We start from the raw sequence: 44078 nt of genomic DNA, 5'->3' as shown, positions 1-44078 counted from the left end.
CCCCAACCCCGACGACCCCACCGGCAACAGCACGATGCGACGCATCCCCGACGTGCTGGACGTGTGGTTCGACTCGGGGTCGATGCCGTACGCGCAGGTGCACTACCCGTTCGAGAACGAGGACTGGTTCCTGGGCGGGGCGGCGGGAGACTCCGAAGCGCATTATCCGGGCGACTTCATCGTCGAGTACATCGGCCAGACTCGCGGCTGGTTCTACACGCTGCACGTGCTTGCCACCGCGCTGTTCGACCGTCCGGCGTTCAAAACCTGCGTGGCGCACGGGATCGTGTTGGGCTCCGACGGTCAGAAGATGAGCAAGTCGTTGCGCAACTACCCCGACGTTTCCGAGGTGTTCGATCGCGACGGCTCCGACGCGATGCGGTGGTTCCTGATGGCGTCGCCGATCCTGCGCGGCGGCAACCTGATCGTCACCGAGCAGGGCATCCGGGAAGGCGTGCGGCAGGTGCTGCTGCCGTTGTGGAACGCCTACAGCTTCCTGGCGCTGTACGCGCCCAAAGTCGGTGACTGGCGCACGGATTCGGCGAACGTGCTGGACCGCTACGTCCTGGCCAAGCTGGCCGAGCTGCGCGACGACCTCACCGAGTCGATGGAGACCTGCGACATCTCCGGGGCGTGCGAGCAGCTGCGGCAGTTCACCGAGGCGTTGACCAATTGGTATGTGCGGCGGTCACGTTCGCGGTTCTGGGAGGAAGACCCCGACGCCATCGACACCCTGCACACCGTGCTGGAGGTGACCGCCCGGCTGGCGGCTCCGCTGTTGCCGTCGGTGACGGAGATCATTTGGCGTGGCCTGACCTTCGAACGTTCGGTGCACCTGACCGACTGGCCGGACGACGGCGTGGTGCCCGCCGACCCCGATCTGGTCGCCGCGATGGACCAGGTCCGGGAGGTGTGTTCGGCCGCCTCGTCGCTGCGCAAGGCCAAGAAGCTGCGCGTGCGGCTGCCGCTGCCGAAACTGACCGTGGCCGTGGAGGATCCGCAGCGACTGGAGCCGTTCGCCGACCTGATCGCCGACGAGCTCAACGTCAAGCGCGTCGAGCTCACCGACGCCATCGACACCTACGGCCGGTTCGAGCTCACCGTCAACGCGCGGGTGGCCGGGCCGCGGCTGGGCAAGGACGTGCAGGCGGCGATCAAGGCCGTCAAGGCCGGCGAGGGCGTGGTCAACCCCGACGGCACCCTGACCGCGGGCCCCGCGGTCCTGCAGCCCGAGGAGTACAGCTCACGCCTGGTGGCGGCCGACCCGGACTACACCGCGGCGCTGCCCGACGGGTCCGGGCTGGTCGTGCTGGACGGCACGGTGACGCCGGAGCTGGAGGCCGAGGGCTGGGCCAAGGACCGGATCCGCGAGCTGCAGGAGCTGCGTAAGTCGACCGGGCTGGAGGTCTCGGATCGCATCAGCGTGGTGATGGCCGTGCCCGCCGGGCGGGCGGACTGGGCGCGGAGGCACGCCGACCTCATCGCCGGGGAGATCCTGGCGACCAGCTTCGAGTTCGGCGAGCCCGCCGACGCCGTGGAGATCGGCGACGGCGTGCGCGTCGCGATCGCCAAAACGTAGCCGCGAAACTGTATTCCACGACGCGTTTCCCGAGAGGAGTCGTCGGCAGTTGCAGTTTCGCGGCATGTCAGGGCGGCGTGGCACCCTGCCCGTTGTGGATGCAGAACCTTTCGTCGGCACCGAGGCGGTCCGCGCGGGAGCGTGCACCGAGCGTCAGCTGCGGCGCTCGTGCAGGCGGATCTACCGCAATGTGTACCAACGGCGCGGCGGCGAACTGACCGCGCGGGATCGAGCGATTGCCGCGTGGCTGTGGGCGGGGAAGGAAGCGGTGGTGGCCGGTACTTCCGCGGCCGCGCTTCTCGGCGCGCAGTGGATCGATCCCCACGGGCCTGCCGAGCTGGTGTGCAATCGCACACGTCCTCCGCCGTTGCTCATCACCCGCAACGACACCCTGCTGGCCGGCGAGACCACGAACGTCGACGGCGTGCCCGTCACATCGCCCGCCCGCACCGTCTTCGACCTCGGCCGGCGACCGGGGTTGACGGCCGCTGTCATCCGGATCGATGCCCTGGCGCGGGCTACCGGTGTGACCGCCGGGGAGGTGCGGCCGCTGATCACCGCGCACCGTGGCGCCCGGGGCATGAAGCAGCTGCGGCGCGCGCTGCCTCTCTTCGACGCGGGGGCCGAATCGCCACAGGAGACCCGGACCAGGCTGGTCCTGATCCGCGGGGGCCTGCCGAGACCGCAGACGCAGATCGTGGTGTGCAACATGTGGGGCGCGGTGCTGGCCCGCATCGACATGGGATGGGAGCGGTGGCTCGTCGGCGTGGAATACGACGGTCCACAACACTGGACCGACCCGCGGATCCGAGCCAACGACATCGAACGCACGGTAGAGCTGGAGAGCCGGGGATGGCGCTTGGTCCGGGTCAGCGCGGATCTGCTGCGGTACCGGCCGGATGTGATTGTGGACCGCGCCCGGAACGCTCTGCTGGCCGCGGGTTGCCGCTTCTGACCGCGAGGCTGCAACTGGCGACGCATTTCCCGAGAAAAGACGTCGCTAGTTACAGTCTCGCGGTTAGGGCTTGACCGCGCGCCAGCGTTGCCTGCCGGTGCCGACCTTGACCTCGACGTCGCGAAAGCCCGCCGCGCGCAAGCGGTCCGGGAACGTTTCCGGCGGGACCGGGTTGCAGGTGTCGCGGAAATGCAGGATCCGGAATATCACCGAGGGCACGCTGTCGCTGCCGGCGAACACGCCGCCGGGCCGCAGCACCCGGAAGGCCTCGGCGAACAGCCGGTCCTGCAGCTCGGCCGTCGGGACGTGATGCAGCATCGTGAACGACACCACCGAGCTGAACTCGTTGTCCGGCAACCCCGTATCGGTGCCGTCGCCGTTGATGATGCGCGCGCGGTCGCCGAAGAGCCCCTGCAGCCGCTGCGCCATTGGGGCGTCGATCTCCACCGCGGTGAGGTTGGGCGTCTTGTCGACCAGCACCCGCAGGAACGCGCCGTATCCGGGTCCGATCTCCAGCGTGTTGTCGCCCAGCTCCACGTCGGCGAGGAACGCCGGCAGGACGCGGTTCTCGACCTCCCTGGCCCATCGGTTCGAGTTGCAGCACAGCCGGTGGCAGAGATTCATCGCCATACGCCCAGACGTTAGCCCAATGGCATTTGCTCCCAATAGCATTTGCTGTTGTGGAGTTCCGGTGGGTGCTGCACCTGGACATGGACGCGTTCTTCGCCTCCGTCGAACAGCTCACCCGGCCGACCCTGAAGGGGCGGCCGGTCCTGGTCGGTGGGCTCGGCGGCCGGGGCGTGGTGGCCGGCGCCAGCTACGAGTCCCGGGTGTTCGGGGCGCGGTCGGCCATGCCGATGCACCAGGCCCGCCGGCTGGTCGGCGCGACCGCGGTGGTGTTGCCGCCGCGCGGGGTGGTGTACGGGGTGGCCAGTCGGCGGGTCTTCGACACCGTGCGCGGCCTGGTGCCGGTCGTCGAGCAGCTGTCCGTCGACGAGGGCTTCGGGGAGCCGCCCCGGCTCGCCGGGGCGTCGGCCGAGGACGTGGAGGCCTTCTGCGAGGGTCTGCGACGGCGCATTCGCGACGAGACCGGGCTGATCGCCTCGATCGGAGCGGGCTCGGGCAAGCAGATCGCCAAGATCGCCTCCGGCCTGGCCAAACCCGATGGCGTGCGGGTGGTTCGGCGCAACGAAGAGCAACGGCTGCTCCACGGGTTGCCGGTGCGCCGGCTGTGGGGCATCGGCCCGGTCGCCGAGGAAAAGCTGAACCGACTCGGCATCGAGACGATCGGGCAGCTGGCCGGGCTGACCGACGCCGAGGTGGCCAACATCCTGGGCGCGACGGTCGGCCCGGCGCTGCATCGCCTGGCGCGCGGCATCGACGACCGCCCCGTCGCCGAGCGCGCCGAGGCCAAGCAGATCAGCTCGGAATCCACCTTCGCCGCCGACCTGACCAGCCTGGAGCAGCTGCGCGAGGCGATCGAGCCGATCGCCGAGCACGCGCATCAACGGCTGCTGCGCGACGGCCGCGGCGCCCGCACCGTCACGGTGAAGCTGAAGAAGTCCGACATGAGCATCCTGACCCGCTCGGCCACGCTGCCGTATGCGACCACGGAGGCGGGCGCGCTGGCCGCGGTTGCCCGCCGGCTGTTGCTCGACCCGCGGGAGATCGGGCCGATTCGCCTTCTGGGCGTTGGCTTTTCGGGGTTGAGCGACGTTCGCCAGGAGTCGTTGTTCCCCGACCTGGAGTTGTCGGTTCCCGAACCGGACACCCACCATGTCGAGGCCGCGACCGAGGCCATGTTCGCGCCGGGTCCCGAGGCTTCGCGGGCTTTGCCCTGGCGGATCGGCGACGACGTCAGGCACCGCGACCACGGGCACGGCTGGGTGCAGGGCGCGGGCCACGGCGTGGTGACCGTGCGGTTCGAGACGCGGAGTTCGGGCCCGGGCCGGGCGCGCACATTCCCCGCCGGCACCGGCGACCTCGCCGCCGCCAACCCGGTCGACTCCCTGGACTGGCCCGACTACGTCGGCGCCCTGCAGGCCGGCGCACCCCTAGCCCCAGCGGTCGACGACGTCGGCGACGGGTAGCCCCGCGGCCAGCGCCGCCATCACCAGCACGCGGGCCTGCGGCGGGCGCAGCCGCGGCACCAGCACCGCGCCGGCGGCGGCCATGGCGTGGCCGGGTCCGTAACCCGCGCTGACCCGCCCGCCCGGGACCCGGGTGGACACCGCGACGACCACCCCGTTGGCGCAGTGGCGCCGCACCCCCTCGACCACCGCGGGTCCGGCGTTGCCGGAGCCGAGCGCCTCGAGCACGAGGGCCCGGGCGCCGGCGGCGACGCAGGCGTCCAGGGCCACCGCGTCGCTGCCGAGATATGCCGCGACGACGTCGACCCGCGGCGCGCCGGCGGCGCCGAGATCGCCGAGGTACGGCCGCGTCTTCGGGCCCCCCGGCGTCATACCGCCGTTGACCGTGCCCACCAGCTCGCCGGCGAAGCCGCTCAGGTCGTCGGTGGCCACCTTGTGCAGGCCCAGCGGCTGCAGCACCCGCCCCGCGAAGCACACCAGCACCCCCAGGCCCCGGGCGGCCGGGCTGGCGGCGACCGTCAGCGCGTCGCGCAGGTTGGCCGGGCCGTCGGCGTCGGTGGCGTCGGCGCTGCGCATGGCGCCGGTGAGCACGACCGGTACGTCACCCCCGTAGGTGACGTCGAGCCACAGCGCGGTTTCTTCCATGGTGTCGGTGCCGTGGGTGACGACCACGCCGTCGGCGCCGCCCTCGATCGCGGCACGCACTGCGTCGCGGATCCGGTCCCAGTCGGCCGGCGTCAGCTCGGAGCTGTCGAGGGCGAGCAGGTCGACCACGTCGACGTTCATCGCCGCCCTGAAAGGTGCCGCGAGGTCTGCGCCGCTGTATGCGGGCCGGCGCACCCCGTCGGCGCCCGTGCCGGTCGATATCGTCCCCCCGGTGGCGATGACGGTGAGGCGGGCCGTTTCGGAAGCCATGGAGGAAGCCATGGCGAAATCATTGCGCCTCCGGGTTAAGGAATGATGGGGACGTGCCCGAGAAACCCACAGGACCGGACGAGCCGGCGATCCCGGAGCCCGGGCCCAGGCCGCCGAGGCGGCTGCGGCTGCTGCTGTCGGTCGCGGCGGTGGTGTTGGCCCTGGACATCCTGACCAAGGTGCTCGCCGTCAAGCTGCTGCCGCCGGGTCAGCCGGTGTCGATCATCGGCGACACCGTGACCTGGACGTTGGTGCGCAACTCCGGCGCGGCGTTCTCGATGGCCACCGGCTACACGTGGGTGCTGACATTGATCGCGACGGGCGTGGTGGTCGGCATCTTCTGGATGGGGCGGCGGCTGGTGTCGCCGTGGTGGGCCGTCGGGCTCGGGATGATCCTCGGCGGGGCGATGGGCAACCTCGTCGACCGCTTCTTCCGTGCGCCGGGACCGCTGCGCGGGCACGTCGTGGACTTCCTGTCGGTGGGCTGGTGGCCGGTGTTCAACGTGGCCGACCCATCCGTGGTGGGCGGGGCGATCCTGCTGGTGGTGCTGTCGGTCTTCGGCTACGACTTCGACGTTGTGGGCCGACGCAGCAAGGCCCCTGGTGCGGAGGCCGGGGGGCGGCGAAAGGCCGATCAGCACTGATGACCGAGCGGTCGATGCCCGTCCCGGAGGGGCTGGCGGGCATGCGGGTGGACGCCGGGCTGGCGCGCCTGCTCGGGCTGTCGCGCACCGCGGCGGCGGCGCTCGCCGAGGACGGTGGCGTCGAACTGGACGGGGTGCAGGCCGGAAAGTCCGACCGCCTCACGCCCGGTGCCTGGCTGCAGGTGCGCCTGCCGGAGGCGCCGGCGCCGCTGGAGAACACGCCCGTCGACATCGAGGGCATGACGATCCTGTATTCCGACGACGACATCGTCGCGGTCGACAAGCCCGCGGCGGTGGCCGCGCACGCGTCGGTGGGCTGGACCGGGCCCACGGTGCTGGGGGGCCTGGCCGCCGCGGGCTACCGGATCACCACCTCGGGCGTGCCCGAACGGCAGGGGATCGTGCATCGCCTCGACGTCGGCACGTCGGGGGTGATGGTGGTGGCGCTGTCCGAGCGCGCCTACACCCAGCTCAAGCGGGCGTTCAAGCAACGCACCGTCGACAAGCGCTATCACGCCCTGGTGCAGGGGCATCCGGATCCCTCCAGCGGGACGATCGACGCACCGATCGGGCGGCACCGGGGCGGCGAGTGGAAGTTCGCCGTCACCAAGGACGGCCGCCACAGCCTCACCCACTACGACACGGTCGAGGCCTTCGTCGCGGCCAGCCTGCTCGACGTGCACCTGGAAACCGGCCGCACCCACCAGATCCGGGTGCACTTCGCGGCGCTGCACCACCCGTGCTGCGGCGACCTCGTCTACGGGGCCGACCCCAAGCTGGCGAAAAGGCTTGGGCTGCAACGGCAATGGCTGCACGCGCGGTCTCTGGCCTTCACCCACCCGGCCGACGGCAGGCGGATGGAGATCGTCAGCCCCTACCCGCCCGATCTGCAGCACGCCCTGGACGTACTGCGCGACGAGGGCTGATCAGTCCGGTTTGCGGGCGTCGACGAGCACCCGCGTGGCGTGGGCGACGAAGGGCCCGTCGGCCTCGATGCGCTCGTGCAGCTCGCGCAGCCGCTCCCGGTAGCGCTGCACCGTGAAGTCCGGCACCGTCCAGACCACCTTGCGCAGGAAATAGACGACGGCGCCGATGTCGAAGAACTCGGCGCGCAGCCGCTCCATGCGCAGATCCACGACCTGAAAGCCCGCGTCCTGCGCCTGCGCCCGCACGGTGTCGGGGTGAAACTCGGCCCACTTCTCCGGCTGCGGCCCGATGAAGTACTCGACCAGCTCGCCCATGGTGGCGGGCCCGATGTGCTGGGCGAAGTAGCTGCCGCCCGGCCGCAGCACCCGCAGGATCTCCGTCCACCACACGGAGATCGGATGGCGGGTGGTCACCAGGTCGAACGCTTCGTCGGCGAACGGCAGCGGCGGCTCGTCGCGCGTCGCGATGACCACCACGCCCAGGGGATGCAGCCGTCCGGTCGCCAGCGCCGCGTTGGGGGGCCAGGTCTCGATGGCCGCCATGGTCGGCGGGAACGGTCCCGCCCCGGACAGCACCTCCCCGCCCCCGGTGTGGATGTCCAGCGCGGCCGACGCCGTCGCCAACCGGCCGCGCAGCAACCGCTGGTAGCCCCAGGACGGCCTCTCCTCCGTCGCGCGCCCGTCGAGCCACGAGAAGTCCCAGCCGTCGACGGACACCGAAGCCGCCTCGTCCACCAGATCGTCGAATGAGCGCCCCATGCATGGCATTGTTCACGATGGCGCCCCGCTTGGTCCCGGCTCAGACCCTGGCGCCCTCGGAAGATGCGATCTCGGGAGCCAGCGGCGCGACGGCGCCGAGTATTTCGGTGACGGTCTCGGCGTCCACCCCTGCGGCGGTGAGCGCCTCGGCGAGGTGATCGGCCACCAGGCCGAAGTGGTGCATGGTGATGCCGCGACCCTGGTGCACCTGCTTCATCGGGGCGCCCGTGTAGGGCTCCGGGCCGCCGAGCGCGGCCGCGAAGAACTCGACCTGCCTGCCCTTGAGGCGGTTCATGTTGGTCCCGGTGAAAAAGCCCGACAGCCGCTCGTCGCCGAGCACGCGGACGTAGAAGCCCTCGACCACCGCCTCGATGGCCTCGTACCCGCCGATGCGGTCATAGATCGTTGTCATGACGCCGATTCGAGCAGCGCGCCGTTGCCCGCCAGTTAGTGTGCGATCACACCCGGATTGCGTTACGTAACAATGAGATTGCCCCGGTATAGCCGCGATGTGGGCGGCCGCGTGAGGCGCGACATCACAGTTCACCTGGCGGCAATCCGCCCCTGACGGCCGACCGATGCCCTAGGTTATGTGCTATGACCCACGTCACAGTGCTCCTCGGGGGCTCGTCAGGAGCTGAAAGCGGATGAATCTCTTTGGTGAGTTGACCAACCTGGTGGAAAAGCCCCTCGCCGCCGTCTCCAACATCATCAACACCCCCAACTCCGCCGGGCGATATCGACCGTTCTACCTGCGCAATGTGCTCGACGCGGTGCAGGGCCGCACGCTCGAGGACGCCGTGGCGGGCAGGACCGTCCTGATCACCGGGGGATCGTCGGGCATCGGCGAGGCCGCCGCCAAGAAGATCGCGGAGGCCGGTGGCGTGGTGGCGCTGGTGGCCCGAACCCGGGAGAACCTGGAGAAGGTCGCCGCCGAGATCCAGGGCAACGGGGGAACCGCCCACGTCTACCCGTGCGACCTGTCCGACATGGACGCGATCGCGGCGATGGCCGACCGGGCCCTCGAGGACCTCGGCGGCGTGGACATCCTCGTCAACAACGCGGGACGCTCGATCCGCCGCTCGCTGAGGCTGTCCTACGACCGCATCCACGACTACCAGCGGACCATGCAACTGAATTACCTGGGCGCGGTCCAGCTCATCCTCAAGTTCATCCCGGGGATGCGGGAGCGCGGTTACGGGCAGATCATCAACGTCTCCTCGGTGGGGGTGCAGACCCGCGCGCCGCGCTTCGGCGCCTACATCGCCAGCAAGGCCGCGCTGGACAGCCTGTGCGACGCGCTGCAGGCCGAAGTCGTCAACGACAACGTCAAGTTCACCACCGTGCACATGGCGCTGGTGCGCACGCCGATGATCAGCCCGACCACGCTGTACGACAAGTTCCCGGCGCTGACGCCGGACCAGGCCGCCGGCGTGATCACCGACGCGATCGTGCACCGGCCCCGGCGCGCGAGCTCGCCGTTCGGCCAGTTCGCCGCCGTCGCCGACGCCGTCAACCCGGCGGTGATGGATCGCGTCCGTAACCGAGCGTTCGCCATGTTCGAGGACTCCTCGGCGGCCAAGGGCAGCGAATCACCCAGTGATGCAATGTCTTTCGACAAACGAAGCGAGACGTTCGTGCGGGCGACCCGCGGGATACATTGGTGACGCCATGAGCCTTCCGAAACCTGACACCCAGACGACCGTCGTCATCACCGGCGCCTCCTCGGGGATCGGCGCAGAACTTGCCCGCGGCCTGGCCCGCCGCGGTTTCCCGCTGTTGCTGGTCGCGCGGCGCCGCGAGCGCCTCGACGAGCTGGCCAACGAGGTGGGCCAGGAATACTCCGTGGCCGTCGAGGTCTTGCCGCTGGACCTGAGCGACGCCAAGGCCCGCGCCAAGCTGGGGGACCGCCTCGGCAACGAGCCGATCGCCGGGCTGTGCAACAGCGCCGGTTTCGGCACCAGCGGCGTGTTCCACGAGCTGCCGCTGGAACGCGAGAGCGAGGAGGTGATCCTCAACGCGCTGACGTTGATGGAGCTCACCCACGCCGCCCTGCCCGGAATGATCGACCGCGGCGCCGGCGCGGTGATGAACATCGCCTCGATCGCCGGTTTCCAGCCGCTGCCCTACATGGCGGTGTATTCGGCGACCAAGGCGTTCGTGCAGACCTTCTCCGAGGCCATTCACGAGGAGTTGCACGGGACGGGCGTGTCGGTCACGGTGCTGTGCCCGGGGCCGGTGCCGACCGAGTGGGCCGAGATCGCCAACGCCGAGCGCTTCAGCATCCCCGTCGCGCAGGTGTCCCCGCGCGACGTCGCCGAGGCGGCGATCGGCGGGATGCTCGCCGGCAAGCGCAGCGTGGTGCCGGGCATCGTGCCCAAGGTCGTCAGCACCGGCGGCCGCTTCGCGCCGCGCAGCCTGCTGTTGCCCGGCATCCGGATCGGCAACCGATTCCGCGGGGGACCGAGCCGGTAGCGCCGGCGGCGTTGTCGCATCTGTCACGTGCGTCGCATCAGTCCCTGCGCCGGACGGTCGACGTTTTGCCCACCTCATAGCGACAAGCGTTGGGGCACCGAAGTTGTCGCTATGAAGTTGTCGCTATGAGGTGGGCAAGTGGCACGTCCTTCCCGCCGGGGCGAGGGTGGCGGCTGTGACTCCATGGGGACGAGTGTGCCCCGCGGCCGCTACGTTGGCTTCATGGCCTCCGTCGAAATGACCGCTGACATGCCGATGACCCCACAGGACATGTGGGAGCACGTTTCGGACCTGTCGGAGCTGGGCGACTGGCTGGTGATGCACGAGGGCTGGCGCAGCGAGCTGCCCGACCAGATCGCCGAGGGCACCGAGGTCGTCGGCGTGGCGCGGTCGAAGGGCCTGCGCAACCGGGTGACGTGGACGGTGACGAGGTGGGACCCGCCGCGCGAGGTCGCGATGAAGGGATCCGGCAAGGGCGGGACCAAATACGGTGTCACGCTGACGGTGCGGCCCAGCGAGGACGGGTCCACGCTCGGCCTGCGCCTCGAACTCGGTGGACGGCCGCTGTTCGGTCCGGTGGGTGCTGCCGCGGCCCGCGCCGTCAAAGGGGACGTCGAGAAGTCGCTGAAGCAGTTTGTGGAGCGCTACGGCTAGGCATCACGGTCGTGTCGTCGTCCTCCCACAGCAGCAATTGGCGCACCGCCGAGCGCGGCCCGTAGGGACGCAGCATCGTGCTCGCCGGGCGCGGGCGCACCCGTTGCGGCCACCAGAACCATCGTCCGAGAAGCGTTGCGACGGAAGGCGTCATGAACGACCGCACGATCAGCGTGTCGAACAGCAGCCCGAGACCGATGGTCGTCCCGATCTGGCCCAGCACCTGAAAACCGCTGAACACGAACGCGCACATGGTGATTGCGAACACCAGGCCGGCGGAGGTCACCACCGAGCCGGAACCGGCCATCGAGCGGATGATGCCCGTCTTCAGCCCGGCATGGATTTCTTCCCTGAATCGCGAGATCAACAGCAGGTTGTAGTCGGAACCGACCGCCAGCAGCAGGATCACGGCCAGCGCCAGCACCACCCAATACAGCTGAATGCCAAACATGTACTGCCATACCAACACCGACAGCCCGAAGGACGCGCCCAGCGATAGGGCGACCGTTCCCACGATGACGAGCGCGGCGATCAGGCTGCGCGTGATGACCATCATGATCAGCAGGATGAGGCTGAGCGCGGCCAGCCCCACGATCATCAGGTCGTACTTCGCGCCATCCTGGATGTCCTTGTACGCCGAGGCGGTGCCGCCGACGTAGACGTCGGCGGCGGCCATCGGGGTGCCCTTGAGCGCCTCGTGTGCGGCCTTCGTGATCGGGTCGATATGCGAGATCCCTTGGGGCGTCGCGGGATCACCGTCGTGGACGACGATCATCCGGGCGGCCCTGCCGTCGGGCGAGAGGAACAGTTTCAGCCCGCGCTTGAAGTCGGGGTTGTCGAAGACCTCCGGGGGCAGATAGAAACTGTCGTCGTTCTTCGCGGAATCAAAGGCTCTTCCCAGTGCCGTGGCGTTGTCGATCGCGGCCTGCGTCTGCGCATTGATGCCGGACTGTGTCGCGTGGCTCGCCAGCGCCAGTTGACGATTGGTCTCCTGGCTGTCGATCTGAGGCGGTATGAGCGCCACCAGTTTCGGCTGCAGCGCGTCGAGCTTGTCCAATGTGGCCGTGAGGTTCTCAAACTTCTCGGTGAGCTGGTCGACCCCGTCGAGCGCGTCGAGGACCGATCGGATCGCCCAGCACGCGGGGATGTCGAAGCAATGCCGCTCCCAATAGAAATAGCTTCGGATCGGGCGGAAGAAGTCGTCGAAGTTCGCGATCTTGTCGCGCAGGTCCCTGATCGTGTCGACCGTGTCGTGAAAGCTTTGGGTTTCGCTGTGGGTGGCGTCGGCGAGCTGCTGTTGCAGGGCGTACTGCTGCTTCAGGATGTTGATCGTCTTCGATATCTCGCCGGCCTGCTTGAGCAGGTCGTCGGCGCGCTCCCTCTGGTAGGTCAGGTTCTGCTGCTGGGCCGCGGCCTGATTGCTGACCACGAACGCGAGCGAGCTGTGGTCGATCGGCGTCCCCAGGGGCCGGGTGATGGTCTGCACCTGGGCGACGCCCGGGACGTGGAACACCGCCTTGGCCACGCGGTCCAGGATGAGCATGTCGGCCGGGTTGCGCATGTCGTGATCCGTTTCGACCATGAGCAATTCGGGCTCCAGCCGGGCGCGCGAGAAGTGCCGCTCGGCCGCGGTGTAGCCGACATTGGCCGGCGCGTCGGCGGGCATGTAGGGCCGGGTGTCGTAGCTGGTCTTGTAACCGGGCAGCGCGAGCAGGCCCACCAGCGCCAGGGCGCACGCCGCGACGAGGATGGGGCCGGGCCAGCGGACGATGGCCGTGCCGATCCGCCGCCATCCGCGCGTGCGCATCGCGCGCTTCGGGTCGAAGACGCCCAGGGCGGCGCCCAGGGTGAGCACCGCCGGGCCCAGCGTCAGCGAGGCGGCCAGCGCGACGAGGATGCCGATTGCGGCGGGTATTCCCAGGCTCTGGAAGTAGGGGAGCCGGGTGACGCTCAGGCAGAACACCGCCCCGGCAACGGTCAGGCCCGAACCCAGGACGATGTGGGCCGTGCCGCGGAACATGGTGTAGAAGGCGGTTTCCTTGTCCTCTCCGGCGCTGCGCGCCTCCTGGTAGCGGCCGACGACGAAGATCGCATAGTCCGTTCCGGCGGCGATCACCAGCAGCGTGAGCAGGTTCGTCGCGTAGGTCGACAGCCCGATCACCCCGGCGTGGCCGAGAAACGCCACGATGCCGCGGGCGGCGGACATCTCGATGAGGACCGTGACCAGCACCAGGAGCATCGTGAAGACCGACCGGTAGACGAACAGCAGCATCACCGCGATGACCCCGACGGTGATCGCGGTGACTTTCGCGGTTCCCTTGCTGCCGACGTCGAACTGGTCGGAGATCAGCGGGGCCGCGCCGGTGACGTAGGCCTTGACGCCCGGCGGCGCCGGCGTGCGGTCGACGATGTCGCGCACGGCGCCGACGGACTCGTTGGCCAGCGCCGAGCCCTGGTTGCCCGCCAGGAACACCTGGACGTAGGCGGCCTTGCCGTCCGAGCTCTGCGAACCCGCCGCCGTCAGGGTGTCGCCCCAGAAGTCCTGGACGTGCTCGACGTGCCTCTTGTCCCGCTCGAGCTTGCGGATCATCGCGTCGTAGAACCGGTGGGCGTCCGCGCCCAGCGGCTTGTCGCCCTCCAGGACGACCATGGCCGAGCTGTCGGTGTCGAACTCCTTGAACACCGCGCCGATGCGCTTGACCGCCTTGAGCGACGGGGCGTCCGGCGAGCTCATCGCGACATTCTGCGTCTTGCCGACCTCTTCGAGTTGCGGCACCGCGATGTTGGTGATGGCGGCCAGCGCCACCCAGAACAGCAGGATCGGCAGCGAAAGCCGGCGGATGGTGCGCGGCGTGCGGGACCGCGACGGCTGACCGGTGCTCATCCCGACTTGTCCAGGCAGTAGGTGTAGGCGTCGACCTTGTTGACGGTGCGTTCGTCCTTGACCTCACCGTTGACGGTGATGCGGCAACCGAGAACGTCCCCGTTGCCCTGCGCCACCACGTTGCCGATGACCGCGGGCTCGGTCGTGGTGATCGTGTACTTCCAGGGCAGGGCGGCGTTCTTGACCTCCTGCGGTTGGGCGTGGACGTCGAGGTAATTGATCGTCGCCACGGCGCCCGGCGCACCGAACACCTCGAGGACCACCTGCTTCGGGTTGAACGGGACGATCTCGTTCGCGAGGCCGCTGTTGGCCGAGGTGCTGTAGTGCGAGCCGAAGATGCCGTGCAGGCGGTAGATGGCGAAGCAGGTCAGCGCGGCGACGAGCACCGCGACGAGAAGAATCCACCCCCGCCTGAAGAGAGCCGTAATCGAAAATCCCCTCACCCGTTGGCCTTTCGATGCTCGGGCGAACCTACGGTACTGACCAGTACTGCTCAATAGACGTGAGCGTACACTGCGTAACCACCTCTTATCAAGGGGCCTGATACCCGTGCGACCGCGTGAGGCCGGGCACGATGAAGTCGTCGACGAGGGCTTGCACGGTCTCGCGGGTGGGCGGCCGGCCGGGAATGATGGAGCGGAAGATCAGGTAGCCGGGCAGCAGGTCCCAGAGTTCGTCGGCGATCGCGGCCTCGGGGATCTCGCCCCGGTCGGCGGCCTGCCGCAGGATGTGGCGGACCAGAGCCTTGCGCTGGTCGAGGAATTGGTGTTGCAGGGCGTCGTTGAGCGCGGGGCGGCGCGACACCTCCACGAGCACCGCGCGGATGGTGCTGGCGTGTTGCTGGCCCTGCTGGCAAATCGTCTCGCCCATCTGCAGCAGATCGCCGCGCAGCGTGCCGGTCTCCGGCGGGACCGCGACCTGGCGGATGCCCTCGGTGAACGCGGCCAGCACCAGTTCGGCTTTCGACGGCCACCGCCGGTACACGGTGGCCTTGCTGGCCCGCGCCTCGCTGACCACGGCGTCCACCGTGAGCCCGTCGTAGCCGTGCTCCTGCAACAGCCGCAGCGTCACCGCGAGCAGTTCGGCCTCTCGCGGTGACCACGGTGACGACCCCGCACACCCGGCGGCAGTCTGGGTCATAGCGCCCACCTTAAATCCGCTTGATTGCGCCGCGCGGGCGGGAAGAGTTTGGAGACACACTTCGCGACACGCCGGGGTTGCGTCGGTCCTCGGTCATAGACTGGCGTCCCTATGAGCGGTTCATCTTCGCGGTCCTTCGTGCACCTGCATAACCACACCGAGTACTCGATGCTGGACGGTGCCGCGAAGATCACCCCGCTGCTCGACGAGGTCGAGCGGCTGGACATGCCCGCGATCGGGATGACCGACCACGGCAACATGTTTGGGGCCAGCGAGTTCTACAACGCGGCGACCAAGGCCGGGATCAAGCCGATCATCGGCGTCGAGGCCTACATCGCGCCCGCCTCGCGGTTCGACACCCGGCGCATCACGTGGGGGGACCCCAGCCAGAAGGCCGACGACGTCTCCGGCAGCGGCTCCTACACGCACCTGACGATGCTGGCCGAGAACGCCGTCGGGCTGCGCAACCTGTTCAAGCTGACCTCGCTGGCCTCGTTCGAGGGGCAGCTGAGCAAGTGGGCGCGGATGGACGCCGAGCTCATCGCCGAACACGCCGAGGGCATCATCATCACCACCGGCTGCCCGTCCGGGGAGGTGCAGACGCGGCTGCGCCTCGGCCACGACCGCGAGGCGCTGGAGGCGGCCGCCCGGTGGCGCGAGATCGTCGGGCCGGACAACTACTTCCTCGAGCTGATGGACCACGGGCTGTCCATCGAGCGGCGGGTGCGCGACGGGCTGCTGGAGATCGGCCGCACGCTGGGCATCCGCCCGCTGGCCACCAACGACTGTCACTACGTCACCCGCGACGCCGCCCACAACCACGAGGCGCTGTTGTGCGTGCAGACGGGCAAGACGCTGTCGGATCCCAACCGGTTCAAGTTCGACGGCGACGGCTATTACCTGAAGTCCGCGGCCGAGATGCGCCAGATCTGGGACGACGAGGTGCCCGGCGCCTGCGATTCGACGTTGCTGATCGCGGAGCGGGTGCAGTCCTACGACGAGGTGTGGGCGCCGCGCGACCGGATGCCGGTCTTCCCGGTGCCCGAGGGGCACGACCAGGCGTCGTGGCTGCGGCACGAGGTGAACGCCGGGCTGAACCGCCGGTTTCCCGGCGGCCCGCCGGAGGCGTACGCCGCGCGGGCCGACTACGAGATCGACGTCATCTGCGGCAAGGGCTTCCCGTCGTACTTCTTGATCGTCGCCGACCTGATCAACTACGCCCGGTCCGTGGGCATCCGGGTCGGCCCCGGGCGGGGATCGGCGGCGGGATCGCTGGTCGCCTACGCGCTGGGCATCACCGACATCGACCCGATCCCGCACGGCCTGCTGTTCGAGCGGTTCCTCAACCCCGAGCGCACCTCGATGCCCGACATCGACATCGACTTCGACGACCGCCGCCGCGGCGAGATGGTGCGCTACGCCGCCGACAAGTGGGGGTCGGACCGGGTCGCCCAGGTCATCACCTTCGGCACCATCAAAACCAAAGCGGCGCTGAAGGACTCGGCTCGCATCCACTACGGCCAGCCCGGGTTCGCCATCGCCGACCGGATCACCAAGGCGCTGCCGCCGGCGATCATGGCCAAGGACATTCCGCTTTCCGGCATCACCGACCCCAACCACGAGCGCTACAAGGAGGCCGCCGAGGTCCGCGGCCTGATCGAGACCGACCCCGACGTGCGCACCATCTACCAGACCGCGCGCGGCCTGGAGGGTCTGATCCGCAACGCCGGGGTGCACGCCTGCGCGGTGATCATGATCAGCGAGCCGCTGACGGAGGCGATCCCGCTGTGGAAGCGGCCGCAGGACGGGGCCATCATCACCGGCTGGGACTACCCGTCGTGTGAGGCCATCGGCCTGCTGAAGATGGACTTTCTGGGCCTGCGGAACCTGACGATCATCGGCGACGCGATCGACAACATCAAGGCCAACAAGGGAATCGACCTCGACCTCGAGTCGGTGCCGCTGGACGACAAGGCCACCTACGAGTTGCTCGGCCGCGGCGACACGCTGGGCGTGTTCCAGCTCGACGGCGGGCCGATGCGCGACCTGCTGCGCCGCATGCAGCCGACGGGGTTCGAGGACGTCGTCGCCGTGATCGCGCTGTACCGGCCCGGGCCGATGGGCATGAACGCCCACAACGACTACGCCGACCGCAAGAACGGCAGGCAGGCGATCAAGCCCATCCACCCCGAGCTCGAGGAACCGCTGCGCGAGATCCTCGCCGAGACCTACGGCCTGATCGTGTATCAGGAGCAGATCATGCGCATCGCGCAGAAGGTGGCCAGCTATTCGCTGGCCCGAGCCGACATTCTGCGCAAGGCCATGGGCAAGAAGAAGCGTGAGGTGCTGGAGAAGGAGTTCGAGGGATTCTCCGACGGCATGAAGGCGAACGGGTTCTCCGCGGCCGCGATCAAAGCGTTGTGGGACACCATCCTTCCGTTCGCCGACTACGCGTTCAACAAGTCGCACGCCGCGGGTTACGGCATGGTGTCCTACTGGACCGCCTACCTCAAGGCCAACTATCCCGCCGAGTACATGGCCGGGCTGCTGACCTCGGTCGGTGACGACAAGGACAAGGCGGCCGTCTACCTCGCCGACTGCCGCAAGCTGGGCATCACGGTGTTGCCCCCGGACGTCAACGAGTCCGGCCTGAACTTCGCCTCGGTGGGCGCCGACATCCGCTACGGGCTGGGCGCGGTCCGCAACGTCGGCGCCAACGTCGTGAGCTCGCTGATCCAAACCCGCGGCGCCAAAGGCAAATTCACCGATTTCTCGGACTACCTGAACAAGATCGACATCTCGGCGTGCAACAAGAAGGTCACCGAGTCGCTGATCAAGGCGGGCGCGTTCGACTCGCTGGGGCACGCCCGCAAGGGCCTGTTCCTGGTGCACACCGACGCCGTCGACTCGGTGCTGGGCACCAAGAAGGCCGAGGCGATGGGGCAGTTCGACCTGTTCGGCGGCTCCGACGGGGAAGGCGCCACTGACGCGGTGTTCACCATCAAGGTGCCCGACGACGAGTGGGAGGACAAGCACAAGCTTGCCCTGGAGCGAGAGATGCTGGGGCTGTACGTGTCCGGGCATCCGCTCAACCGGGTGGCACACCTGCTGAGCGCCCAGGTCGACACCGCGATCCCGGCGATCCTGGACGGCGACATTCCCAACGACACCCAGGTGCGGGTGGGCGGCATCCTGGCGTCGGTGAACCGGCGGGTCAACAAGAACGGGATGCCTTGGGCCTCCGCGCAACTCGAGGACCTCACCGGCGGCATCGAGGTGATGTTCTTCCCACACGCGTACTCCACGTTCGGCGCCGACATCGTCGACGACGCGGTGGTGTTGATCAACGCCAAAGTGGCCATCCGCGACGACCGGATCGCCCTGATCGCCAACGACCTTGTGGTGCCCGACTTTTCCCACGCCCAGCCCGACCGGCCGCTGGCCGTCAGCATGCCCACGCGGCAGTGCACCCTCGACAAGGTCAGCGCGCTCAAGCAGGTGCTGGCGCGCCACCCCGGCACCTCGCAGGTGCACCTGCGGCTCATCAGCGGCGACCGGATCACCACGCTCGAGCTGGACGCCTCGCTGCGGGTGACGCCCTCGCCGGCGCTGATGGGCGACCTGAAGGAGCTGCTGGGCCCGGGCTGCCTGGGCGTCTAGCGCCGCAGTGCGCCGCGTGGGCGCGCAAATGTACGCGATTTACGGCGTGTCGCCGTACAAACGCGCGCGCTCGCCGGGGTCAGGGGCCGGGGTCAGGGGAGGTCCACCCGGACGATGACGCTGTCGCTCCACACCCCGCGATCGCGTGCGCGCCGGAGCTTTTCGCGCAGGCTCAGGTCGCGATGGACGTTGGTCACCCCCGGAACCTTGAGCAGCGGCACGATGTTCCACTGCCACCCGTAACGGTCGTGCAGCATCCGGTTGGCCCGCTCGGCATCGTGGCCCGACAGGATCGTGGCGCGGCCGGCCAGCCTGGCCGCTCCCGGGCGGGCCCGGCCCCGGTAGTCGCACGCGGTGAGCTCGACGGCGCGGTTCGCCTCGAGCCGCCGCGTCTTCGGGCCCACCTTGGTGCGAAAGAGGAGCGCGTCGCCGTCCACCGCGAACCAGATCGGCGTGTCCACGGGTCGGTCGTCGCGGCGAAACGATCGGAGCAGGGCGTAGCGGGCGTGGCCGAGCTCGGTGAGTGCGGATGTGTCCATGGGGACAGTCAACGACTTAGAGTTGACTCTAAGTCAAGTTCGGGAGGAGCGATGGCCAGACGCCTGACGATCGGCGAGGTGGCGCGGGAAGCCGGGATCGCGGCAACCACGCTGCGCTACTACGAGCGGATCGCGCTGGTGCCCGCGCCGGCGCGGCTCGGCGGTCAGCGCCGCTACGACGAATCGGTGCTCGCCCGGCTCGAGGTGATCCGGCTCTGCAAGTCCGCCGGCTTCACGCTGGAGGAGATTCAGTTGCTGTTCGCCGACGACGCGCCGGGGCGGCCCGCGAGCCGGCGGCTCGCGGAGGCCAAGCTCGCCGAGATCGACGCGCAGATGGAGTCGCTGGCCCGGGCGCGGGCCGTCATCGAGTGGGGGATGCGCTGCACGTGCCCCTCAATTGACGCCTGCACCTGCGGGATTCACGCGACCGTCCCCGCCTGAACACAAGGAGCAGCAATGAGCCAACCGCATTCCCTCGCCGTGCAGAACTTCTCCCACGTCTGCATCGGCGTCTCCGACATCGAGGCGTCGCTGGATTTCTACACCACGGTGCTGGGCATGGACGTCGTGTTCGACGTCGAGCTCGAAGGCGCCGGGCTGGACTCGGTCACCGGCGGAGCGGCGCAACGGGGCCGCATGATCGGCGGGCTGATCGGCGGCGTCATGGTCGAGCTGCTGTCGTTGGGCGACGTGCCCGAATGCCCGAGCGGGCCGCACCTCGGCTACACCAACGTCTCGTTTCGCGTGGACGATCTCGACGCCGCCTACGACACCGTTCGGCGCCGGCACCCGGGGGTGCGGGCCGAACCGCCCGTCGACATCGGCGGGGTGCGGATGTTCTTCATCCACGACCCCGACGGCACGCCCATCGAGCTGTTGGAGCTGCCCGGCGGCGCGACCAGCACGCTGCAGCTCTGGCGGCCTCAGGCCTGAAAACGTGTTCCGCGCCCCTGGGCTCCGACGTACGCTACGGAAATGACGACCACCCGACGTCCGGCCACCTTTTGCGAGGCATTCCAGCGCACCTCGTCGATCGATCCGAACGCCGTCGCGCTGCGGACGCCGGGCGGCGCCCGTACGTTGTCGTGGCGCGAGCTCGCGACGCAGGTGCGCAAGGTCGCCGCCGGGCTGGCCGGCCTGGGGGTCCGGCGGGGCGACACCGTGTCGCTGATGATGGCCAACCGGATCGAGTTCTACCCCTTCGAGATCGGCGCCCAACACCTCGGCGCCACTTCGTTTTCGGTGTACAACACGCTGCCCGCCGAGCAGCTGACCTACGTGTTCGACAACGCCGGCACCAAGGTCGTGGTCTGCGAGGAGCACTACGTGGATCGCATCCGCGCCAGCGGCGCGCCGATCGAGCACATCGTCTGCATCGACGGTTCTCCGCCCGGCACCATCTCGGTGGACGAGCTGTACGCCGCCGCCCGAGGCGACTTCGACTTCGAATCCACCTGGCGCGCAGTGCAGCCCGACGACATCGTCACCCTCATCTACACCTCCGGGACCACCGGGAACCCCAAGGGGGTGGAGATGACGCACGCCAGCCTGTTGTTCGAGGCGTTCGGGCTCGACGCGGTGCTGGGCAGCCGGTTCGGCGACCGGACCACGTCGTACCTGCCGTCGGCGCACATCGCCGACCGGATGATGGGCCTGTACCCCCTGGAGGTGTTCGGCACCCAGGTCACCGTGGTGGATGACCCGCGCGCCATCGCCACGGCGCTGCCCGACGTGCGGCCCACCGTGTGGGCCGCGGTGCCGCGGGTGTGGGAGAAGCTCAAGGCGGCAATCGAATTCGTGATCGCCAACGAGCCCGACGAGGCCAAGCGCCAGGCCTTGCAGTGGGGCCTGTCGGTGGCCGCCGAGCGCGCTGCCGCGCTGGTGTCCGGCGAGCCGGAGGCGGCCGAGGCGGCGGCCGAGTGGGAAAAGGCCGACGAGCTGGTCCTGTCCAGGCTGCGCGAGCGGCTGGGCTTCTCCGAGTTGCGCTGGGCGGTGTCCGGTGCGGCGCCGATTCCCAAGGAGACGCTGGCGTTCTTCGCCGGGATCGGGATCCCGATCAGCGAGGTCTGGGGCATGTCGGAACTGAGTTGCGCTGCCAGCGTGGCACATCCCGACGACACGCGGCTGGGCACCGTCGGCAAGCTGCTGCCGGGGCTGGAGGGCAGGGTCGCCGACGACGGCGAGTATCTGATCCGCGGCCCGCTGGTGATGAAGGGCTACCGCAAGGAACCCGCCAAGACCGCCGAGGCGATCGACGAGGACGGCTGGCTGCACACCGGCGACATCATCGAGGTCGACGCGGACGGATACCTGCGGATCGTCGACCGCAAGAAGGAGCTGATCATCAACGCGGCCGGAAAGAACATGTCGCCGGCCAACATCGAGAACACCATCCTGGCGGCCTGCCCGATGGTCGGCGTGATGATGACGATCGGCGACGCACGCCCGTACAACACCGCGTTACTGGTCTTCGACGCCGAGTCGGTCGGGCCGTACGCGGCGCAGCACGGCCTGACCGACGCGTCGCCCGCGGCCCTGGCGACGCACCCGGAGGTCGTCGCCCAGGTCGCCGCCGGGGTGGCCGAGGGCAACGCGAAACTGTCACGGGTGGAACAGATCAAGCGCTTCCGCATCCTGCCGACGGTCTGGGAACCCGGCGGCGACGAGATCACGCTGACGATGAAGCTCAAGCGCAAGCCGATCATGGCGAAGTATGCGCGCGAGATCGAGGAGCTCTATTCGGCTGAATTGCAACCCGAGGTCCACGAGCCTTCCGAAGTCGCCACGGTGCAGCCGGCATGAGCGGCGGGCCGGGGTCCAGCGCGCGCGAGATGGGCCGCGCCGGCGTGCGAAAGTTGCTGCAGCGCAGCGGGATCGTCGACGAATCGACGGCTCCGTTGCCGACCGACCCGGACGAGGTCGCCCAGCTGTTGGCGGCGCCGTGGTATGACGAGCGGCTGGCCAAGCTGGCCGAGGAGCTCGGCCGCGACCACGACGACGTGCGCGCCGAGGCCGCGGGCTATCTGCGCGAGATGGCCCCGACGCTGGACGAGCGGGCGGTGCGGGCCTGGCGCAGTTTTTCCTGCTGGCTGATGCGGGCCTACGACATCCTGGTCGACGAGGACCAGATCGCGGCGTTGCGCAAGCTGGACCGCAAAGCGACACTGGCGTTTGCGTTTTCGCACCGCTCCTATTTGGATGGCCTGCTGCTGCCGGAGGCGATCCAGGCCAATCGGCTCTCGCCCGCGCTCACCTTCGGGGGCGCCAACCTGAACTTCTTCCCGATGGGCGCCTGGGCCAAGCGCACGGGGACGATATTCATCCGGCGCCAGACCAAAGACCTTCCCGTCTATCGTTTCGTGTTGCGCGCGTACGCGGCGCAGCTGGTGCAGAACCACGCGAACCTCACCTGGTCGATCGAGGGGGGCCGCACCCGCACCGGGAAGTTGCGGCCGCCGGTGTACGGGATCCTGCGCTACATCAGCGACGCCGTCGACGAAATCGACGGCCCCGAGGTGTATTTGGTGCCGACGTCCATCGTGTACGACCAGCTGCACGAGGTGGAGGCCATGACCAGTGAGGCCTACGGCGCCACCAAACGACCGGAGGACTTCCGCTTCCTGATCCGGCTGGCGCGACAGCAGGGCGAGCGGCTGGGCCGCGCCTACCTGGACTTCGGCGAACCGCTGCCGCTGCGCAGGCGCCTCGACGAGCTGCGCGCCTTGGATACCTCGGCGGCCGGGGCGGGCACCGAGATCGAACGCATCGCGCTGGACGTCGAGCACCGGATCAATCGGGCCACGCCCGTCACTCCGACCGCGGTGGTCAGCCTCGCGCTGCTGGGCGCCGACCGCTGGCTGTCGCTCAGCGAGGTGCTGGCCACCGTGCGGCCCCTGGCCAGCTACATCGCGGCGCGCAACTGGACGGTGGCGGGCGCGGCCGACCTGACGAACCGCTCGACGATCCGCTGGACGCTGCATCAGCTCGTCGCGTCGGGCGTGGTCAGCGTCTACGACGCCGGCACCGAACCGGTGTGGGGCATCGGGGCGGACCATCACCTGGTCGCGGCGTTTTACCGCAACACCGCCATCCACATCCTGGTCGATCGCGCCATCGCCGAGACGGCGCTGCTGGCGGCGATCGAGGGCGCCGAGGCCACGGTGGACGGCTTGGTGTTGCCGGCGACCGTCCGAGACGAGGCGTTGGCGCTGCGCGAATTGCTGAAATTCGAGTTCCTGTTCTCGGCGCGCGCGCAGTTCGAGAAGGAACTGGCCGACGAGGTGCGCCTGATCGGTCGCGTGGAGGACACCAGCAAGGCCGCGCCCGCGGCCGACGCGCGCGGGCTGCTGGAAAAGGCCGACCTGCTGCTGGCGCACCTGGTGCTGCGCCCGTTTTTGGACGCCTACCACATCGTCGCCGACCGGCTGGCCGACCTGGAGGACGAATCGTTCGACGAGGGGGTGTTTCTCACCGAGTGCCTCGAGGTCGGCAAGCAGTGGGAGCTGCAGCGCCGGATCGCCAGCGCCGAGTCCAGGTCGATGGAGCTGTTCAAGACCGCGCTGCGACTGGCCCGCCACCGTGAGCTGGTGGACACGGGCGCGCACCCGGACGTCGCCGCGCGCCGGCGCGACTTCGCCGACGAGATCGCCGCCGCCATCGGCCGGGTCAACACGATCGCGGAGCTGGCCCGGCGGACCGTGATGTCCAGCTGCCACCCGCCCGCCCCGCGCCGCGACGCGCCCTAGGGTGGGGACATGCCGCTGACAGGCGAATACGCCCCCAGCCCCTGGGATTGGTCCCGCGAACAGGCCGACAAGTACGCCGAATCGGGCGGCACCGAGGCCGCGGACATGAAGGGCAAGCCGATCATCCTGCTGACCACGGTCGGCGCCAAGACGGGCAAGCTGCGCAAGACCCCGCTCATGCGCGTCGAGCACGACGGCGAGTACGCGATCGTCGCCTCGCTCGGCGGGGCCCCGAAGGATCCCGTCTGGTATCACAACGTCAAGAAGAACCCGCGCGTCGAGCTGCAGGACGGCGGCGTCACCCGCGACTACGACGCGCGCGAGGTGTTCGGCGACGAGAAGGCCGTCTGGTGGGAGCGCGCCGTGGCGGCCTGGCCCGACTACGCCGACTACCAGAAGAAGACCGACCGCCAGATCCCGGTGTTCGTGCTGACCCCGGTCGCCTGATGCCACGGGGCTGAACGCGCAGCTGGTGGCATGGCACCATTGATCGGTGTCCGCTGAACCGAGCCAGAGCCCGAACGTGTCGCCGCTGTGCGCGGCCGACATCGACGCGGCGGCGCAGCGGATCGCCCCGGTGGTCACTCCCACGCCGCTGCAGCCCAGCGATCGGCTGTCGGAAATCACCGGCGCGGAGGTCTACCTCAAACGCGAGGACCTGCAGGTGGTGCGCTCCTACAAGCTGCGCGGCGCCTACAACCTGCTGGTGCAGCTGTCCGGGGAGGAGCTGGCCGCCGGCGTGGTGTGCTCGTCGGCGGGCAATCACGCGCAGGGGTTCGCGTACGCGTGCCGGGCGCTGGGGGTGCACGGCCGCGTCTACGTGCCGGCCAAGACGCCCAAGCAGAAGCGCGACCGGATCCGCTACCACGGCGGGGAGTTCATCGAGTTGATCGTCGGCGGCTCGACTTACGACCTGGCCGCCGAGGCGGCGCTGGCCGACGTCGAGCGCACCGGTGCCACGCTGGTCCCCCCATACGACGACCTGCGCACCATGGCCGGCCAGGGCACCATCGCCGTCGAACTGCTGGACCAGCTCGGTTCCGAGCCCGACCTGGTGGTGGTCCCGGTCGGCGGCGGCGGCTGCGTCGCCGGCATCACCACCTACCTGGCGGAGCGGACGACGAACACGGCGGTGCTCGGCGTCGAGCCCGCCGGCGCCGCCGCGATGATGGCCGCGCTGGCCGCCGGCGAGCCCGTCACCCTGGACCACGTCGACCAATTCGTCGACGGCGCCGCGGTGAAGCGGGCGGGCACGCTGACCTACGCCACGCTGGCGGCCGCCGGCGACATGGTGTCGATCACCGCGGTCGACGAGGGCGCGGTGTGCACCGCGATGCTGGACCTGTACCAGAACGAGGGCATCATCGCCGAGCCTGCGGGCGCGCTGTCGGTCGCGGGCCTGCTGGAGGCCACCGAGGGGCCCGTCGCGCCCGGATCCACCGTGGTGTGCCTCATCTCGGGCGGCAACAACGACGTGTCCCGCTACGGCGAGGTGCTGGAGCGCTCGCTGGTTCACCTCGGGCTCAAGCACTACTTCCTGGTGGACTTCCCTCAGGAGCCGGGCGCGCTGCGCCGCTTCCTCGACGACGTGCTCGGGCCCAACGACGACATCACCCTGTTCGAGTACGTCAAGCGCAACAACCGCGAAACCGGCGAGGCCCTGGTCGGGATCGAGCTCGGATCGGCCGCCGACCTCGACGGGCTGATGAGCCGGATGCGCGCGACGGACCTGCACGTCGAGACCCTCGACCCGGGCTCACCGGCCTACCGCTACCTGCTGTAGGCGCATGGGGGAGCCGTATGGGTCGGGGACGCCGGGTTTCGGCGTGGCCAGCGCCGCCACCGTTGTCTTCGTGGCGCTGCTGGTGTGGGCGGCGGTCTGGGTAAGTCGGCACGAGCGTCCGCTGGCCCGGCTCTGGGCGCTGGGGTCCGACGCCGCGGTCATCGGCGGCCGCGTCCTGACGTGGGCCCGCGAGCGGATCAGGGCGAGGGGATGGGCGTGGGCCCGGCTGCCCGCGGACGAGGTCGCGGCCGTCGCGCTGCTCCTCGGGCTCGCCGCGGTGGTGGCCGTGGCCGTGGGCTTCACCGAGGTGCTCGACGACGTGCTCGAGGGCGACGGCATCTCCGGAATCGACCGGCCGGTGGCCGGGTGGCTCGCCGCCCACCGCGACCTGTGGCTGACCACCGCGCTGCGGGCGGTCACCATCGGCGGCGATCCGCGGTTCCTGGCCGCGCTCGCCTTCCCGATCTCTCTCGTCGCCGGTTGGCGGTGCAGGTCGTGGCGGCCGGTGGCGCTCGCCCTGACGGCGGGCGCCGGGATCGCGCTGATGCTCTTCACGGCCAAGGCCCTGGTGGGCCGGGAACGCCCGCCCCTGCCGTACGCCGCGGTCGCCGCCGACGGCTATTCCTTTCCGTCCGGGCACGCCACCGGCACCGCCGCGATCCTGGTCGTGGCCGCGTGGATGGTGACCCGCTGGCTGGTGAGCCCGTGGGTGGGCCGGGTGATCGTGTGGTCCGTGGCGATCGGCTCGGCGCTGGTGATCGGGTACTCGCGGATCTACCTGGGCGTGCACTACGTCAGCGACGTCCTGGCCGGCTGGCTGCTGGGCCTGGCCTGGGCCGGTGTCGTCATGCTGGTGGGGTCGTGGTGGACCGACGTCCGCCGTCGCGCGCCGTCAGGCTAGGTACGGCGGCACCGGGACGGCGGGGTCGAGGTCGGCGGCCGGCACCGGCGGTCCGGGCGTCAACCTGAGCGGCACCAGGCCCGCCCAGTGCTGCAGCGCCTGGTCCTCCGGGTCGTCGACGGGCTCGCCGGTGCGGACCTTGGCCGAGACCTCGGCGAGGTCCAGGGCGAGCACCCCGGTCGCGGCGAGCTCGCGCCCGGTGGGCATGCGGCAGTCGTCGGCGCGCCCGGGCCGGATGTGATCGAGCAGGCTGCGCAGGGCCCGCAGCTTCTCCGCCGGATCGTCGACCACCCGTGCGGCCCCCCGGGCGACCACCGAGCGGAAATTCACCGAATGGTGCATGGCCGAGCGGGCCAGCACCAGCGCGTCGACGAGCGTGGCGGTGACGCAGACCTCCAGCCCCGCCGGGGCCTCTCTGGCGGCCAGCATCGGGCCGCCGCCGGTGGATCCGTGCAGGTAGAGGGTCTCGTCGAGGCGCGCATGCGTCGTCGGCAACACCACCGGGCCACCGGCGCTCAGATACCCCAGGTGACAGATCAAAGCCTCGTCGAGGATCGCGTGCACCGCGCGGCGGTCGTAGGTGGCGCGTTCCCGGTAGCGGGTGGGCGTCGTGCGGGGCGTGGGTCGGTATGCGGTGTCCAACGGATTGCCTTCGAATATTGTCCTAGTACATACTAAATCTCGTGCCAGTACAATATAGCGGGACGGGTGCCGAGTCCATAGCCGCCAGCGTGGAAGAGGCCATTTCGGGCGGCGCGCTGGCACCCGGCGCCGCCCTGCCGCCGATCCGCGAGCTGGCCGGCCGGCTCGCCGTCAACGCGAACACCGTGGCCGCGGCGTACCGCCTGCTGCGCGAGCGCGGGGCCGTCGAGACGGGCGGGCGGCGCGGCACCCGGGTGCGGCACCGCCCGGCGACCACGCCCCGCTCGCTGCTCGGGATCGACGTCCCCGCGGGCGTCCGCGATCTGTCGACGGGCAACCCGGACCCCGCACTGTTGCCGATCGCGCTCGCGGGCGCACCGCGCCCCAGGGCGCTGCTCTACGGGGAGGAACCGGTGTCGCCCGCGTTGGTCGCGCACACCCGCGCGACCCTCGGCGCGGACGGGGTCCCCGCCGGACACCTGGCGGTGACCAGCGGCGCGCTGGACGGCATCGAGCGGGCCCTCACCGCGCACCTGCGCCCGGGCGACCGCGTGGCCGTCGAGGACCCCGGTTGGGCCAACCTGCTGGATTTGCTTGCCGCGCTGGGTCTTTCGGCCGAGCCCATGCGGGTCGACGACGACGGGCCGCTCGCCGCCGACCTGGCTCGCGCGCTGGAGCGCGGCGTGCGCGCGGTGGTCGTCACGAATCGCGCGCAAAACCCGACCGGTGCGGCGCTGTCGGCGGAGCGCGCGGATGCGCTGCGCGGCCTGCTGGCCGGTCGCGAGGTGCTGCTCGTCGAGGACGACCACTGCGCGGGCATCGCCGGGGCGCCACTGCACACGCTGGCCGGATCGACCGGCCACTGGGCCTTCGTGCGCTCGGCGTCCAAGGCCTACGGCCCCGACCTGCGCGTCGCCGTGCTCGCCGGCGACCGCCGCACCATCGAGCGCGTGCACGGCCGGCTGCGGCTCGGGCCGGGCTGGGTGAGCCACCTGCTGCAGGACCTCGCGGTGAGCCTGTGGTCGGACGGGGCGGCCACGCGCCGCGTCCTCGAGGCCGAGGGGAGATACACCGACAACCGCACGCGGCTGCGCGCCGCGCTGGCCGCGCGGGGCGTCGCCGCACACGGCCGTTCCGGGCTCAACGTGTGGGTCCCGGTGCCCGACGAGACGGTCGCGATCACCCGCCTGATCGGCGCGGGCTGGGCGGCGGCGCCCGGCTCCCGGTTCCGGATCCGCACGGCGCCGGGCATCCGCGTCACCGTCGCCGATCTGCGCGCCGACGAGCTCGAGCCGCTGGCCGACGCCATCGCCGACTCGGTGCGCGGGACCGGTCGTTCTAGCGTGTAGGGATGCCCGCGGCGCGGGCGACCTCGCCGTAGGCGGCCGCGAGGCCGGGCAGCGACGCGTGGGCGTTGCGGCCGCTCGGATTGGGGACCACCCACAGCTCGGTGGCCGGGTAGGGCGATACCTGCTTGCCCGCCTTCGCCCCACGGTCGCCGAAGGCCAGGCGGTAGGCGGTGATGCCCAGGACGGCGACGACCCGGGGCGAGAACCGTCGGATCGTACGGTGCAGTTTTCGTCCCCCCTCGACGAGTTCGTCGGCGGTGAGTTCGTCCGCGTTCGCGGTCGCCCTCTCCACGAGGTTCGTGATGCCAATCCCGCGACGCAGCAGGTAGTTTCGGTCGGCCGGCGCGAGGCCGGACGAGGCGTCGATCAGGCGGTCGGTGATGCCGGCGCGGTGCAGCGCCGGCCAGAACCGGTTGCCGCGGGGGGCGAAATGAGCCTGCACCGCAGCGGTTCTCAGGCCGGGATTGATTCCCACGAACAGCAGTCGGACTTCGTCGGAGATCAGGTCGGGCAGGGTTTTACCCCGGAACCGTTGCAGTTCGTCGCGCGTGAACCGGATCTCGCTCATAGCGGGGTGTTGCCGCCGTGGTTCACGTTTGCGGCCTCGTCCCAAGGACATCGTGAAACAGCGCGTTACGCAGCGCGAGTTCCCTTGGGTCGCTGACCAGGTGAAAGCCCAGCTTGTTCATCACATAGCCGTATCCGATGCCGGTGTCCGGGTCGGCGAATCCGAACGAGCCGCCCGCTCCCGGCGTCCCAAAGGCATTCGCCGACGAACCGAACGTGCACGCGGGAATGGGCTTGTTGAAGCCCAGCGAGAACGTGGTGTCGACGTGCAGCACCTTGTCGCGCAGCCCGTTCGTCGGCGGCAGTGCGGGCAGTTTCAGGGCGTCCAGGGTGCTTGCGCCCAGGCCGAGTACCGGGTCGGCGGTGGCGGCGCTGCCATACAGTCTGGCGATCGATCGCGCGGTCCCGGTGCCGTTGACCGCGGGCATCTCGACCACGCGCAGCTCGTCGCGATTGAACGCGTCGGGATTGTTGATCCCCTTGACGAAAATCAGCGAGCGGGCGGTCAGGCCGAGCGGGTTGGACAACGCCAGCGCGAACCGGGGCGGCATCGTGTTCATGTGGAGGAGGACCTTCGGGAACGACCAGGCGTGCAAATGCGCGATGCGATCGCGGTCGATCGAGGCCGGTAGTCCGATGTAGAAGTCGAGGCCCAGGGGACGGGCTATCTCCTCGGCAAAAAATCGACCCAGTGAGCGCCCCGTGGGGTCTACCCTGCGGATCAGCTCGCCTTCGTACCAGCCGAGCGTGATGCCGTGGTAGCCGTGGCGTGTTCCGGGCGTCCAGGCCGGCACTTGCGCGGCCAGCTTCGCCGACACCTTCGACGGGTCGGCCAATTCCTGCAGCGTGAGCGGCGGGTCGATCGCGACCAGTCCGGCTTGATGCGCGAGCAGTTGCCGCACGGTGATCGCTTCTTTTCCGCACTGCGCGAACTCCGGCCAATAGGCGGCCACCTTGGCGTCATACGAGAGGTGCCCTCGGGCGGCGGCCACCGCAACGGTAAGGGAGGCAACGCCTTTGGTGGTCGAGAACACGTTGACGAGGGTGTCCTGCTCCCACGGGGTTTGGGTGATCCCGTTGCGGTAACCGCCCCACAGATCGACGACCTTGCGGCCCTCCCGGTAGACCGCGATCGCAGCGCCGACCTCCTGACCGCTGCTCAGGTTGCGACGGAACGCGTCGGCGACCTTTCCGTACCCGTCTTCGACGTCGCCGCCGATGAGATCGGGCGGGATCGGGACTTTCCGGGCCATGCGCCGGCGCTACCGTCGCACCGCGCGGTAGATCGAAATCGACCCGCTGATCGTCTCGAAAACGTGCGTCTCCTCGACCTCGTCAAAGCCGACCTCGGCCATCAGTTCCGGGAGCACGCCCAGCGCGTTGGGCTCCGTGTTGTCGAATCCGTCGCCCTTCTGCACGATGCGGAACCGCTTGCGCATCTTCGTGGTGCGCTGCAGCCCGTAGTCGGCGACGTGCAGGCTGCCACCGGGGTTGAGCCCGACGTGGATCGCGGCCAGCCCCGCGCGCTTCTCCTCGAGCGGCACCTGATGGAACACCAGTGACGACAACACCTTCGTGACGCCGCGGCCCCGCAGCAGCCCGGCGGTGTCGCGCGCGTATCCGGCCAGCAGCTCGACCGGTGGCGTCACCCCGGCAAGCTTGGCCCGGGCCCGCCCGCGGATCGCGGCGTCGGGATCGATGCCGATCAGCGTCGCCGACGGGCAGGCGCGCGCGATCAGGCGCAGCTGCGTGCCGGTGCCGCAGCCGACGTCGGCGATGACGTCACCGACCGCCGGGGCGACCTGGGCGAGCAACGCGGGCCGCCAGCGGCGCGTGCCCGTGAGCAGGTATGCGAGCGCGTCGTAGGTCCACAACTGCGGCGCCGCGGGCACGAAGTCTTTCGCGGGTTGCTCGACCATGCACCGACCCTATCGCCCGGCCCGGCAGCGCGAGAAGCCGCAAAACCGCTCAGCGCAAAATCGCGAACGAATGACCTTCCAGCACAGTGTTCCCGGCGCCGGTCTTCGGCTCGCCCCACGCGAGCACCACCTCGCCCGTGACGGGCACCGCCACGGGGTCGGCGCCCAGGTTGCACGCGATGCGCAGCCGGCCGCGATGCACGACGATCCAGCGCTCGGTTTCGTCGAACTCGACGGTGAGCCGCTCCAGCCAGGGGTCGGCCAGATCGGCGTCGTTGCGCCGCAAGGCGATCAGGTCCCGGTAGACGCCGAGCAGGCGGACGTGGTCGCCGGAGTCGGCCTCGCCCCAATTCAGCTTGGAGCGCAAGAAGGTCTCGGGGTCCTGCGGGTCGGGGATGTCCCCCTGCTTCGAGGCGTCCCAGCCGTGTTCGGCGAATTCCGCCTTGCGTCCCTCGGCGGTGGCCCGCGCCAGCTCGGGTTCGGGATGTGAGCTGAAGAACTGGAACGGGGTCGACGCGCCCCACTCCTCGCCCATGAAAAGCATTGCGGTGTAGGGCGAACCGATTACAAGCGCGGCCTTGACCGCCAGCTGCCCGGGGTTCAGGTTCTGCGAGGGACGGTCCCCGAGCGCGCGGTTGCCGACCTGGTCGTGGGTGCAGGTGTAGGTCACCAGCCGGGTGGCCGGGATGCCCGACTTCTCCGAGGTGTCCAGGGGCCTGCCGTGGCGGCGGCGCCGGAACGACGAGTAGGTGGCGGCGTGAAAGTAGCCACGCCGCAACGTCTCCGCCAGCGTGGCCAGGCTGCCGAAGTCCGCATAGTATCCCTGCCGCTCGCCGGACACCGCGGTATGGATGGCATGGTGGATGTCGTCGGCCCATTGCGCGGTCAGCCCGTAGCCGTTGCGTCCGCGCGGGGTGATCAGCCGCGGGTCGTTGAGGTCGCTCTCGGCGATCAGGGACAGCGGGCGCCCCAGTTCGCGTGCCAGCCAGTCGGTTTCGGTGGCGAGTTCCTCGAGGATGTGGATGGCGGTGGTGTCCACCAGCGCGTGCACGGCGTCCAGCCGCAGGCCGTCGGCATGGAAGTCACGCATCCAGCGCAGCGCGCAGCCGATGATGTAGCGGCGCACCTCGTCGGAGTCGGCGTCGGCGATGTTGATGCCCTCGCCCCACGGGTTACTCGCCGACGACAGGTAGGGGCCGAACCGGGGGAGGTAGTTCCCCGACGGGCCGAGGTGGTTGAACACGGCGTCGATCAGGACGCCCAGGCCGCGCGCGTGGCAGGCGTCGACGAACCGGACCAGCCCGTCGGGCCCGCCGTAGGGCTCGTGGACGCTGTACCACAGCACGCCGTCGTAGCCCCAGCCGTGCGTGCCGGAGAAGGAGTTGACCGGCATCAGCTCGACGAAGTCGATCCCGAGATCGACCAGGCGATCCAGGTTTTCGATGGCGGCGTCGAACGTGCCCGCGCCGGTGAAGGTGCCGAGGTGCAACTCGTAGATCACCGAGCCCTCGACCGGCCGGCCCGGCCAGTCGCCGTCGGTCCACGGCGCCGCGGCGGGGTCCCACAGCTGCGAGCGCTCGTGTACCCCGTCGGGCTGGCGGGGCGAACGGGGGTCGGGCAGCACGGTGGGGTCGTCGTCGAGCAGGAATCCGTACCGGGCCCCCGCCGGCGCGCCGACGTCGGCGTGCCACCAGCCGTCGGCGGAGCGCGTCATCGGGTGCACTGCACCGTCGACGTCAAGGCGCACCAGCTCGGGCTTGGGGGCCCAGACGCGGAATTCAGTCATGATGGCGCCCCAACAGCGCCACGGGCAGGTCGGCGAACAATTGCGCGGCCGATGTCGGCCCGTCCGCGACGGCCCCGGTGAGCGCGTCCTTCCAGGTGCCGTCGGGCAGGGGCAGCACCGTGTTGCCCCAGCCGGTTTCGGCCAGCCGCACGGTCCAGCGGGTCACCGCGACGACGATGTCCTCGCCCCGGCGAAACGCCACGACGTGCTCGCTGGCCTCGCCGTCGGCGAGCACGGGGGCGTAGCCGCCGCGCAGGAATGTCTCCGGGTGGGCGCGCCGCACCCGCAGCGCGGTGGTGACGACGCGAATCTTGGGGTGCTTCAACTCTTTCAGCGCCGCCCGGCGGGCGGCGTAGTCGACGGCGCGCCGGTTGTCGGGGTCGACGAGGCTGTCGTCCCACAGCTCGGTGCCCTGGTAGATGTCCGGAACTCCGGGCATCGTCAGCGCCAGCAGCTTCTGGCCCAGCGCGTCGCTCGCGGCATGCGGGTTGAGCTTGGCCACCAGCTCGGTCAGCTGGCCCGCCACCGGGCCGTCGAGCACGGTGTCCAGCCAGCCGTGCACCGCGTCCTCGAAGGTCGCGTCCGGGTCGTGCCACGAGGTGTGCCAGGCCGCCTCCCGGATGGCCTTTTCGGCGTAGGCGTGCAGCCGTTCGCGCAGCTCGTCCGTGACCTGACCGCCCGCGGGCCACACGCCGAAGATGTTCTGCCACAGGAACTGTCCGGTCGCGGGGTCGGGGGAGGGGGCCTGGACCTCCCAGCGGGCGAGGAACTCGGTCCACAGCGACGGCACCTGGGACAGCACGCCGATCCGGGCCCGCACGTCCTCGCCGCGTTTGGTGTCGTGGGTGGTCAGCGTCGTCATCGCCTGCGGCCACAACTTGGCGCGCACGGCGGCGCTGTGGTGAAACTCCGCCAGTCCCACGCCGAAGCGGTGCGGTTCGCCGCCCACCTCGTTGAGGGAGACCAGCCGGGCGTCGCGGTAGAACAGGCAGTCCTCGACGGCCTTGGCGGTCACCGCGCCGCACAGCTGCTGCAGCCGGGTGGCGGGCTCGCCACCCTGGGCCCCGCCCTGGGCCCCGTCATGGGCCAATGCCGTGGCGAGCACCTCCAGCGCGGGCCCCAGTCGTGGCGATTGCGCCTGGGTTTCGGCCAGCGCGGTCGGCAGCAGGGCGACCAGGCCGGGGTAGTCGCTGCGGTAGACGCCGACGTGGGTGAGCAGGGCGGCGATCGCCTCGGGCAGCAGCGGGTGATCGGTGCCCGCCGCGGCCGCGACGGCCCGGCGCAGCCTGGCCAGCTCGCTGGCCAGCGTGTCGGTGGCCGCGCGGATCTTGAGCTCGGCCAAAAGCTTCGGCATGGACCGGTAATCCATGCCGGCCGAGTCGACGAGCGCGGTGAGCGCAGGTTCCCCCGCCGGGTCGACAAAGACCCCGCCCGCCTGCCGCAGCGCATCGTAGCCGGTGGTGCCGGCGACCGGCAGCGTTGGCTCGAGCGCCTCGTCGACGGCCAGGATCTTCTCGATGACGATCCACGGGTCCGGGCCGACCAGCTCCCGCAGCCGGGCCAAATACCCGCAGGGATCGGACAATCCGTCGGGATGGTCGATGCGCACCCCGTCCACCAGGGCCTCGGCGAACCAGCGGGCGACCTCGGCGTGGCTGGCGTCGAACACCGCACGATCTTCCTGACGCAGCCCCGCCAGTGAGGTGATCGAAAAGAAGCGCCGGTAGCCGCACACCCCGTTTCGCCAGCCGATCATCCGGTAGTGCTGGCGGTCGTGGACCTCCGGACCGGTGCCCACGCCGGTGCCCGGCGCGATGGGCAGCGTCAAATCGCCCAGGCGCAGCTGCTCGCCGTCGACTTTCAGGTCGGCCACGTCGTCGTCAGAACCCAGTATCGGCAACACGATTCGACCGTCGTCGTCCAAGTCCCAGTCGATGTCGAAGAACGCCGCGTACCGCGAGTCCCGCCCGTGCCGCAACACGTCCCACCACCACGCGTTCTGCTGCGGGTCGTCGATGCCCACGTGGTTGGGGACGATGTCGACGATCAGGCCGATGCCGCGCTCGGCGGCCGCCGCGGACAGGCTCGCCAGCCCGTCGGGGCCGCCCAGCTCCGCCGAGACGGTCGTCGGGTCGGTGACGTCGTAGCCGTGGTTGGACCCGCGGGCCGCGGTCAGGATCGGCGACAGGTACAGATGCGACACCCCGAGGTCGTCGAGATAGTCGAGCAGGTTCTCCGCGTCGGCGAAGGTGAACGCGAACCCGCTCGCCTCGCCGCGCAGCTGCAGCCGGTAGGTGGACAGGACGGGTAAGGCCATGCGTCACAGCGTCTTACGAAGCACCAGCAGCGAGCGCGCGGGCAGCGGGACCGTCGCCTCGGCGGCCACCACCTGATCGGCCCCGTTTTTGCTGCCGGTGGCCTCGTTGGTGTCCAGCTCCACGGTCCACTCCCGCGCGTAGTCGCCGTGCGGCATGACGAATTCCACCGGTTGGTCGTCGGCGTTGAAGCACAACAGGAACGAGTCGTCGACCACCCGCTCGCCGCGGGCGTTGGGCGCGGTGATGGCCTCCCCGTTGAGGAACACCGCCACGCACTTGTGAAAGCTCTCGCCCCAGTCCTCGTGCGTCATCTCCCGCCCGCTCGGCGTCAGCCAGGCGATGTCGCGGACCTCGTCGCCGCTGCGGATCGGCTGGCCCGCGAAGAACCGGCGCCGGCGAAACGCCGGATGGTTCTTGCGCAACGCGGTCGCCCGGCGCGCGAACGCCAGCAGATCCGAGTTCTTGTCCACCAATGACCAGTCCATCCACGACAATTCGGAGTCCTGGCAGTAGACGTTGTTGTTGCCGTTCTGGGTGCGCCCGAACTCGTCGCCGTGAGCGATCATCGGCGTGCCCTGGCTGACCATCAGGGTCGCCCAGAAGTTGCGCATCTGGCGGTAGCGCAGCGCCAGGATGTCGGGATCGTCGGTGGGACCCTCCACGCCACAGTTCCACGACCGGTTGTGGCTTTCCCCGTCGCGGTTGTCCTCGCCGTTGGCCTCGTTGTGTTTTTCGTTGTAGGACACCAGGTCGGCCAGCGTGAACCCGTCGTGGGCGGTGACGAAGTTGATGCTGGCGCTGGGGCGCCGGCCGGTGGCCTCGTAGAGGTCCGACGATCCGGTCAGCCGGGAGGCGAACTCGCCCAGGGTTGCGGGCTCCCCCCGCCAGTAGTCACGCACAGTATCGCGATACTTCCCGTTCCACTCGGTCCACAAACCCGGGAAATTCCCGACCTGATAGCCGCCCTCGCCGACGTCCCACGGCTCGGCGATCAGCTTGACCTGGCTGACCACCGGATCCTGCTGCACCAGGTCGAAAAATGCGCTCAGCCGGTCGACGTCGTGCAGCTCGCGGGCCAGCGTGGCGGCCAGGTCGAAGCGGAAGCCGTCGACGTGCATCTCGGTGACCCAGTAGCGCAGCGAATCCATGATCAGCTGTAGCACGTGCGGGTGGCGGGGGTTGAGGCTGTTGCCGGTGCCGGTGTAGTCCTTGTACAGCCGCAGATCCTCGTCGACGAGCCGGTAGTACGCGGCGTTGTCGATGCCGCGGAAGTTGATCGTCGGGCCGAGGTGGTTGCCCTCGGCGGTGTGGTTGTACACCACATCGAGGACGACCTCGATGCCCGCCTCGTGAAAGCTGCGCACCATGGACTTGAACTCGGCGACGCTGGAGCGGCGGTTGGCCGCGTATTGGTTGTGGGGGGCGAAGAAGCCAAACGTGTTGTAGCCCCAGTAGTTTCGCAGCCCCAGGTCCAGCAGCCGCGCGTCGTGCATGAACTGGTGCACGGGCATGAGCTCGATGGCGGTGACGCCGAGCGACTTGAGGTGCTCGATGATCACCGGGTGCGCGAGCCCGGCGTAGGTGCCCCGCAGCTCCGCGGGGACGCCGGGGTGGGTCTGCGTCATGCCCTTGACGTGGGCCTCGTAGATGACGGTCTCGTGGTACGGGGTCAGTGGCGCGCGGTCGGACCCCCAGTCGAAGAAGGGGTTGCTCACCACGCTGGTCATGGTGTGGCCGAGCGAGTCCACCATGGGCGGGGTCCCGGGGTCCGCGCCGTCGTCGACGTCGAGGTTGACCGCGGCCAGGTCGTAGGAGTAGAGCGCCTGCCCGAAGTCGAAGTCGCCGTGGAAGGCCTTGCCGTACGGATCCAGCAGCAGCTTGCTGGGGTCACAGCGGTGGCCGGCCGCGGGATCGAACGGGCCGTGCACGCGGAATCCGTAGCGCTGGCCCGGCGTGATGTTCGGCAGGTAGGCGTGCCAGACGTACCCGTCGACCTCTTCGAGGGGCACCCGCGTCTCGCCGCCGCCGGAGCCGATCAAACACAGCTCGACCTTCTCGGCGATCTCGGAGAACAGCGAAAAGTTGGTCCCCGCACCGTCATAGGAGGCGCCGAGCGGATAGGGGTTGCCCGGCCACACGGTGGCCAGCGTGGGCTGGTCTTCGCCGGCATCTGGTTCGCGGGAGTCTGCTTCGCGGCCCGGTTTCTTCGTCGGCATCACTTGACCCTATCCGCGCGCGGGATGCTCCGGCGCGTCACCACCAGCCGGTGTTGGCCCCGATCTGACGGCCCAGCTCGCCGGTCATGGTCCGCACGTAGGTGGGGGACAGGTGGTGGGCGCCGTGGTAGACCAGGATGTTTCCCTCGACCGGGCGGCAGACGTCGGTGCGGCAGATCGCGTCCGACATGTCGAGGACCTTCAGCAGCGGGAACTGTGTGACGAAGTCGAGGGTCTGGTTGCGGTCGGACAGCACCTCGGAGCGCTTGATCGCGCACGACTGCGCGGTGCCGCCCTTCTTGGCCAGGCAGTCCGCGGGGTCGAACGGCTTGCCGTTCTTGACCAGCCACGGGGTGTCGCGCATGCCCAGGATCGGGATGTTGTTGTCGGACAACGTTTTCCAGATGCCGATGTAGGTCGCGGGCATCACGTCGCCGCTTTTGATGTTCCACGGCCGTGTCGTCGTGGTGAACACGTAGTCGGGGCGGTCGGCGACCAGCTTGTCCATCGTCCGTCGCACCCATTCGCGGCACTGCGGGTACGGGGCGTTGTTGCCCATGATCAGCGGCACTTCCTCGGTGGACAGCGGGCAGCCCATCTTGAGATACGTCACCACCTTGAAGTGGTGCTCCCGGCCGAGGATGTCCAGCGCGGGCAACCAGTGCTCCGCGTGCGACCCGCCGGCCAGCGCGATGGTCTGGGTCGCGGCCACGTCGCCATAGACGCAATTGACCACCGCCGGGTTGACGAAGTCGCTGATGCAGCCGTCGCGGGTCGACGCCGGCAGGTCGTCCTTGACCTCCAGGACGGTCGGCCGCATCGGCAGCGCGGGCACCCGCAGGTGTTCGGTCAGGGCGCGCGCGCCGGGGTAGTCCTGCGGGTTGAGCACGGACAGCTCCTTGCCGGCGGCGCGCAGCACCGTGACGTGCTGGCGCCAGCTGAACGACGTCGCGGTCAGCGTGACACCGAGCAGCACCACCATCGTTCCCAGCGCCATCGTCGGGCGGCGCAGGCGCGACCACACGGGGGCCATCGGGGCGGGCGCGGGGGCGGCGGCGCCCCCGGAAGCCCGGTAGCGCAGCGGGTCCTCGACGAGCCGCGTGGTCAGGTGGGCCAGCGCCCCGGACACCAGCAACACCGCCGTGCCCTCGGCGAAGCCGGCGTGCCGGTGGCCGCTGTAGGACAGCCAGAAGATGAGCAGCGGCCAGTGCCACAGGTACAGCGAGTAGGCCATCGCGCCCAGCGCCACCAGGGGGCGCGCCGCCAGCACGCGATTGGGCAGCGGCATCCGGTGACCGCGCAGGTTGGCCCCGGCGAGGATCATCAGCATGGTGGCCCCGACGGGCACCAGCGCCCACGGACCCGGAAATTCCTTGACGCCGTTGATCAGTGCGCCACACGACACGATCGCCGCGAGCGCCACGGCGGCGACCGCGCCGCGCAGCCACATCGGCCAGCGGACGCGCGGCACCACGGCGCCGACGAGCGCGCCCAGCAGCAACTCCCAGGCCCGGGCGAAGCTGTCGTAGTAGGCGATCGACTGGTTGTCGCGATGGGCGATGATCGCGTAGACGAACGACGCCACCGTCAGCGCGCCGAGCAGCGCCACAAAGAGGGTCCGCAGGCGCGCGGACCTCACTGTCTGAGGCCCCCGCCACAGGCCGCGCAGCGCGTACGCGCACCCCGCCGCGAGCAGCAGGAAGGCGACGTAGAACTGGCCCTGCACCGACATGGACCAGATGTGCTGCAGCGGGCTGACGGCCTCACCGGCGCGCAGGTAGTCCGAGACCGTGTTGGCCAGCTCCCAGTTCTGGTAGTAGCCGAGGCTCGCCAGGCTCTGGTCGGCGAAGGTCTCCCAGCGGGTCTCCGGCTGCACCAGGATGGTCAGCACCGCGCAGCCCGCCAGGACCACGACCAGCGCGGGGAGCAGGCGGCGCACCAGCCGGATCACCTCGGCGGCCGGCGACAGCGTCAGCTCCGGGCTGAGCGCGGCGCGCAGGACCTTCCCGCCGAAGAAGAACCCGGACAGCGCCAGGAACACGTCGACGCCGCCGGACACCCGCCCGAACCAGACGTGGAACATGGCGACGAGCGCGATCGCGATGCCCCGCAGGCCGTCGAGGTCGTACCGGTAGAAACCCCCTGCACGAGCCCGCGCGGGCACCGGTTTCGCAGGGACAACCGGTGGGCGGGGCGGTGACAGGCTCTGCATGGTCAACCGTTAACTTACCCAAACCCGCCGCCCGCCCTCGAACGCTGGCGTTCCGGCGTGGCTGCTCAGCGCCGCCGCCGGGCCGCGGTGCTACCGCGTGACGGTCGGCGCCTGGGGTGCGGGCACCTGCTGCGTCTGGGGCAACAGCAACGGCAGCTGCTGCAACTGCGCGTGCTGCACCGGCGCCTGCTGGGCCGGCGCCAGCTGGGTGGGCGCCTGCTGGGCCGGCAGCTGCTGGACCGGGACCTGTTGGGCCGGGGCGAGCTGCGTGGGTGCCTGCTGGGCCGGCAGCTGCTGGACCGGGGCCTGCTGGGCCGGGGCGAGCTGCGTGGGTGCCTGTGGGGCCGGCAGCTGCTGGACGGGGGCCTGCTGGGCCGGGGCGAGTTGGGCCGGGGCGAGCTGGTCCGGCGCCTGCGGCAGGGGAGCCTGCTGCAGCGGCGCCTGGGTCCCGAGAACCCGGACCAGGTACGGCGTCATGCCGTTGGCGCGCACCGGCGACACCTGGACGACGTCGCCCACCTCCAGCATCTGGTTGTTGCCCAGGTACATCGCGACGCTCTGCGTGCCCTCGGGGCCGTAGAAGATCAGGTCCCCGCGGCGCGCCTGCTGCGGCAGCACCTTCTGGCCGACCCGGTACAGCTCACCCGAGGAACGGGGCAGCTTGATCCCCGCGCCGGCGTAGGCGTACTGCATCAGGCCCGAGGCGTCGAAACCGACGGTCATGGCGCCGCTGCCCTTGCCGCGGGTGGGGCCGTTGATGCCGCCCCCGGCCCAGGAAAACGGCACGCCGCGTTGCGACAGACCACGCATGACCACGACGTCGGTGGCCTGTTGGTAGTCCATCGACCGGGCGCCCGGGTCGGCGGCGGCGATGCCGGCGGTGGCCAGCGGGGCCACCAGCATCGCGAGACCGATCGCGAGTGCATAGATGCGTTTCATCGGGATCCCCACCTTCTTGGGTCCTGGGCCTTGTCGCGGTGACTTCGCGCGTCGGCCGCTGTTGCAGGCGGCGAGCGCCGCCCCGTCGGGGCCGAACGCCGCTGCATGACGCTTGGAGCGAGCCCGGCCGGCTCGGCCGGCTGAATTCCCACCAGTCACTAGAGACACTTTTACCCCAGAAGTGAGGGCCCGAAAATAGCTGGTGAGCCCCACGAAGGATTCTTTGTCGTACCGTGACCGCACGGTGACTGGCGCGCGGAATTCGGCCCGCGCGGTTGTGATTCGGGTCTCAGCTACGGTGTCAGGGCCCGCCTCAGAGCCAGTAGCGTTCGCTGAAGGCCGTCAGCACCGAGCCGACCACGGAGCTGACCATCAACAAGGCCAGGGCCAGCACCGGCCAGAAGGACATGTACCAGCCCTTCAACAGGGACACAAACGGGCCGACCCCCGCGGCGGCGATCGCCGCGCCGATGCCGCCCCACGCCAGCGGGCGGATGTAGTAGTCGATCCCGAACGGGACCGTCCCGCACGTGTCCCCGTCGCACACGTGCGACAGGAAGCCGAAGAGGCGCGCCGGCCACGTCGTGGCCGTCGCGAGGGCGACCAGCAGCGCCAGCAGCGTCACCGTGCACACGACGTCCCATTTCGCTATCCGCAGGCGCAACACCCTCGGACCCCGGTCGTGCTGGTCGGGCTGTTGCGGCTCGGACATGGCGGGCATGGGCCTAGATGCTCCCCGATGGCCGCGTTTTGCGCGAACCGACTGCTCTACGCTCGGTCCCTATGCGTGCGGCGAGGGCCGGGCTGACACCCGGGCAGATCAGCGCGATCGACGCCGCGCACCTGTGGCACCCCTACAGCACCATCGGCCGGGAGTCCGTGGCGCCGGTGGTGGCGGTCGGCGCCCGCGGCGCCTCGTTGACCCTGGTGCGCGACGGCGCGCCGGTCGAGGCGCTCGACGCGATGAGTTCCTGGTGGACCGCGATCCACGGGCACGGCCACCCGGAACTGGACGCGGCGCTGACCGCGCAGCTGGCCACCATGAACCACGTCATGTTCGGCGGGCTGACCCACGAGCCCGCGGCCCGGCTGGCGCAGCTGCTGGTCGACATCACGCCTGCAGGACTCGAGACGGTCTTCTTCAGCGACTCCGGGTCGGTGTCGGTGGAGGTCGCGGTGAAGATGGCGCTGCAGTACTGGCGCAGCCGCGGCCTGCCCGGCAAGCGGCGACTGATGACGTGGCGCGGCGGCTACCACGGGGACACGTTCACCCCGATGAGCATCTGCGACCCCGACGGCGGCATGCACTCGCTGTGGACTGACATCCTGGCCGCGCAGGTCTTCGCCCCGCAGGTGCCGAGCGGCTACGACCCCGCCTACAGCGCGGCGTTCGAGGCGCAACTCGAGCGACACCGCTCCGAGCTGGCGGCCGTCGTCGTCGAGCCCGTCGTGCAGGGCGCCGGCGGGATGCGCTTCCACGACCCGCGCTACCTGCGCGACCTGCGCGATTTCTGCGACCGGCACGACGTGCTGCTGGTCTTCGACGAGATCGCCACCGGCTTCGGGCGCACCGGTGAGCTGTTCGCCGCCGACCACGCCGGGGTCAGCCCGGACATCATGTGCGTCGGCAAGGCGCTGACCGGCGGATACCTCAGCCTGGCCGCCACCCTGTGCACGGCCGAGATCGCGCACACCATCAGCGGCGGTGCGGCCGGCGCGCTCATGCACGGGCCGACATTCATGGCCAACCCGCTGGCCTGCGCGGTGTCGGTGGCCAGCGTCGAGCTGCTGCTGGGCCAGGACTGGCGCTCGCGGGTGGGCGCGATCTCCGCCGGGCTGGCCGCCGGGCTCGAACCCGCGCGGGCGCTGCCCGTCGTGACCGACGTGCGGGTGCTCGGCGCCATCGGTGTCATCGAGTGCGACCGGCCGGTTGACCTGGCCGTCGCCACCCCGGCCGCCCTCGACCGCGGGGTATGGCTGCGCCCATTCCGCAACCTGGTCTACGCGATGCCGCCGTACATCTGCACCGGCGACGAGGTCGCGCGGATCACCTCCGCGATGGTCGAGGTCGCGCGACTGGTTCGCTGAGCGCGCCCACTCCCGGGCCTGCGCGCTCAGCGAATTCTCAGCAGGTTCTTCGATGGCGGTTAGCTCGGCTCAAAGGGTCCTCAAAGTCGCAGGCCTCAGGATCTATCCCATGATGAGTCAGTCGCTCTGCGCGAAGTTGATCGAACGCTACGTCCACACCTGCGGGCTGCAGTTCCTCAAGGGCGAGCACGATGGCGAGTACTTCTGCGTCGCCAGCGCCAACGGCAGGCGGCTGCACATCCACCTCGAGATCTCGCCGTCGTTCGGCGACATGCTGATCGTCCGGATCGCTCCCGCGTGCGGGTTCCGCGCCGCCGACCGCCCCCGGCTGACCCGGTTGGCCGACACCTGGAACCGGCAGAGCCGCAAGGTCACCGCCATCCTGCACCGTTGCTCCGACCCGGACCGCGTCGGTCTGGTGGCCCGCAGCTCCCGGTGGATCCGGGACGACGTCTCGTTCGAGGAGTTCGCTTCCTTCGTCGACCGGACCGTCGCCGACGCGGCCGATTTCTTTGCTGAGGCGACGGCGGTTGTCGAGGCGGCGTCGGCGCAGCCGGTGCTGCGCGACGCCGGCTGAGATCCGGCGGCCCGGTCCAGCGCGGCCACCCGATCAGCGCCGGGCTTGCCGGGGCTGGCGCGCTGCTTTCATGGACTGCGAACCCCGGTCCAAAGCGGCATTACCTGCGGGTTTGCACCGCCGCCAAGTTTTGTTCTGTGTGATCGGTGGAAGCCGCCCCGCGTAGTTGCACTTGTGTGTAATCTCCGTGACGGGCGGGCCCAGTCGTGCTTCTCGCTTTTGCCGCTGGGTCGTCGTTGACCGGCTGGAGGGTAGAGATGTCGTATGTGATGGCGGCGCCGGAGATGTTGGCGACGGCGGCGGCGGACGTGGCCGCGATCGGTTCGGCGGTCAGCGGGGCCCACGCGGCGGCGGCGGTCCCGACCGTCGGGGTGCTGCCCGCCGCCGCGGACGAGGTGTCGGCGAGCGTAGCGCAGTTCTTCTCCGGGGTCGCCCAGGAATTTCACTCGCTGGTTGGGCAGGCGGCGGCGTTCGGCGAGCAGTTCTCCCAGCACTTGAATCTGGGTGCGGGCTCATATGCGGCGGCCGAGGCCGTCAATGGCGCGTCGTTGACGAGTGCGGAATCCATCGTCGACATTGTCAACGGCCTGGCCGCGCCGTACATCAATCAGATCACCAGCATGGTGAACACCGTGACGTTCATCTTGCAAAAAGTAATGAGCGCAATCCAACTCGCCTTCCTGGTGCCCTATGAGGCGTTGGTATTGGCATATCTGACGTTGGCCCTCATGATCGGCGCGATACAATTGCTGACGGCGTACCTCGGCATATCGATTCCGATTCCGTAAAGGGTTTTCCGTCTATTTCACTCCGCTC

At 69.8% G+C, this 44078-nt stretch carries 37 protein-coding genes and 1 pseudogene; 20 read left to right on the top strand and 18 right to left on the bottom strand.

Annotated features, from left to right (window positions below; genetic code table 11):
• On the top strand, nt 1-1579 hold a 1579-nt coding region (locus tag BST11_RS21590), incomplete at its 5' end, for a class I tRNA ligase family protein (protein WP_142276482.1).
• Between the two features lie 94 nt (nt 1580-1673).
• Complete coding sequence (locus BST11_RS21585) at nt 1674-2534, top strand: DUF559 domain-containing protein (RefSeq protein ID WP_372509597.1); 861 nt, start codon at nt 1674-1676, stop codon at nt 2532-2534.
• A 63-nt stretch (nt 2535-2597) separates the two neighbouring features.
• Here BST11_RS21585 and BST11_RS21580 read toward each other — a convergent pair whose 3' ends face one another.
• Nucleotides 2598-3164 (bottom strand): class I SAM-dependent methyltransferase, encoded by a 567-nt coding sequence (locus BST11_RS21580; protein WP_083140045.1) that lies wholly within the window; start codon nt 3162-3164, stop codon nt 2598-2600.
• Between the two features lie 50 nt (nt 3165-3214).
• Between BST11_RS21580 and BST11_RS21575 the strand changes: the two genes are divergently transcribed.
• The gene (locus BST11_RS21575) at nt 3215-4624 is read left to right on the top strand and encodes a DNA polymerase IV (protein ID WP_083140044.1); all 1410 of its coding nucleotides are present in this window, start codon (nt 3215-3217) and stop codon (nt 4622-4624) included.
• Here the strand turns inward: BST11_RS21575 and BST11_RS21570 are convergent.
• Nucleotides 4589-5539: an asparaginase gene (locus BST11_RS21570; RefSeq protein ID WP_083140043.1), complete on the bottom strand. Its 951-nt coding sequence runs from the start codon at nt 5537-5539 to the stop codon at nt 4589-4591. The genes BST11_RS21575 and BST11_RS21570 overlap by 36 nt on opposite strands.
• A gap of 53 nt (nt 5540-5592) precedes the next feature.
• Between BST11_RS21570 and lspA the strand changes: the two genes are divergently transcribed.
• Together lspA and BST11_RS21560 are read left to right on the top strand one after the other, a co-directional pair.
• Nucleotides 5593-6183: a signal peptidase II gene (gene lspA, locus BST11_RS21565; protein WP_083140042.1), complete on the top strand. Its 591-nt coding sequence runs from the start codon at nt 5593-5595 to the stop codon at nt 6181-6183.
• On the top strand, nt 6183-7109 hold the full coding sequence (locus tag BST11_RS21560) for an RluA family pseudouridine synthase (RefSeq protein ID WP_083140041.1): 927 nt from the start codon (nt 6183-6185) through the stop codon (nt 7107-7109). The genes lspA and BST11_RS21560 overlap by 1 nt, the downstream gene beginning before the upstream one ends.
• On the opposite strand, the gene BST11_RS21555 is transcribed toward BST11_RS21560, so the two are convergent.
• A complete protein-coding gene (locus BST11_RS21555; RefSeq protein ID WP_083140040.1) occupies nt 7110-7868 on the bottom strand; it encodes a methyltransferase domain-containing protein in 759 nt (252 codons plus the stop codon).
• A 40-nt stretch (nt 7869-7908) separates the two neighbouring features.
• Nucleotides 7909-8280 carry a group I truncated hemoglobin gene (locus tag BST11_RS21550; protein WP_083140039.1) on the bottom strand — a complete coding sequence of 124 codons (372 nt, stop codon included), beginning with the start codon at nt 8278-8280 and terminating at the stop codon, nt 7909-7911.
• 235 nt (nt 8281-8515) lie between these two features.
• Here BST11_RS21550 and BST11_RS21545 point away from each other — a divergent pair, with 235 nt between their 5' ends.
• From BST11_RS21545 to BST11_RS21535, 3 genes are all read left to right on the top strand, one after another.
• A complete protein-coding gene (locus BST11_RS21545) occupies nt 8516-9535 on the top strand; it encodes an SDR family NAD(P)-dependent oxidoreductase (RefSeq protein WP_083140038.1) in 1020 nt (339 codons plus the stop codon).
• 4 nt (nt 9536-9539) lie between these two features.
• Nucleotides 9540-10343, top strand: coding sequence for an SDR family NAD(P)-dependent oxidoreductase (locus tag BST11_RS21540; protein ID WP_083140037.1), 804 nt, complete (start codon nt 9540-9542; stop codon nt 10341-10343).
• 222 nt (nt 10344-10565) lie between these two features.
• The gene (locus tag BST11_RS21535; protein WP_083140036.1) at nt 10566-10997 is read left to right on the top strand and encodes a type II toxin-antitoxin system Rv0910 family toxin; all 432 of its coding nucleotides are present in this window, start codon (nt 10566-10568) and stop codon (nt 10995-10997) included.
• Here BST11_RS21535 and BST11_RS21530 read toward each other — a convergent pair.
• The 3 genes from BST11_RS21530 to BST11_RS21520 all read right to left on the bottom strand — a co-directional run bounded on the left by BST11_RS21530 (nt 10945) and on the right by BST11_RS21520 (nt 15021).
• Nucleotides 10945-13881 (bottom strand): MMPL/RND family transporter, encoded by a 2937-nt coding sequence (locus BST11_RS21530; protein WP_083140035.1) that lies wholly within the window; start codon nt 13879-13881, stop codon nt 10945-10947. The two genes, BST11_RS21535 and BST11_RS21530, sit on opposite strands and share 53 nt — an antisense overlap.
• The gene (locus BST11_RS21525) at nt 13878-14324 is read right to left on the bottom strand and encodes an MmpS family transport accessory protein (RefSeq protein WP_205781611.1); all 447 of its coding nucleotides are present in this window, start codon (nt 14322-14324) and stop codon (nt 13878-13880) included. Before BST11_RS21525 ends, BST11_RS21530 begins: the two co-directional genes overlap by 4 nt.
• Before the next feature lie 88 nt (nt 14325-14412).
• A complete protein-coding gene (locus BST11_RS21520) occupies nt 14413-15021 on the bottom strand; it encodes a TetR/AcrR family transcriptional regulator (RefSeq protein ID WP_083140034.1) in 609 nt (202 codons plus the stop codon).
• A 111-nt stretch (nt 15022-15132) separates the two neighbouring features.
• Between BST11_RS21520 and dnaE the strand changes: the two genes are divergently transcribed.
• A complete protein-coding gene (gene dnaE / locus BST11_RS21515; RefSeq protein WP_083140033.1) occupies nt 15133-18681 on the top strand; it encodes a DNA polymerase III subunit alpha in 3549 nt (1182 codons plus the stop codon).
• Between the two features lie 92 nt (nt 18682-18773).
• Here dnaE and BST11_RS21510 read toward each other — a convergent pair whose 3' ends face one another.
• On the bottom strand, nt 18774-19220 hold the full coding sequence (locus BST11_RS21510; protein WP_083140032.1) for a PPOX class F420-dependent oxidoreductase: 447 nt from the start codon (nt 19218-19220) through the stop codon (nt 18774-18776).
• A gap of 51 nt (nt 19221-19271) precedes the next feature.
• Between BST11_RS21510 and BST11_RS21505 the strand changes: the two genes are divergently transcribed.
• Genes BST11_RS21505 through BST11_RS21475 form a run of 7 tightly spaced genes read left to right on the top strand, consistent with a single transcriptional unit; the run spans nt 19272 to nt 26649 of the window.
• Nucleotides 19272-19661: a MerR family transcriptional regulator gene (locus BST11_RS21505; protein ID WP_083140031.1), complete on the top strand. Its 390-nt coding sequence runs from the start codon at nt 19272-19274 to the stop codon at nt 19659-19661.
• 15 nt (nt 19662-19676) lie between these two features.
• Nucleotides 19677-20153, top strand: coding sequence for a VOC family protein (locus BST11_RS21500; protein ID WP_083140030.1), 477 nt, complete (start codon nt 19677-19679; stop codon nt 20151-20153).
• Nucleotides 20154-20195: 42 nt separating this feature from the next.
• A complete protein-coding gene (gene fadD11, locus BST11_RS21495; RefSeq protein WP_083140029.1) occupies nt 20196-22022 on the top strand; it encodes a fatty acid--CoA ligase FadD11 in 1827 nt (608 codons plus the stop codon).
• Complete coding sequence (locus BST11_RS21490; RefSeq protein WP_083140028.1) at nt 22019-23965, top strand: lysophospholipid acyltransferase; 1947 nt, start codon at nt 22019-22021, stop codon at nt 23963-23965. The genes fadD11 and BST11_RS21490 overlap by 4 nt, the downstream gene beginning before the upstream one ends.
• A 9-nt stretch (nt 23966-23974) precedes the next feature.
• Nucleotides 23975-24412, top strand: a complete 438-nt coding sequence (locus BST11_RS21485; protein WP_083140027.1) for a nitroreductase family deazaflavin-dependent oxidoreductase — start codon at nt 23975-23977, stop codon at nt 24410-24412.
• Between the two features lie 46 nt (nt 24413-24458).
• Complete coding sequence (ilvA, locus tag BST11_RS21480; RefSeq protein WP_083140026.1) at nt 24459-25748, top strand: threonine ammonia-lyase; 1290 nt, start codon at nt 24459-24461, stop codon at nt 25746-25748.
• A gap of 4 nt (nt 25749-25752) precedes the next feature.
• Nucleotides 25753-26649: a phosphatase PAP2 family protein gene (locus tag BST11_RS21475; protein ID WP_083140025.1), complete on the top strand. Its 897-nt coding sequence runs from the start codon at nt 25753-25755 to the stop codon at nt 26647-26649.
• Here BST11_RS21475 and BST11_RS21470 read toward each other — a convergent pair.
• Nucleotides 26641-27291 carry a pyridoxamine 5'-phosphate oxidase family protein gene (locus tag BST11_RS21470; RefSeq protein WP_083140024.1) on the bottom strand — a complete coding sequence of 217 codons (651 nt, stop codon included), beginning with the start codon at nt 27289-27291 and terminating at the stop codon, nt 26641-26643. The genes BST11_RS21475 and BST11_RS21470 overlap by 9 nt on opposite strands.
• A gap of 41 nt (nt 27292-27332) precedes the next feature.
• On the opposite strand from BST11_RS21470, the gene BST11_RS21465 reads away from it, so the two are divergent.
• A complete protein-coding gene (locus tag BST11_RS21465) occupies nt 27333-28640 on the top strand; it encodes an aminotransferase class I/II-fold pyridoxal phosphate-dependent enzyme (RefSeq protein ID WP_083140023.1) in 1308 nt (435 codons plus the stop codon).
• Here the strand turns inward: BST11_RS21465 and mug are convergent.
• From mug to BST11_RS21420, 9 genes and pseudogenes are all read right to left on the bottom strand, one after another.
• Nucleotides 28630-29199, bottom strand: a complete 570-nt coding sequence (gene mug / locus BST11_RS21460; protein WP_083140049.1) for a G/U mismatch-specific DNA glycosylase — start codon at nt 29197-29199, stop codon at nt 28630-28632. The genes BST11_RS21465 and mug overlap by 11 nt on opposite strands.
• Nucleotides 29200-29230: 31 nt before the next feature.
• Nucleotides 29231-30460, bottom strand: coding sequence for a serine hydrolase domain-containing protein (locus tag BST11_RS21455; RefSeq protein WP_083140022.1), 1230 nt, complete (start codon nt 30458-30460; stop codon nt 29231-29233).
• Nucleotides 30461-30469: 9 nt separating this feature from the next.
• Complete coding sequence (locus BST11_RS21450) at nt 30470-31126, bottom strand: class I SAM-dependent methyltransferase (RefSeq protein ID WP_083140021.1); 657 nt, start codon at nt 31124-31126, stop codon at nt 30470-30472.
• Nucleotides 31127-31175: 49 nt separating this feature from the next.
• Nucleotides 31176-32912 (bottom strand): malto-oligosyltrehalose trehalohydrolase, encoded by a 1737-nt coding sequence (gene treZ, locus BST11_RS21445; protein WP_083140020.1) that lies wholly within the window; start codon nt 32910-32912, stop codon nt 31176-31178.
• Nucleotides 32905-35229: a malto-oligosyltrehalose synthase gene (gene treY, locus BST11_RS21440; protein WP_083140019.1), complete on the bottom strand. Its 2325-nt coding sequence runs from the start codon at nt 35227-35229 to the stop codon at nt 32905-32907. The genes treZ and treY overlap by 8 nt, the downstream gene beginning before the upstream one ends.
• Before the next feature lie 3 nt (nt 35230-35232).
• Nucleotides 35233-37446 carry a glycogen debranching protein GlgX gene (glgX, locus tag BST11_RS21435; RefSeq protein ID WP_083140048.1) on the bottom strand — a complete coding sequence of 738 codons (2214 nt, stop codon included), beginning with the start codon at nt 37444-37446 and terminating at the stop codon, nt 35233-35235.
• A 37-nt stretch (nt 37447-37483) separates the two neighbouring features.
• Complete coding sequence (locus tag BST11_RS21430; protein ID WP_083140047.1) at nt 37484-39658, bottom strand: acyltransferase family protein; 2175 nt, start codon at nt 39656-39658, stop codon at nt 37484-37486.
• Nucleotides 39659-39943: 285 nt separating this feature from the next.
• Nucleotides 39944-40597: pseudogene (gene ripD / locus BST11_RS21425) on the bottom strand (NlpC/P60 family peptidoglycan-binding protein RipD); the annotation flags it as partial.
• A gap of 313 nt (nt 40598-40910) precedes the next feature.
• A complete protein-coding gene (locus BST11_RS21420) occupies nt 40911-41309 on the bottom strand; it encodes a hypothetical protein (RefSeq protein ID WP_211284754.1) in 399 nt (132 codons plus the stop codon).
• 71 nt (nt 41310-41380) lie between these two features.
• On the opposite strand from BST11_RS21420, the gene BST11_RS21415 reads away from it, so the two are divergent.
• The 3 genes from BST11_RS21415 to BST11_RS29000 all read left to right on the top strand — a co-directional run bounded on the left by BST11_RS21415 (nt 41381) and on the right by BST11_RS29000 (nt 44050).
• Nucleotides 41381-42685: an adenosylmethionine--8-amino-7-oxononanoate transaminase gene (locus BST11_RS21415; RefSeq protein ID WP_083140016.1), complete on the top strand. Its 1305-nt coding sequence runs from the start codon at nt 41381-41383 to the stop codon at nt 42683-42685.
• Between the two features lie 112 nt (nt 42686-42797).
• Nucleotides 42798-43262: a YbjN domain-containing protein gene (locus BST11_RS21410; RefSeq protein ID WP_244897739.1), complete on the top strand. Its 465-nt coding sequence runs from the start codon at nt 42798-42800 to the stop codon at nt 43260-43262.
• A gap of 257 nt (nt 43263-43519) precedes the next feature.
• On the top strand, nt 43520-44050 hold the full coding sequence (locus BST11_RS29000; protein WP_083140014.1) for a PE family protein: 531 nt from the start codon (nt 43520-43522) through the stop codon (nt 44048-44050).
• Nucleotides 44051-44078: the final 28 nt, after the last annotated feature.

Source organism: Mycobacterium alsense, from assembly GCF_002086635.1.
In the GTDB taxonomy this organism is placed as follows: domain Bacteria; phylum Actinomycetota; class Actinomycetes; order Mycobacteriales; family Mycobacteriaceae; genus Mycobacterium; species Mycobacterium alsense.
The sequence above is the reverse complement of the archived record's forward strand: the minus strand, read 5'-3'. Positions and strand labels throughout refer to the sequence as shown.

Coding starts and splice junctions, on each gene's coding strand:
- BST11_RS21580 (WP_083140045.1), bottom strand. CDS start 3,164: ATGGCGATGAATCTCTGCCACCGGCTGTGCTGCAACTCGAACCGATGG.
- BST11_RS21570 (WP_083140043.1), bottom strand. CDS start 5,539: ATGGCTTCCGAAACGGCCCGCCTCACCGTCATCGCCACCGGGGGGACG.
- BST11_RS21560 (WP_083140041.1), top strand. CDS start 6,183: ATGACCGAGCGGTCGATGCCCGTCCCGGAGGGGCTGGCGGGCATGCGG.
- BST11_RS21555 (WP_083140040.1), bottom strand. CDS start 7,868: ATGGGGCGCTCATTCGACGATCTGGTGGACGAGGCGGCTTCGGTGTCC.
- BST11_RS21550 (WP_083140039.1), bottom strand. CDS start 8,280: ATGACAACGATCTATGACCGCATCGGCGGGTACGAGGCCATCGAGGCG.
- BST11_RS21545 (WP_083140038.1), top strand. CDS start 8,516: ATGAATCTCTTTGGTGAGTTGACCAACCTGGTGGAAAAGCCCCTCGCC.
- BST11_RS21540 (WP_083140037.1), top strand. CDS start 9,540: ATGAGCCTTCCGAAACCTGACACCCAGACGACCGTCGTCATCACCGGC.
- BST11_RS21535 (WP_083140036.1), top strand. CDS start 10,566: ATGGCCTCCGTCGAAATGACCGCTGACATGCCGATGACCCCACAGGAC.
- BST11_RS21530 (WP_083140035.1), bottom strand. CDS start 13,881: ATGAGCACCGGTCAGCCGTCGCGGTCCCGCACGCCGCGCACCATCCGC.
- BST11_RS21520 (WP_083140034.1), bottom strand. CDS start 15,021: ATGACCCAGACTGCCGCCGGGTGTGCGGGGTCGTCACCGTGGTCACCG.
- dnaE (WP_083140033.1), top strand. CDS start 15,133: ATGAGCGGTTCATCTTCGCGGTCCTTCGTGCACCTGCATAACCACACC.
- BST11_RS21510 (WP_083140032.1), bottom strand. CDS start 19,220: ATGGACACATCCGCACTCACCGAGCTCGGCCACGCCCGCTACGCCCTG.
- BST11_RS21505 (WP_083140031.1), top strand. CDS start 19,272: ATGGCCAGACGCCTGACGATCGGCGAGGTGGCGCGGGAAGCCGGGATC.
- BST11_RS21500 (WP_083140030.1), top strand. CDS start 19,677: ATGAGCCAACCGCATTCCCTCGCCGTGCAGAACTTCTCCCACGTCTGC.
- fadD11 (WP_083140029.1), top strand. CDS start 20,196: ATGACGACCACCCGACGTCCGGCCACCTTTTGCGAGGCATTCCAGCGC.
- BST11_RS21490 (WP_083140028.1), top strand. CDS start 22,019: ATGAGCGGCGGGCCGGGGTCCAGCGCGCGCGAGATGGGCCGCGCCGGC.
- BST11_RS21485 (WP_083140027.1), top strand. CDS start 23,975: ATGCCGCTGACAGGCGAATACGCCCCCAGCCCCTGGGATTGGTCCCGC.
- BST11_RS21475 (WP_083140025.1), top strand. CDS start 25,753: ATGGGGGAGCCGTATGGGTCGGGGACGCCGGGTTTCGGCGTGGCCAGC.
- BST11_RS21455 (WP_083140022.1), bottom strand. CDS start 30,460: ATGGCCCGGAAAGTCCCGATCCCGCCCGATCTCATCGGCGGCGACGTC.
- BST11_RS21450 (WP_083140021.1), bottom strand. CDS start 31,126: ATGGTCGAGCAACCCGCGAAAGACTTCGTGCCCGCGGCGCCGCAGTTG.
- treZ (WP_083140020.1), bottom strand. CDS start 32,912: ATGACTGAATTCCGCGTCTGGGCCCCCAAGCCCGAGCTGGTGCGCCTT.
- treY (WP_083140019.1), bottom strand. CDS start 35,229: ATGGCCTTACCCGTCCTGTCCACCTACCGGCTGCAGCTGCGCGGCGAG.
- glgX (WP_083140048.1), bottom strand. CDS start 37,446: ATGCCGACGAAGAAACCGGGCCGCGAAGCAGACTCCCGCGAACCAGAT.
- BST11_RS21430 (WP_083140047.1), bottom strand. CDS start 39,658: ATGCAGAGCCTGTCACCGCCCCGCCCACCGGTTGTCCCTGCGAAACCG.
- BST11_RS21420 (WP_211284754.1), bottom strand. CDS start 41,309: ATGTCCGAGCCGCAACAGCCCGACCAGCACGACCGGGGTCCGAGGGTG.
- BST11_RS21415 (WP_083140016.1), top strand. CDS start 41,381: ATGCGTGCGGCGAGGGCCGGGCTGACACCCGGGCAGATCAGCGCGATC.
- BST11_RS21410 (WP_244897739.1), top strand. CDS start 42,798: ATGAGTCAGTCGCTCTGCGCGAAGTTGATCGAACGCTACGTCCACACC.
- BST11_RS29000 (WP_083140014.1), top strand. CDS start 43,520: ATGTCGTATGTGATGGCGGCGCCGGAGATGTTGGCGACGGCGGCGGCG.